The sequence below is a fragment of the Mycobacterium sp. P4_H6 genome (assembly GCF_056400845.1).
In genome coordinates, this window is record NZ_JBFUKN010000010.1 from 57,672 (window position 1) to 104,259 (window position 46,588).

Genomic DNA, 46,588 nt, shown 5'->3' on the forward strand with positions numbered 1-46,588 from the left:
CGCCCAGTTGGGTTCGTGGAGCGGGCATTTGGAGATCGACGGGGAACGCATCGCGGTGGACCCGGCGACCTGGATCGGCTCCCGCGACCGGTCCTGGGGGATCCGCCCGATCGGCGAGGCCGAGCCGGCCGGACGTCCCGCCGATCCGCCGTTCGAGGGCATGTGGTGGCTCTACRTGCCGGTCGCCTTCGACGACTACTCGATCGTCATCATCATCCAGGAGGCCCCGGACGGGTTCCGCTCGCTCAACGACTGCACCCGGATCTTCAAGGACGGTCGCGTCGAACAGCTCGGCTGGCCGCGGGTGAAGATCCACTACCGCTCGGGAACCCGCATCCCCACCGGCGCCACCATCGACGCCACCGCGCCGGACGGCACCGCGCTGCGCTTCGACGTGGAATCCAAACTGCCGGTACCGATTCACGTCGGCGGCGGTTACGGCGGCGACTCGGACTGGATCCACGGCGTGTGGAAGGGCGAGAAGTTCACCGAGCGGCTCACCTACGACATGACCGACCCGGCAATCGTCGACCGGTCAGGTTTCGGGGTCATCGACCATGTGGGCCGGGCGGTCTGCACCGAAGGCGACAAGGCCCCGGTCGAGGGCTGGGGTTTGTTCGAGCACGGCGCGCTGGGCCGGCACGACCCGTCCGGGTTCGCCGACTGGCTCACCGTCGCCCCCTGACGTCTAGGCCGCCCAGAACAGCGCGCCGGCAGCCACCGCTTCCACCAGGAAGTAGAACCAGTTGGGGTAGAACGCCGTCCGGTCACCCAGCACCGCGGACGCGACGCGGCCGAACGCCATCCCGGCCAGTGCCGCACCGACGGTGATCAGTACTCCGGTGCGCAGCTCCCCCGGCGTGGCCGCCGCATACCCGAGCACCGCGGCGATGGCCAACCCGAAACCGCCATACACCGCACGCACTTCCGCGCGCTGCACATCGGAGCCCAGCGCGAACCCGAACGGGCGCAGCATCGCCCCGGGCGCGGCCAGCGCGTACAGGCCCATGCCGAGAAAGAACACCCCGACGATGACGATCACTGCTGGGACCACGGTAACCTCCTGATCAGTTGACGAGGAGTCCAGCATGTCGCCCCGAACACCCGCTCTGCTTCCGCAAACCTGCTATCCGGCGGTGTGGTTGTGGCCGGGCCAGGCCCTCTACTCCGGCCCCGGCCTGGGCCTGGAGCCGCACTCCGGTGCGGTGTGGTGTCTGGCCGTCGGGGTGGACGGTCCCCTGACGGTGCGGGTCGGCGAGCAGCACATCGAAGCCCGCACGGCGCTGATCCCGCCGCGGTTGGTGCACCATCTGACGATCACGGGATCCTTGGTGTCCTGTTACCTCGATCCGGCTTCGCAGCGATCCGCCGCCTGCCGCGCGCAGTTCGATGAGTTCCGCGTGGGCATCGGCGTCCACCACGCCGCCGAGGCCGACCTGCTCACCCCACCCACCGGTGATGTCGAGGCGCYGCACTGGCTGGATATCGCTGCACCCTCCGATGTTCAGGTGATCGACCCGCGAATCGAACTGGCCGCCAAGCAGATCCGCGAGGACCCGGCGGCCGCGGTATCGGCTGCCGAGCTCGCCGCGTCGGTCGGGTTGTCCGAATCCCGTTTCCTACACCTGTTCCGTCAGGAGATCGGGTCCAGCCTGCGCCGCTACCGGCTGTGGAGCCGGCTGATGCGCGCCGGCACGCAGATCGCCGCCGGACAGAATCTCACCACCGCGGCGGTGGAGGCCGGGTTCGCCAGCCCGTCGCATCTGGCCGACCGGTTCAAGACGACGTTCGGTCTGTCCGCGACGCAGCTGTTGGCGACCGGCCTGACCATCCGGACCCCGTGAGTTCTAGCCCGCGACGGTGCGCAAACTCTGGCTGGCGGGCGGCGTGTCGCCCTCAGACACGCTCGCTCGCGGGGAAGCGGCGGAGCCGGCCTGCACCCTGCCGAACACCATCGACTCCTCGATCCGGTCGAAGCGGTGCTCGAAGGTGTCCAGCGCATAGTTGTGCCGCACGTTCCACGGTCGCTTCGTCCCCGACTTGGGCAGTGCGTGCGGGGACCGTTTGACGTAGCCGGCATCGAGATCGAAGGCCGGTTTCTCCGGCATGACGGTCGAGCCGAGGTGCGGGTAGGCGCTGGTGTAGCCGTGGGAATCCATGTAGGCCAACAGTTTGGCCACCGCCCGCGCGGTCATGTCGGCGCGCAGCGTCCACGATGCGTTGGTGTAGCCGATACACCAGGCCATGTTGGGGACGTCCTCGAGCAGGTGCTCCTTGTAGACGAACCGCTCGGTCGGATCGACCCGCTTGCCGTCCATGGTGATCTCGATGCCGCCGAGTGACTGCAGTTGCAGGCCGGTCGCGGTGACGATGATGTCGGCGTCGATCCGGTTCCCCGATGTGAGCACGATGCCCTCGGCGTCGACGCGCTCGATGTGATCGGTCACCACCTCGGCACGCCCGGCGCTGATGTCCTCGAACAGATCGCCGTCGAGCACCAGGCACATCCGCTGGTCCCACGGGTTGTAACGCGGCTTGAAGTGGACGTCGACCGGGTAGCCCTCGGGCAGTTCGGCGATGGTGGCCCGGCGGATCACCTTGCGGCCGATGCCCGGCGCCTTGCGGAAGAACATGTACAGCAGGAAGTGGTACCAGGCGTTGCGGAACCGGACGACCTGATGAGCGATCTTGCGCGGCAGCACTTTCCGCACCGCCTGCATCGGCTTGGGCACCGCAGGCATCGACATCATGTAGGTCGGTGAGCGTTGCAGCATGGTCACGTGGGCGGCCGTCTCGGCCAACTCGGGGACCAGGCTGATCGCGGTGGCGCCACTGCCGATGACCACGATCCGCTTACCGGCGTAATCGAGGTCCTCGGGCCAGAACTGCGGATGCACGACGGTCCCGGCGAAGGACTCGATGCCGGGGAATTCCGGGGTGTGCGCCTGGTCGTAGTTGTAGTAGCCGGTGCCGAAGAACACGAACCGGGCGCGGTGGGTGATGGCCACCCCGTCCTGCTCGGCGTGCACCGTCCAGGTGTCGGTCGCCGAATCCCAGTCCACCGAGGACACCCGGGTGTCGAACCTGATGTGCCGGTCGATGCCGTGCTTGCGGGCCGTCGTGGTCAGGTACTCGCGGATATCGGCGCCGTCGGCGACGTGCTCGCGACGGGTCCACGGCTCATAGGGGTAGCTCAGGGTGAAGATATCGCTGTCGGAACGAATCCCCGGGTAGCGGAACAGATCCCAGGTGCCACCGATGCGCGCGCGCCGCTCCAGGATGGTGTAGCTCGATCCTGGATTGCGCTCCTGGATGCGGTAGGCGGCGTTGATGCCCGAGATGCCGGCCCCGATGATGAGCACATCGGAGAACTCGGGTTCGGTCTCAGCTGCGTTGGACACCGGACAACCTCCTTGTGGTCCTGCCCCGTACCACCCCACCTTAGGACCTCAGGTGCGCAGCTCGTCAACGATCTGGGCCAGCAATTCCGTTTCGATCGGCCCGGGCTGGTAGATGCAGATCCGGTCCGAGATGCCGTCGACGCGGTCCCGGATATGGGCCGCCACCTGCGCCGGGGTGCCGCACGCGGCGATGGTGTGCAGCACATCGTCGTCGATCAGCGCGCCCATCTCCGACCAGCGGCCCTGCTTGGACAACGCGTTCAGCTCGGGCTGCAGGTCGCCCCAGCCGTGGATGTCTAGCACCGGCCGGTACGCCGGGGTGGACCCGTAGAACGCCAGCAGCTGCCGGGTGGCCGTGTGGTCCTCGCCCACCGACACGATGATCTCGGGGACGATCGCCAGGTCGGCGCGGGTGCGTCCGCCCGCGGCGAGGCCCTCGTCGACGGCGGTCATGGTGACCTCGTGCAGGAACTTCTTGTTCCCGAACGGCATCACCAGCAGACCGTCGGCGTGCTGTGCGGTGGCCTTGGTCAGTCGTGGGCCCAGCGCGCCGACGTAGATGGGCGGTGGGCCGTACGGGTTGTCGCGCGGGGTGAACGTCGGCGTCATCAGGGTGTGCCGGTAGTACTCACCGCGGAAGTCCAGACGTTGGCCGGTGGACCAGGTGTCGAAGATGGCGCGCAGCGCCGCGACGAGTTCGGTCATCCGCACCACCGGGCGGTCGAAGTCCGCGCCGAACCGCTTCTCGATCTGGGTGCGGATCTGGGTGCCCAGCCCGAGGGTGAACCGGCCCTTCGTCAGGATCTGTAGATCGATGGCCTGGTGCGCCAGATGGATCGGATTGCGCGGGAACGCGATCGCCACATTGGTCATCAGGTCCAGTCCGCCGACGGTGGAGGCCAGCGTCAACGGCGTGAACACGTCGTGCGGGCCTTCGAAGGTGAACACCCCGCTGGCACCGGCATCACGCAACGCCTCGGTGCGTTCGATGGCTCCCACAGGACCGAACAGCGCAGTCATCACCTTCACAGCGCCTCACCCTAATGCGACACCGGTGCGAAAACGCACGCAATCGCCCGGGCAATGGCCACACTGGTGCTGTGACCGATGTGATCGTGGTGGGGGCCGGATTCGCAGGACTGTCGGCGGCACGGGAGTTGACCAAGCGCGGGCACGCGGTGGTGGTGCTCGAAGGCCGGGACCGGGTCGGGGGTCGTTCCTACACCGCGACGCTGGCCGGGGTCCCGGTCGATCTGGGCGCGACGTTCGTCGGTCCCACCCAGGACGCGGTGATTGCGCTGGCCGCCGAACTGGGTTGTGACACCGTGCCGACCTACAGCCGCGGCAAGAACCTCATCCGCTGGCACGGCAAGGTGCGCTCCTACCGGAGCAGCATCCCGAAACTGTCCTTGATCGATCTGCTCGACGTGTCACGCATCCAGTGGCGTTTCGACCGGCTGAGCCGGCTCATCCCGGTGACCGACACCTGGGCGGCGCCGGCCGCGCACCGGCTGGACCAGAAGAGCCTGGAGGGCTGGCTGCGCGCGGTGCATGCGAGCGCCTCCACCCGCAACCTGATGGCCATCATGGCGCGGGTGACGTGGGGGTGCGAACCCGCCGACGTGTCGATGCTGCACGCAGTGCGCTACGTCAAGGCCGCCGGTGGGCTGGGACGGATGCTCGACGTCAAGGGCGGTGCCCAGCAGGACCGCTTCCCCGCCGGCACCCAGCAGATCGCCCAGCGCATCACCGCCGAACTCGGTGACCGGGTGCTCACCGGCGCCCCGGTGCAGCGCATCACCCGCACCGGTTCGGGTTTCACCGTGCAGTCCGCGCGCGGTGAGCATTCGGCGGCCGCCGTCGTGCTGGCGATCGCGCCCGCGCACCGGGCGGCGATCACCTTCGATCCGCCCTTGCCCGTGGGCTACACGCAACTCGCGACGCACTGGCCGCAGGGCAATCTCAGCAAGGTCTACGCCGCCTACGACAAACCGTTCTGGCGGACCGGCGGGTGCTCCGGCGAGGCGCTGTCCGACGAGGGCCCGATCTTCATCACCTTCGATGTCAGCCCCGGCGATGACGGCCCCGGGGTCCTGCTGGGGTTCGCCGACGCCCGCAACTTCGACGACCTGGCACCCGAGGTGCGCCGCGAACGCGCACTCGCGTGTTTCACGACGCTGTTCGGTGATGCCGCCGCCACCCCCATCGACTACCTGGATCACTGCTGGAGCGCCGAGCCGTTCGCCCCCGGCGGGCCGACCGCGGCGGTACCGCCCGGCGCGTGGGTCGAGCACGGCAAGCACCTGCGCACACCGGTGGACGGAATCTTCTGGGCCGGAACCGAAACCGCCGATCAGTGGACCGGGTTCCTGGACGGCGCGGTGCGCTCCGGGCACCGCGCGGCGGCCGAGGTGGGGGCCTACCTCAGGAGCTGAGCCGCTGCTGTGCAACCGATTCGGCGAGCGAGCGCAACGTGCGGTTGACCTCATCGGGGCATTCCAGAATGGCGCAGTGCCCGCCGGGCAGCTCCACGAACTCGGCGAGGTTCGGGGCGTGCTCGGCGATGTGCCGCGACGCGTTGATCGGCAACAACCGGTCCTTCGTGCTGCCGATGACCAGCGTGGGCACGGTCAGGTTCCGCAGTGAAATATGCTGCGCGCCAAGACCGTCGACCAGCACCCGGGCCCAGCCGCCGCGGCCCGCGGGCGGGGTGGAGGCGAACAGCTGATACACCAGTTCGGCGATCGACGGATCGGCATCGCGGCCCACCGCGAGATAGGCCACGAACCGCTTGTTGGCCCGGTCGGCGAGCTTGGGTACCGGGGTGGCACCGAACGTCTTGAGCAGGGTTCCCGCGCCGCGGATGCGGGTGGCCGCCAGCGCCGTGGGCACCTGAGCCAGCTGCACATCGCGCAGCAGGTCACCGGTGGTGGTGTTGATGAGCGCGACGGCGTCGGCGCACTGCGCGACGCGGTGCGGGTAGCGCTGTGACCAGGCGCTGATGGCGATGCCGCCCATCGAGTGCCCGCCGATCACCGCGCGTTGTCCCGGCGCGAGCGTCGCGTCGAGCACCGCATCGAGATCGGCGGCCAGATGGTTGAGGCTGTAGCCCGTGCGGCCCCGCGGCGCCTCGCTGAGGCCGTGCCCGCGGTGGTCGTAGGCGATCACCTTATAGTCGCGGGCCAGGTCGGCGATCTGGTGGGCCCAGACCTCGATGGCGCAGGTGATGCCGTGCGCCAGCACGATCGGATAGCCGTCGTCGGGACCGAACACCCGGGCGTGCAGCCGGGTTCCGTCGAAGGAACGCACGTGCACGGTGTTGGCCGGCGGGAGCGCGGGCAGCGTCATCGTGGTTGCTCCAATCAGTCGGCGCCTTTGCCGATGGACAGGCATTGCCTGGGGATGGATCTTAACGCCCGGTGACCAGCACCGGCTTGATTGCCCGGCCGGCTTTCGCGGCGGCCCACGCCTGGTCGAAGTCGTCGAACGGGTAGCTGCTGACCAGCTTGTCGAGCGGCAGTTCACCGCGGCGGTGGTACTCGGCCAGTTGCGGGATGAACACCTGCGGGTCGCTGTCGCCCTCCACCACGCCGCGCACCGTCAGGCCCTTTGCCATGATCAGCATCACCGGTAGCTCGGCGGTCGGCGCACCGAGACCGACCAGGGCCAGCGTGCCGCGCGAGGCCAGCACACCCACCGCCGAGCCGATGACATCGGGGCGTGCGGTGGTGTCCACCGCGCCGGCGACTCCCCCGGTCACGCTCAGGATCTCGGCCGCGGCGTCACCCGCGGTCGGGTCGATGGTGTGGGTGGCGCCCAGCTCGGTGGCCAGCGCGCGCCGCTCGGCGATCGGGTCGACCGCGATGATGGTGGCGGCCCCGCCGATCCGCGCGCCCATGACCGCGGAGAGCCCGACGGCCCCGGCGCCGAAGACCGCGATGCTCGGGGCGGCCCCGATCACGTTGAGGACCGCACCGACGCCGGTCTGTACGCTGCAGCCCAGCGGCGCGGCCAGTGCCGGATCGAAGCCGTCGGGCAGCGGTACCGCGTTGCGGCTGCCGGCGATGGCGTGGGTGGCGAAGCTGGACTGCCCGAAGAAGCCTCCGGTGATGGGCGCCCCGTCCAGGCGCAGGGCGCTGGTCTCGTCGCGGCGGCTGCCGCGCATGTTGAGGTTGGTGGACTGGTCGCAGTAGGCGGGCCGGTCCTGCGCGCAGTTGCCGCAGGTACCGCAGCTGGCGAAGGTCAGCACGACCTGCTCGCCGACCCGGCGGGCGGCCTGCGGGCCGACGGCGACGACGGTGCCTGCGCCCTCGTGGCCGAACACCATGGGCGTCTTGCCGAAGATCGACGCCATGGTGATGTCGGTGTGGCAGATCCCGACGGCGTCGATGCGCACCAGCACCTCGTCACCCACCGGGTCCCGCAATTCGACATCACTGAGCTGCGGGTCCTGTCCGGGTTCGAGGAGCACCGCGGCACGTGCCTTGATCACTTGACGCATGTTAAATGGTGAGTCATGCGTGCCATACAGATACCCCGGTTGGACGGTCCCGACGCTGCAGAGCTGGTGGACATCGACGAACCCACCGCCGACGGGGTGGTGATCGACGTGCACGCGGCCGGGGTGGCGTTCCCGGATGCGCTGCAGACCCGCGGCCTCTACCAGTACAAGGCGCCGCTGCCCTATGTGCCGGGCGCCGAGATCGCCGGTGTGGTGCGCAGCGCCCCGGCCGGCGCCGCGGTGGCCGCCGGTGACCGGGTCGCCGGCCTGACCATGCTGACCGGCGGGATGGCCGAGGTGGTGACGCTGCCCGAGGACCGGGTCTTCGCACTGCCCGACAACGTGTCCTTCGAGGCCGGCGCCGGGGTGTTGTTCAACGATCTGACGGTGCACTTCGCGCTGCGCACCCGCGGCCGGATCGCCGAGGGYGAGACGGTGCTGGTGCACGGCGCGGCAGGCGGTATCGGCACCTCGACGCTGCGGCTGGCCCCGGCGTTCGGCGCGGTGCGCACCATCGCGGTGGTGAGCACCGAGGAGAAGGGCGAGATCGCCCGGGCGGCAGGGGCATCCGATGTGGTGCTGGCCGACGGTTTCAAGGACGCGGTCAAGGAGCTCACCGGCGGCCGAGGCGTGGACATCGTGCTGGACCCGGTCGGTGGCGACCGCTTCACCGATTCGCTGCGCTCACTGGCTCCGGGCGGACGGCTGCTGGTGGTCGGTTTCACCGGCGGCGAGATCCCGACGGTCAAGGTGAACCGGTTGCTGCTCAACAATGTCGACGCCATCGGTGTCGGGTGGGGCGCCTGGACCGGAACGCACCCGGGTTATCTGGCGCAGCAGTGGGCCGAACTGGCGCCGCTGCTGGCCTCCGGTGCGGTCAGCGCACCCGAGCCCATCGTGTACCCGCTGGAGCGTGCCGGCGAGGCCATCGCGTCGCTGGAGAACCGCAGCGCCAAGGGCAAGGTCGTCCTCAAAGTCCGCTGACACCCCGCGATTTCCGCACCATTGGTAACGGAGAGCGTTACTGAGTGTGCGCAAGTCACTCGGGGACCGGGAGGATGAGCCGCGAGCCCGGGCCGATCTCGTGGCTGGCACGCAGCAGCCGCGACGCCGACCACACCGGCTCGCCGGTGCCGGGGTTTCGGGCGAACCGCGGATGCGACCCGCCCGCGATGGACACCCGGATGCGGGCACCGGCGGCGAAGCGGTGCGCGATCGGGTCGAGGTCCAGCCGCAGCGTGTCCCTGTCCCCCGGCGTCCGGGTGACGTAGCCGTCGCTGACATTGCGGGAGTGGCCGTCGGCGTCGACCTCGCTGATCCGCACCCACACATCGGCCCAGCCGGTATCGGTGTTGTGCGCCAACTCGATTCGCGGGACGCCGATCACCTCCAGCGCTTCGTCGAGCACCGGGCCGGTGAAGGTGACGACGTCGCCGCGGGCGGCCAGCGCGGTGTCGTCCCGGTAGCCGCGCGGGGCGAACAACAATCGTCCGCCGATGGTCGGCGTCGGCTCCGCGGGATCGAACACGAACCGGGCCACGGGGTCACCGGCCGGTGCGGGTTCGGCGCCGAGTCTGGCCCGCGGCCGCAGGTGCAGCACCCGCTGCGCAGTCGGCGGTGGCCAGGCCGGCAGCTGCCGCCATCCCCCGCCGCCGGTGACGTGCACTCGCACCCCAACGGGGCGTTCGCCGTCCAGCCAGCGCAGTGAATCGCGCAGCACGTCGCCGCCTCCGTCGCCATGGCTCCACGGCCCGATCACCAGTGCGGGCTGCACGCCGCGGTCGGCCAGTTGCCGGTACTGATCGAGGGTCTGGGTCAGGAAGACGTCCTGCCAACCGGTCACCAGCAGCACCGGGGTGCTGACCCGCTGCAACGCATGCCCGAGCCGGCTCGGCCGCCAGTACGGGTCGGACAGATCCGGAGTGCGCAGCCAGGACTCGTGCCACGGGGCGCGGCCCTTCAGCATCTTCGCGCCGGCGTCGCTCAGCGGCACCGTGCTCAGCGGCCCTTTCAGCCGCCACGGCACCGTCACCATCCGCAGCACGGTGCGCGCCGTGCCGCCGTCCTCCTGTCTGGCCACCTGGAAACTCCAGGTCAGGAAATCTGCGAGAGCGAATGCGCCGGTGCTCCAACCGGATTCGGCGAAGTCGTGCGGGGCCATACCGATCACCGAGGTGCTGAGCTCCGCAGGCGGATCGGCCAGCAGCGCCCACTGGGTGAAGCCCAGATAGGACGATCCGACGGTGGCGAACTCGCCGTCGAACCAGGGCTGTCGGCGCATCCAGGTCACCGTGTCGGCGGCGTCTTCGGCTTCGGCGACGCCGGGCTCGAAGTGACCTTCCGAGCCGAAAGTTCCCCGCACGCTTTGCATCACGACGCGGTAGCCGCGCCCGGCGTAGATGCCGGCGGTCACCGTCGCCGGCAGGTTGGTGCGCCCGTACGGGGTGCGGATCAGCACCGTGCCGCGCGGTTCGGCCACCGGGGTGTACAGGTCGGCCAGTAGCCGCACACCGTCGCGCATCGGTGCCGCCAGATCATGGGTCACCCGGTAGTCGGTGGCCGGCCCGGGCAGGCCCAGCCGGCGGCGGGTCACGCGGGTGACCAGCCGGACGATCGGGCCGGGCCGGGTCTCAACAGTGGTCGCCATCGCGCTCCATTGTTGCGGATGGGCCACGAAAGCCGGAATGGGCGCTGATGAGGCTGCCGATGACCTACCTTCGTGTCATGCACAGAAGTCTGTTCGGCGGCCTGGCCGTCCTTACCGTGGCGTCGGCTGCGCTACTGGGTGCGGCGCCCGCCGGAGCCGACCCGAAGACCGAACGTGCCTATCTCAACGCGTTGACCAATGCCGGCATCATCCCCGAGTTCTACACCGCACCCGCGGCGCTGACGAGCGCGCAGAACCTGTGCCGCACCATGGACACCGGCGTCAGCCAGCTCTCGGTGGTCGACACTGTGATGGCATCCGACGCAGTGCCCGAGGATGTCGCGTCCTTCGTGGTGGGCACCGCGACGGTGGCGTTCTGCCCCTGGCACTCGATGAACAACTAACCGCCGGCCGCGACCTCGAGGCCCCGTTTCACTTCCAGCCTGCGCAGCTTGCCCGACGACGTCCTGGGCAGCGTGCCCGGTTTGACGAACACCACGTCGGCGGGAACCACACCGCAGCCCGAGGCGACCTGTTGCATGAGCGCGGCGCGGGCACCCGGCTCGTCGGGGCCGCGGAACTCCGCGGTGACGACGAGGCCGGGGCGGATGGAACCCTCACCGACGCCGACGGCCACCACCGCGCCCTCGCGCACCCCGGGCACCAGTGCGGCGATCCGTTCGACCTCGGCCGGGAAGATGTTGCGGCCGGCCACCGTGATGATCTCCTTGGCGCGTCCGCACACCACCAGACCGCCGTCGACGAAGTAGCCCAGATCGCCTGTGCGGAACCATTCTTCGGCGGTACGGGACGCCTCGCCGAGGTAGCCGGAGAACATGGAGGTGCCGCGGATGGCGATTTCGCCGAGCTCACGGTCGGCGACCTCGGTGGCGGCGTTCTCGTAGGGTTCGATGCGGACTTCCATCCCGGGGATGGCCGCACCCAGGATGGCATGCCGGCGCGGCGCGGTGCCGCCCTCGGTCGTGAACACCGTCTCATCGATGAGCATACCGACACCGGGCACCGGAACCGTTACCGCACAGGTGGATTCGGCCAGACCATAGGACGGTGACAGCGCGCCCGCGGAGAAGCCGAAGCGTGCCATCTCGGTGGCGAAGCGCTCGGTCAGTTCGCAGTCGACGGGTTCGCCGCCGTTGAGCGCGAAGCGCAGGGCAGACAGATCGACATCGGTGACCCGCCGCGAGTACTTGCCGATCATCCCGTAGGCCATGTTGGGCGCCGCGGTGACCGACGCTCCGCTCTCGGACAGCCAATTCAGCCAGCGGAACGGTGAGGCCTGGAACGCCGAGGTGGGCGCCTGCCAGACGTCGGTGCCGGCCAGCGCCCCGGAGAGCAGGAAGCTCAGGCCCATATCGTGATAGAGCGGTAGCCAGGAGCATCCGACATCGCCGGGACGGACCCCGATCCGGTCGTTGAGGCCGCCGAGATTGGCCAGCACCGCGGCGGGCGGCAGTTGCACGGTCTTGGGCGTGCCGGTGGACCCCGCGGTGCCCTGCATGATCGCGACCGGAGCGTCCAGGCACGGCAGCCGCAAGGTTGTGGACCGCCGTGGATGGGCGACCGTCGCGAGGTCGAAGATGTCCGGTGATTCGCCTGCGCTGGAGAGCTTTTCGAGATAGACACCCTGGCTGCCGACCCGCCCGGCCGAGATGCCCCGGAACCGGGCCTGGGTGGCCTGCGCCCACTGGGTGGTGTCGGCACCGCGGATCGGTCCCGGCAGGATGGACACCGCCGAGCCTGCCAGGAAGGCACCGATGACCGAGGAGATCAGTTCGGCGGTCGGTTCGCCGACCAGACCCAGACGGCGAATGTCCTCGGTGAGCAGATATTCGGCGACGTTCTCCGCACGCGCGTAGATCTCCGGCCACGGGTGGCGGATCCACTGGCCGTCGGCGAGCAGCACCAGATCGCCGGCGCCGGCGGTCAACGACTCGGCCAGCGCGGACGCCAGAGGGTTCACCATGACTGGAAACTATATGACGTTTGCTCGTTGTGGTTTCGTCCGCTGACGACGGCGACAATTTGACAACGGTTCGGTGGTTGTGCGCAAATCCATGACCTGCCGCGCATCGGGCCGGATTATTGGCCGGTCGCTGAGGAGTTCCTCAGCTACCGGTGCGAGGCCCGATCGTCGATGCGGACCGCCCGGCGCCAGCGGCTACTGCCAAGCTGTAGCGGTGGGTTCCGATGCCGAGCGCGACCGCGACGACACCGGACGGCCGCGCAACACCCGGCCCCGCGATGCGCTGGGTCGGCCACTGCCCTATGGCAGCACCGGCGTGCCACGCATCCCCGACGACCTCCGGCTGTCCCCGGCGCAGACCTTGCGCTACGCCCAGGATCTGCTCGACCGCGGGCAGGCGTTCGGCGCGCACGAGGTGCTGGAGTCGGCGTGGAAGGACGGCCCCGATGAGGAACGCGCGCTGTGGCAGGGCCTGGCGCAGCTGGCGGTAGGTATCACCCACGTGCAACGCGGTAACCGCTCGGGTGCGGCCTCGTTGCTGCGCCGGGCATCGGGGCGGCTGCGCCTGATCGACCTGCCCGCCCGGTACGGCATCGACGTCGCCGGGTTGATCGGCCGCGCCGACGCACTGGCCGCTGATCTCGACGCCGGCCGCGATATCGCCCCCGACCTGCTGCGGATCCGGCTACTCGGCGCTGACTAGGCTGGATATCCGGCACGATAGAGGAGCGGCTCATGGTCACCCTGGACCGCCTGGTGAACGTCCTGGGCAGTTACGGCGTGCGCTTGTGCAACTCGGCGATACCGCGCTCGGCGGTGCTGCGCAGTGTGGTGCTGCACGAGGCGACCGCCGGGAGCGGCCCGGTCATCGGCGATGTACTACTGGCCGTCGGCGCGCAATCGGTGCCCGAGGCGCTGCAGTGGGCGCGTTCCAGCCAGTCGGTGGCCGTCCTCAGCCGCGGTGACGACACCGGCGTCGGCGAGGAATCCGGGATCGCGGTGCTGGTGGTGGACCCGGCGGTGCCGTGGAGCGAGCTGGCCGCCATCGTCTACGGGCTGGTGCTGGAGGGCCGCGAGACCGCCGCCGGCCGCGGCCCCACCGATCTGTTCGCGCTGGCCGACAGCGTGGCCGACTCGATCGGCTGCGCGGTCACCATCGAGGACGCCCATTCGGGGCTGCTCGCGTACTCGCGGCTGCAGGCGCACGCCGATACGGCCCGGGCCGACACCATCCTGAACCGCCAGGCACCCCCGGCCGTGCACGAGTTACTCAGCGCCCGTGGCATTTTCGCACACCTGTCGATCTCCGACGAACCGATGTTCGTCGAGGCCGATCCCGCCAACGGCCTGACCGGGCGGACGGTGGTGGCGGTGCGGGCCGGCCGCGAGCTGCTCGGTTCGGTCTGGGTGACGTGCCGGGAACCGCTGGACGACACCCGGCGCCGGGCACTGTCCGACGGTGCACGCACCGTGGCCATGCACGTCCTGCGCTCCCGCGCGAGCGCCGACCTGGAACGTCAGGTCGAGTCCGATCTGGTGGCGCGGCTGCTGGAGGGCTCCGCCGATTCCGCCACGGCGGCCAGCAGGCTCGGGCTGCGCCAGACCGCGCTGCGGGTGATCGCCGTGCACGCCGACATCRCGGGTGAACCGCATGCCGCGCTACTGCTCGCGTTCGAGCACGCCACCTCCGGATTCGGCTGGTCCCGTCCGGGCCGCAGCAGCCTTGGCCGCAACACCCTCTACACCGTGCTGCCGAGCGAGGATGTCGATCCGGCCCGGCGCTGGGTGAGCGCGATGCGCGCCGCGCTGCCGGCTCACACCACGATCCGGGCCGGTATCAGCGCGCCGGCCGAGGCCACCGAACTGGCGGCGGCCCGGCAAGAGGCCGACGAGTGCCTGGCGCTGCACGAGGACCCGTCGACCCCGGATGCCGTACCCGCCTACGACGAATCGTGGCACGACATCCTGCTGCAGCGGCTGCGCACCGCGGCCAGGTCCACCCGGGTGCCGGCGCGCGGACCGGTGGCCGACCTACGGCGTCACGACGCCGCGCAGTCCACCCAGTACGTGGCGACGTTGCGGGCCTGGTTGACCGCGCAGGGCGACCTCGCGCAGGCCGGCGAGGCGCTCGGTGTCCACGAGAACACCGTGCGCTACCGGCTGCGCAAGATGGCGGAGGTGACCACGCTGGACCTCGACGACCCGCACAAACGGCTGGCGATGACGATCGAGCTCGCAGCGCACTGAGGCATGTCGGGAACCGACAAACACCACGGGTCCGGTTGTCCCGTCCGGGCAAGCCCCCCGGGGTGCGCCCGGGCCACCATCGAGGGGACGGCCCGATCGACGGCCGATGAGGAGAACCCATGCGCCCGAATCACCAGGTGTGGATCAGCAGGCAGGCCCGCGACCGGATGGAAGCCGAGCTCGCCGACCTACTGGCGGTGAGCGCCGATGACGACACCACCGATTGGGATGTGCACCAGGCCCGCAAGGCACGGATCTGGCAGATCCAGGATCTGCTGATGAACGCCGCCATCGACGAGATGMCGGCCGATGACGGAATCGCGGAACCCGGAATGATTCTCACCGTGCGCTTCGACGGCACCGGTGAGACGGAGACCTTCCTGCTGGGCACGCCGATCGCCGAGCTCGGGGACCTGGAGGTGTGTTCGGCGCAGTCGCCGCTGGGCGATGCGCTCTCCGGTGCCCGTCCCGGGGAACAGCGCAGCTATCGGGTGCCCAGCGGCGCACAGGTGTCGGTGACCTTGCTCGACGCGGCGCCGTACGGGGTGCGCACACCGGACCCGGCCGCCGGCTGATCTACTGCGGGTTGCAGATGCCCTGCAGTTTGGCGTTCTCGTCGTCGGCATCCTTCACACGTTCCTGGTGTGCCGGGTCGTCGCTCGGGATGTTGGCGACCGCGGCGGCCCCGACGTCCATCAACGCGTTGCCGAAGGCCCGTGCGGCCTCGGCGAGTTGCGGCTCGGTGGCGGGGTCGACCCGGTTCAGCATGTACTGACCCCCGCCGTAGAGCGCGAGCCGTGCGTTGGTGGCGATGGCGATGGCGCCGATGGCGTCACCGTCGGCGGCCTGTAGGCCGCTGCTGTTGGCCACCCCGGTGCTGACCACCAGGAATGCGTCGCACACCTTGGCCTTCGCCTCGTCGCGCTGGGCGTCGGTGAAGGTCGGCTCCGGTGCCTCGGTCGGCTGTGCGGTGGGCGCGTCGATGGGGGTCAGCGGATTGCGCCACATGTAGGCCGACGCACCGAGGGTGGCGATGGCCAGCAGCATGGCGATGACGGCGATGACCACCGGGCTGCGTCCGGCCGGCTGCTCCGCGTCGTCGCTGGTCGTGTCTGCGGGTGCGGCCTGCTTGCTGCCGTTCACCTCGTTGGCTTCGTCTTCCGAAGCGGTGTCCTCGCGGACGGCGTCGTCCTCGGGCGTGGTTTCGTCAGGCACGCCGGCAATCGTAGCAACGCGGTGCCGGCGGGCAGGTCGCCCGCATCGGGTGTTTGCCCAGTTCTACGGGGTTGTCCGCAGCGCGCCGTCCAGGATTTCCATCAGCTGAGCGGTGCGGCTGCGGCCGGCCGGGGCGGGCGGATAGCGCCGCAGAATCTCGCGCAGCTCGGGTGTGGCGCGGGCGGCGGCCCGCGCTATCGCGCCCTGCGCGGCGGCCGGGTCGGAGCCGGCGGTGATCTCGGCGATTCGTGCGGCGTTGGCATCGGCGCGCAGGATGTGGCCCACCTGATGTGCTTTGGCGATCGGATGCAGGTAGGCGGCGGACGCCGCGTCCCCGGCGGCCTGAGCAGCCAGCCGCGCGACCTCACCGGCCGCGGACGCCGCTGCACGGTGCGAGTCCATCGAGGTGGTGCGCTGCAGTGCGGTGCGTGGCGCACCGCCGGCGAAGAGCCACGCCGCCGCGACGGCGTCGCGTGGCCGGGGATCATCGGGATGGATGTCGGTATAGAACGGAAGCAGCGCTTCAGCTGCCGTCGCCACATACCGGGCGACGACCCGCAGGTCGTCGGCCGACAGGTCGAGGGCGACCGGTGTCATGGGTGGTCGGGGTACAGGCCGTACGTGCCCGGCGCCAGTTCCATCCGTTCCAGGAACACCTGCATGGTGCCCAGCATCTGCCAGTGCAGGCGTTGAAGCCGGTATGCGAGTTCGGGGCCGGGCTCGAAGACGGCCGAACCAGAGACCGGTGGCAGCGCGCCGAGGATCCGCGCCATGTCCACCTCGATGAAGGTGTAGTCACCGTAGGGCCGTTTCGGATCGGCGGCGGCCGCCGGGTAGCGGCCGGCGTCGAGCCGGTCTCCGCATTCATATTCCGAGGGCCAGCGGATCTCGATGGCGCGCAACAGCTGCAGATGATCCTCGGTGACGATCACCTGCCCGTCACCATCGAGGCCCGCATCGTCACCGGACAGTTCGCCGTAGCCGCGCAAGGCGCTACGCACCTCCGCGGGTTGCAGGTTCGTCAGCGGGTAGCGGCCGGGCGCCAGGGTGCCGTGCCGCAGTGCGCGGGCCAGCACGAAGTACATCTCGACGTGGCGGCGGCCGAGTTCGTCGGCGTCCTCGGTCCCGAAGACCTCGGCCAGTTGGGCGAGCAGGTCGGCGCGGCCGTACGGCCGGTCCGGATCCAGCATCGGCGCCCCGCGTTCGGCACCGTCCCAGCCGAGCCGCGCCGTGCGCAGCAGCCGGAGATGGGCGGCGGTGATCTCCAGGGATCCGTCGCCGAACCAGTCCCCGCCGTCCAATCCGAGTTCGTCGCCCGGGTCACTCCACATCTCGTACACCGAGTCCGGCACGTTGACGCGGTTCGTCCTGAACATGGCGTCGGTGGCGGCCTGCAGCGCCGCCTCGTGCTCGCCGCCGTTACCGCGGGAGCGTCGGTAGGCGCCGGCGAACCTGACCATGAACTTGGCGCGCTCGAACACCACTTCTCCTTCCACCGGCTCCCTGCGATGTCGAGCTTAGGCAGCACCGGAACCGCCGATACCTGTCACTTGACAGAAACATTCGCAGCACGCTGTTAACAGCATCCGAATCATCGGTTACATCACGGCAACCACCACCGCCCGCCCGGCGCGAAAACTGTCATCTGACAGAAAGCCCGCCTTCCCGGCGGGCTCCCGACTTCTCGAGGGTGGTCAGTGAGCAGCACCGACACGGCGTCCGAAACCGCCACCACGGCAGGGGCCCGCGCGCATGCCCGCGCCCAGCACGGACGCACCGCAGAGTTCATGCGCCACATTCCGGCGTCGTCGTCCCCGACGGCACCTGCGGCGGTGCCCGCCGAATCCCTGGTGTGGTCCGAAACCGTGGCACCGGGCGGCTATTCGAGCGCCACACTGGCCCGCGGCACCAGGATCCGGCTCACCGACACCGTCGGTGACGCCTGCGCACACCTGCTGCTGCACCGCGCCGACGCACCCCATGAGCGACTCAATGTCGCCGACACCGTGAAGGTGCCGTGGCAGGCCTACCTCGGCAACGGCCATCCGCTGCTCAGCGGATTCGGCCGGGCGTTGGCCACCATCGTCTCCGACACCTCCGGATCCCACGACGCACTGACCGGAACCTCCACGCGTGCAGGCAATCTGGAGCGTTACGGTGCGGCCGCACCGGAGTCCCCCTCCCCCGCCGGCCGTGAACTGTTCACCCTCGCCGCGCTGAAACACGGCCTGGACCGCCGCGATCTGCCACCCTCGGTGTCGTTCTTCCAGGGGGTCCGCGTGCAGGCCGACGGCACCTTCGACTGGCTCGGTTCAGCGGGTGCCAACACCTCGGTGGAGCTGTTGCTGCATGTCGATGCCATTGTGCTGGTGGCCAATACGGCTCATCCGTTGGATCCCCGGGCAGAGTTCACCTGTTCGCCGCTGCTGATCCACGCCTGGCCCGCACCCGCCCACCTGGGCCGGCTCACCGACGGCGACCTGGTGGGGCCGCTGGGACCCGAACACCGCCAAGCCATCGCCAACACCGATGCCGACCTCACCGCAAGGGGACAGCTGTGACCACCACTGCCATCGTGCCCGCCCTGATCGAAGGGACGGTCGTGCTCGACGAGTACGTCGCAGCGCGCGCCGCCTGGTCGGCGGTCGTGGCCGCCGGCGACGTCCTCACCATCGTCGACCTCGCCGGCAACCAGGCCGTCGACTGCCTGCTCTACGCCGCCGCGGACACCGGCGTGCGGTATTCGGCACAGGAGACGATCCGTCGCCAGGGCCGGATCACGCTGACCACCGGATCGGTGCTGCGCGCGGACACCGGAGACGCGTTGATGACCGTCGTCGCCGACGAAGTGGGCGTGCACGACACCCTGGGCGGCGCCTGCTCCAAGGAATCCAACACGTTGCGGTACGGCCAGCACACCCGCGCCCAGCACGGCTGCCTGGAGAACTTCCTGCTGGAGGGGTCCCGGCACGGGCTGGGCGCACGGGATCTCGCCAGCAACATCAACTGGTTCATGAACGTGCCGGTGGACCCCGACGGTGCGCTCGGCATCGTCGACGGGTTGTCCGGACCTGGTAAGCGGGTCGCCCTGCGCGCCGATATCGACACCCTGGTCCTGGTGTCGAACTGCCCGCAGATCAACAACCCCTGCAATGCATTCGACCCGACACCGGTCCGGATGATCGTCACCCGACCTGCCGGGGCGGGCGCAGCAACCGGACATGGGGAGGCAGTGTGAGCACGCACAACGTTCTGATCGCCAACCGCGGCGAGATCGCGGTGCGGCTCATCCGCGCCGCCCAGGGCCTCGGCATGCGCACCGTCGCGGTGTTCTCCGACGCCGACCGCGGCGCCCCGCATGTCGCGCTGGCCGATGACGCGGTACGGGTCGGACCTGCCGCGCCCCGAGACAGCTACCTGTGTACCGAGGCCATCCTCGCCGCCGCGGCATCCTCCGGTGCCACCATCCTGCATCCCGGATACGGATTCCTTTCCGAGGACGCCGATTTCGCCGCCGCCGTGGAGGCCGCCGGCGTCGCGTTCGCCGGGCCCACCCCGCATCAGCTGCGTGAGTTCGGGACCAAACACACCGCGCGGGCCGCAGCCCGGGCTGCCGGTGTGCCGATCTTCGCGGGTTCCGATCTGCTCGACGATCCGGACGCCGCGGTGGCCGCCGCCGAGGTGATCGGCTATCCGGTGATGCTCAAGGCCACCGGCGGTGGCGGCGGTATCGGCATGCAGGTGTGCCGCACCGCCGACGATCTGCGCTCGGCGTATCAGCGGGTGGTGTCCCAGGCCGAGCGCAGCTTCGGCTCGGCCGGTGTGTTCGTCGAGCGGTACGTGGAGAACGCCCGCCATGTCGAGGTGCAGATCTTCGGCGACGGCGCCGGACGGGTGCTGTCCCTGGGCGATCGGGACTGCTCGCTGCAGCGCCGGCACCAGAAGGTGATCGAGGAGGCACCCGCGCCGGCGCTTCCCGATGCGATCCGTGAGCAACTGCACGCCACCTCGCGCGCGCTGGCCGCGTCGGTGAGCTACCGGTCGGCGGGCACCGTCGAATTCGTCTACGACGCGGCACGCCAAGAGGCCTCGTTCCTCGAGGTCAACGCCCGCCTGCAGGTCGAACATCCCGTCACCGAGGCCGTCACCGGAGTGGACCTGGCCGCCTGGATGATGCGGCTGGCGGTCGGCGACGCGCGCATGCTCGACGAATACCCCTCCGGCACAGTGCCGGTGACCGGCCATTCGGTGGAGGCGCGTATCTACGCCGAGGACCCGACCCGCGACTACCGACCCAGCGTCGGCACCATCACCGCGGTCCGCTTTCCCGACCCCGAAGCCTTTCCCGATGTCCGGGTGGACGGCTGGGTGCAGGACGGTACCGAGGTCACCGCGTCCTACGATCCGCTGCTGGCCAAGGTCATCACCCGGGCCGAGGACCGCGACACCGCACTGACCCGGCTGGGCCAGGCGCTGGCCGGCACCGAGCTGCACGGCATCGAGGTCAACATCGGAATGCTCTGCGCGGCCATCGATCACGACGATGTGCGCGCGGCCCGGCACAGCACCGCCACCCTCGCCGGGGTCACCGACCCGCGGCCCCGCATCACCGTCGACCGGCCCGGCCTGCTGACCACCGTGCAGGATGTGCCCGGACGGATCGGGCTGTGGCAGGTCGGCGTGCCCCCCAGCGGCCCGATGGACGACCTGTCGTTCCGGCTCGGCAACCGCGCCCTGGGCAACCCGGAGAACGCCGCCGGACTGGAGTGCACCGCATCAGGTCCTGCGCTGCGGTTCACCCACCCGACCACGGTCTGCGTCACGGGCGCCGAATGCCTGGTGACCGTCGACGGTGTGCCGGTCCCGATGTGGGAACCCGTGCAGATCCCCGCGGACGGTGTGCTCGATGTGGGCGCGGCCGAGACGATGGGCCTGCGCACCTATGTGCTGCTGGCCGGAGGTCTCGACGTGCCGGCCTACCTGGGCAGCGCCTCCACCTTCACCCTGGGCCGGTTCGGCGGGCACGGCGGTCGCGAGCTGCATGCCGGAGATGTGTTGCGCACCCACCCGGCAACGGTCGAGTCCGATGGTCCCGTACCGCATGACGAGCGCCCCGCCTTCAGCACCGAATGGGAACTGGCCGTCACCGAAGGCCCGCACGGCGCACCGGAGTTCTTCACCCGCGGCGATATCGACACCCTGTTCGAGGCCGCCTACCGCGTGCACTTCAACTCCGCACGCACCGGTGTCCGGCTGGAAGGACCCAAACCGCAGTGGGCCCGCCCCGACGGCGGCGAGGCCGGCCTGCACCCGTCCAACATCCACGACAACGCCTACTCCGTCGGCGCCCTGGATTTCACCGGCGACACCCCGATCCTGCTCGGCCCCGACGGTCCCAGCCTCGGCGGATTCGTCTGCCCGGTCACCGTGGTGTCGGCGCAGCGCTGGAAACTGGGGCAGCTACGCCCCGGTGACACGGTGCGATTCGTGCCGGTGCGCGCGGCCCAGGCACCGTCACCGGCCGCACTCGGAGTCCACCGGGTGGCCGGGCTACCCCGTGGCGGAGACGGCGATGACGGGGTGCTGGCCCGCCGGGCCGGTGTCGGCGGCGCTCCGGCGGTCACCTACCGGCGCAGCGGCGATGACAACGTGCTCATCGAATACGGCGACATCGTCTTGGATCTCGCATTGCGGGCCCGGGTGCATGCCCTGCACACGCGGCTGGTGGGCAGCGCCACCGGGATTCTCGACCTGACCCCGGGCATCCGATCGCTGCAGGTGCACGTCGACCCGGACGTGCTGCCGATCCCCCGGCTGCTCGGCCTGCTGTCCGAGATCGAGGACGACCTGCCGGCCTCCTCGGAGCTGGTGGTCCCCAGCCGTCAGGTCCGGCTTCCGCTGAGCTGGGATGACCCGGCCACCCGCGAGGCGATCGCCCGGTACACCTCCGGGGTCCGCGATGACGCGCCGTGGTGTCCGTCCAACATCGAATTCATCCGGCGCATCAACGGTTTGGCCGGTCAGGCCGATGTCTACGACACGATGTTCGCCGCGGAGTACCTGACCCTGGGTCTCGGCGACGTCTACCTGGGTGCGCCGGTGGCCACTCCGCTGGATCCCCGGCACCGACTGGTCACCACCAAGTACAACCCGGCCCGCACCTGGACCGCCGAGAACTCGGTCGGCATCGGCGGCGCCTACCTGTGCATCTACGGTATGGAGGGCCCGGGCGGATATCAGTTCGTCGGCCGCACCACCCAGGTGTGGAGCCGGTACCGGCACACCGCACCGTTCGAGCCCGGCAGCCCCTGGCTGCTGCGATTCTTCGACCGGATCTCCTGGTATCCGGTGTCGGCCGAGGAACTGCTGGAGCTGCGCGCCGACATGGCCGCCGGCCGGGGTTCGGTCGACATCACCGACGGAACCTTCTCGTTGGCCGAGCACGACCGGTTCCTGGCCGACAACGCTGACGATATCGCCGCGTTCCGCGCCCAGCAGGCCACCGCCTTCGGCGCCGAACGGGCCGCCTGGGAGCGAGCCGGTGAATTCGACCGGGCCGAGCGCGCCGCCACCAATGCCATTGTGCCGCAGGAGGACCTGGTGCTCGGTGACGGGGATCAACGCGTCGACGCACCATTCTCGTCGAGCGTGTGGAAGGTCGATGTGGCCATCGGTGAACAGGTCGTCACCGGTCAACCGCTGCTGGCACTGGAGGCGATGAAGATGGAGACCGTCCTGCGCGCACCGTCCGACGGTGTGGTCACCCAGATCCTGGTCTCGGCGGGGCACCTGGTCGATCCCGGCACACCGCTGGTCGTCGTCGGCACCGGCGGTCGAGCATGAGTGCCGTGGCGCGGGTCCGCGCCGCCTACGCGGCCATCGAGGCCGCCGCCCGCCCGGAGATCTGGATCACCCTGCGGCCGTTGGCCGATGCGCTGGCCGATGCCGAACAGATCGACGCCCGGGATCAGCCGTCGCCGCTGGCAGGTCTGGTCGCCGCGGTGAAGAACAACATCGACATCGCCGGTATCGCGACCACCGCCGCGTGCCCCGGCTATGCCGAGGGTCCCGCCGCCACCGACGCCACGGTGGTCGCCCGGCTGCGTGCGGCCGGAGCGGTCATCATCGGTGCGACCAACCTGGACCAGTTCGCCACCGGCCTGGTCGGCACCCGCAGCCCGCACGGCGCGGTGCGGGATGCCCGCCGCCCCGAATACATCTCGGGTGGCTCCAGTTCCGGCTCCGCGGTGGCCGTCGCCCTGGGCCTGGTGGACATCGCGCTGGGCACCGACACCGCCGGATCCGGGCGGGTCCCGGCCGCCCTGCAGGGCATTGTCGGGATCAAACCCACCCTCGGCGTGGTCCCCACCGACGGAGTGGTGCCCGCCTGCCGCTCGTATGACTGCGTCACGGTGTTCGCCCGCGATATCGACACCGCCGACACCGCCATGGGCGTGATCGCCGGCGGCGCCCGGCCCTTCCCGCACGACGCCCCGCTGGCCGCACCGCCCGCGACCCGGGTCGCGGTGCCCCGCGCACTCCCCGGACTCACCCCGGAGTGGGCGCAGAGGTTCCGTGCCGCCGCAGATCGCCTGTTCGCCAGCGATATCGAGATCGTCGAGATCGACCTGGACCCCTTCCTGGAGGCGGCCCGACTGCTGTATGACGGGGGTCTGGTCGCCGAACGGCACGAGGCCGTCGGCGCGTTCGTGGACGCCCACCGAGGCGCCGAGGACCTGGATCCGACCGTGGCCGGCATCATCGGCGCGGCCGGTGCGGTACCGGCCACCCGCCTGCTGGCCGACCGGGTGCGCCTGGCCGAGCTCACAGCGGCCGCGATGGCCGAGCTCGGCGACTGCCATGCCCTGCTCATCCCCACCACCACCGGGCATCCCACCATCGCCGAGGTGAACGCCGACCCCATCGGGGCCAACTCCCGGATGGGCACCTACACCAACTTCTGCAATCTGATGGACCTGTGCGCGGTTGCCGTGCCGTCCGGAACCGACACGCAGGGCACCCAATTCGGGGTCAGCGTCCTCGCCCGCGCCGGTGCCGATGCCCTGGCACTGGACCTGGCGCGGCGGGTCGCATCGAGCACCGACGACGTCGCACTGCCCGGCGCTGCGTCGGCCCCCACGCCCACCACACCGTGGCCGGCGCGGGCCGGGCTGGACACCACCGCCTTGCTGGTGGTGGGTGCGCACCTGCGCGGTCAGCCGCTGGCCTGGCAGCTCGACGACCGCGGGGCACGCTGGTGCGGGCCGGTGCGCACGGCACCGCAGTACCGGCTGGCCCGGCTGAACACCGACCCGCCGAAGCCCGGGCTGGCGCGCGTCGCCCCCGGTGACGGCGCCGCCATCCACGGCGAGCTCTGGCTCATCGGCACCGCGATGCTCGGCGATTTCCTGGCCGCACTACCCGCACCGATGTCGCTGGGTCGGGCGACGCTCGCCGACGGCTCCGAGGTCGTCGGTTTCGGGTGCACCGCCGAGGCGTGGGATGCCGGGCAGGACATCACCCATCACGGTGACTGGCCCGGGTATCTGCGCCGCGTCGGCCGCGGTGCCGACGTCACCCGCGGCGATCTCGGTCACCGCGTCTGGCGCCGCCTGGCCATGGCGGTGCCCGGCACTGTCGTCGACACCACCACCGAGGTGCAGTGGTTGCAGGCCGGCGAGCTCTACATCGACCTACGGACCCCGGCCCGCATGCCTGCCATCACCGGCCGCGCGCTGGATGAACTGACCCGCGAGGACCTGCTCGCGCTGTGCGAACAGCAGGCCTTCGCCGGGCGCCTGCAGGACGACGGCGCCGCGTGGACGTGGTGGCGGGAGGTGGATCTGCACCCGGCCGATCCGCTGCCCGACCGCGGCCGGCTACACCTGACCGACGGGATCCTCGTCGAAACCGGAATCGGCCGCGACTATTTCGAGGACTGGACGTCAGGGCCACCGCAGGCCAGTGCTCTGGAATTGGCGCTGCACGATGACACCGGCCGACCGGGGATGCTGCTGCGGGTGGGTGAGCACTTCGGCTATGTCCGGGGGCGGGCCGCCGGACTCGCACCGGCGCCCGGTGTGACGCTGCGGGACGCCGTGGCCCACGGCGATCTGGAGTCGGCGCGCGCCCTGATGGACCTGGACATCTCGCTCGGCGCCGTCGAGGACGGCCGCTGGGTCATCACCCGATCGACGTTGCCCTTCCGTATCGGTGACGATCTGGCACCCGAGCTCGGGTCCGGCGAGATCACCGTCGCAGAACGTGACACCGCAGGCACACCCGTCCGGCGCCGATGGACCGTCGCCCTGGACCGCTCCGAACCCTTACTGGCCCTTTAGGACTGATATGACCACCGATTTCACCGATATCCCGGTACTGGACGTCTCGGGGCTGCTCGACGAGTCCGGCCCCGGCTACCGCGCCGCGGTCCACGCGCTCGGCGATGCCGCCCGCCATGTCGGTTTCGCTCAGATCATCGGGCACGGCGTGGATTCCGCGCTGTTCGAGGCACTGCTGGAACGCACCAAGGCGTTCTTCGCGCTGTCCGACGCCGAGAAGCAACGCGTGCACATCGCCAACTCCTCCAATCACCGCGGCTACGTACCGCCCGGGGAGGAGATCTTCTCCGCAGGCACCGCCGACGCCAAGGAGGCCTTCGACCTGTCCATCGATCTGCCCGCCGACGACCCCCGCTACCTGGCAGGGCACCCCCTGCTCGGGCCCAACCAGTGGCCCGGACTGCACGGTTTCAAAGAAGCCGTGACGGCCTGGTATGACGCGGTATTCGCGCTGTCGCGGATCCTGCTGCGGGCCTTCGCGGTGGCGCTCGACGAGCCGGCGGACCGGTTCGACCGGTATGTCACCGCACCGCCGTCACAGCTGCGGCTCATCCACTACCCGTATGACCCGGCCGCGGCCGACCGTCCCGGGATCGGCGCACACACCGACTACGAATGCTTCACCCTGCTGCGGCCCACCGCGCCCGGACTGGAGGTGCTCAACGCCGCAGGCGCCTGGGTCGACGTGCCGCTCATCGACGGAGCGTTTGTGCTCAATATCGGTGACCTGCTGGAGATCTGGACCAACGGCGAGTTCGTGGCGACCAGCCACCGGGTCCGCAAGGTCGCCGAGGAGCGCTACTCCTTCCCGCTGTTCGTCAACGTCGACGCCGACACCGTGGTCGCCCCACTGGACGCCTTCATCGGCGGGAACGCGACCTCGGTCCGGCCCACCGTGATCGCCGGCGATCACCTGTTCGCCCAGACCGCCCAGAGCTTCCGTTACCTGCAGGACCGGGTCCGCCGAGGGGAGGTGACGATGCCCGAGGGTGCCCAACCGTTGGACAGTTTCGGGCGAGATGCGTTGCTGCATCGCTAGTTCTGTCCCGCAGTACCCGCTCGACCGGCAACGGCGCCGTGTGCCTTTCACTTCCTGAAATCCGCCTCCCCCTTTGGAGTTCGCCATGATCATCACCGGCGTTGCCATATTCCTGCTCATCCTCACCGTCAGCGGCGTGGTCTCCGCGCGACGGGTACGCGGCGACTGCTCGAACTATCTGGTCGCGGGCCGCGCGCTGCCCGCCGCCCTGGTCGCCGCGGTCCTCATCGCCCAACCGGTCGACTCGAACGCCACCATCGGCAATGCCGACCTGTCGGCGGCTTTCGGCTTCTGGGCCGGGGCCGCACTGCCGATCGGCCTGGCTCTGTGCCTGCTGCTGATGGGACTGTTCTTTGCCAAACGCATGCGCACCACCGATGTGGTGACGCTGCCCGAGTACTTCCGTAACCGGTTCGGCCGCGCCACCGAAGTCGCCTCGTCCTACCTGACCATCGCCAGCTTCATCATCTTGCTGGCCGGCAACCTGGTGGCCATCGGCTTCCTGCTCGAACGCTTCGTCGGCGTCTCCTACGCCTACGGAATCGTGCTGACCATCCCGCTGGCGCTGCTCTACACCATCACCGGCGGCATGTTCGCCAGCGTCTACACCGGCGTCACCTGCGTCGTCGTAAACATCATCGGCGTTGTCGCCCTGGTGATCTGGACGGGCACCACACACGGCTTCAGCGCGCCCGAGGGTATGGGTGTCGGCGATCTGGAGCAGCTCACCTCCAGCTCATCAGGTGCGGTCATCAACTGGGCCACCATCATCGCCCTCGGTCTGGGCAACCTGGTGGCCATCGACCTGATGCAGCGAGTGTTCTCCGCCCGCACCCCCGGCGGGGCCCAGAAGGCGTGCTTCGCCGCGGCCGCGGGCATCCTCATGCTCTGCATCCCGCTGTCGTTCGTCGCGCTGGCCGCGGTGAGCATCGTCGGCGACGCCGCGGCGGAYGGGCCGATCCTCTACACCCTGCTCGCGCAGTACGCGCCGGTGTGGCTGGCCATCATCGTCATCTCCGGACTGCTGGCGGCCACCCTCACCACCGTCAGTGGCATCCTGCTCGCGACGGCGGCGGTGCTGGTGCGCAACGTGTTACGCATCGACGCCGATGCGCCGGTGATGACACCGCGGGTGTTGCGCGCCACCCGGTGGGCGACGCTGCCGATGGCCGTCCTGGCGGGCGTGGTCGCGCTGCGGGTGCCGCAGACCGGCATCCTGCTGACACTGTCCTTCGACCTGCTGCTGGCCAGCCTGGTGGTGCCGTTCGTCCTGGGGCTGTACTGGTCGCGTGGCGGCGCCGCGGCAGCGGGCGCGGCCATCGTGGTCGGTATCGGGGTGCGACTGACGTTCTTCGTACTCACCCCCACCATCTACGGCGTGGACAACACCCTGTTCTACGTGCCCAACGACTGGGTGACGACGGCAGCCGACGGCTGGAGCACCTTGCTGGCCGGTGCCGCGTCGCTCATCGCCTACGTGCTGGTCGCCGCACTCACCTCGCGGCCGGTCGCGCCTGTCGAGGCGGCCGAACCGGAGGTGCAGCCCGCCCCGGCCATCCTCACGTCGGCGCAGCCCTGAGCAACGTCCCGCACGTGTCGGTCCTGCCCACCTGGCAGGATCGACACGTGCGCACCCCCGCGAGCGGCCGACCCCGACTGGAGGGACGTAAGCGGCCGGGCAAGACCGCCCGCGATGAAGTGCTGGACGCGGCCGCCGAACTGTTCACCACCCTCGGCGTGGCGGCGACCTCGACCCGGCAGATCGCCGAGGCCGTCGGGATCCGCCAGGCCTCGCTGTATCACCACTTCCGCACCAAGAACGACATCCTGGCGTCCCTGCTCAGTGGGACTGTGGTGTCCTCGCTGCGGGCCGCGCACCAGTTGCGGGACCGGCCCGAACCCGCGGTGGTGCTGCTGCACGCACTGAGCCATCTGGATTGCCGGCTGCTGTGGGACAGCCCGTGGAATCTGGGCATCCTGTACCTGCTGCCCGAGGTCCGCGATCCGCAGTTCGACGAATTCCACCGGCAGCGCACCGAATTGCGCAACGCCTATCACGACCTCTCGCGCCGTGTGCTGGCCGAMCTGGATCCGCCGGCGCCGGACGCCCTCGATGTCGGGGTGGATGGCGATGTGGTCTTCCGATTGGTCGAGACGCTGCCGAACCTGCGGGTCGACGGGCTCGGCGTGCCGAATCAGCCGCAGCGCACGGCCGATCTCGCCGTGCACCTGCTGGGCTGGCGGGGCGACTGGGAGGCGCTGCGGGCGGCGTCACGGGTGGTGGCCGACGAGGTGGGAGCTTCGCAATAATGCGTTGAGCTCCATGATGCGGGCACGTTGAATGGCGGCATGCCCGATTCCTGGCCTTCGCTGGCCGATGAACGTGACCTCGCGACCGCCTTGTTCGGTGCCGACGGCCGGCAGCGGCTCCAGACGTGGCTGGACGGTGAGTTGGCCCGTACCACCGATGCCGCATTCGCCCGATCGTTTTCCGAGCACATCGACCTGCCGGGCGTGGTCAGTGACGACTACCTGCACCGGGTGATCCGCACAGCACACGGAAACCTGTTGGGCGGCATCCGCTTCTACGGTCGCGATATCGGCCGTCCCTTCATCGAGATCGTGGCGCACAGCTTCGATGACCCGGACCGGTTGCGCGACTGTGTCGCTCGGGAGTGGGCGACGTTCGCGCCGTCGGCGCTACGCCTGACGTGCCGTCCCGGCCGGCTCGCGGGTCCGAACGTGCAGCTCGACAAGACCATTCACGTCGCGCGGTGCCGCGATATGCGTGCGCCCGCACCGCAGGTGGTGCTGGCGCCCTTCGCCCGCGCCGAGGACGCGATATCCATGGTGACCGCTCGATATCGAGAGCTGTCGCCCGAGTTGGCCCGCAATATCACCGCGGCCGCCGAGGAGGATCTGCGCGACTGGCATGCGAACGGGGAGGTGCACGCTGTGCAGTCGGGCGAGTCCGTGGTCGGTCTGCTGGCGGTGGCACCGGGTCGCATCGGCTGGATCGAGGGCGAGGAGATCAACGAGGAGGTGGTGGCGGTCGAGCACAGCGGGCATGGTTACGCCGCGCACGCCCAGGCGTACTGGGCCGCGCACCTCACACCGGACGGGGACCGGTTCCTGATCGGCACCATCGACCGGCTCAACGCGGTGTCCCGCCGGACCGCGCAGGGGGCGGGGCGAGCCAGGGTGCTCGACATGGTGTTCGTGACGCTGGGCGGTCGTTGACTCTGCACTGAAGGCGCAGAAGTGCGAGTAGGGCGCACCCTGACCGCAGAGTCGACGCGGGTACCATGAACCGCATTTGCGGAGCTTTTTACCGATAGGGTACGCATATGCCGGAGATTCGCGTCAAAGAGGCCGCGGCCCTGCTCGGGGTCAGCGACGACACCGTGCGCCGCTGGATCGACAGCGGGGTGCTGGCAGCGCACAAGGACGACACCGGCCGCAAGGTCATCGCCGGCGATGTACTGGCGGCGTTCGTCCGCGAACAGGCCACGCCGCCGACCGACCCCACCGGCGCCAGCAGTTCGGCCCGCAACCGGCTCGTCGGCCTGGTCACCAAGGTGACCTCGGATCGGGTGATGAGCGAGGTCGAGATGCAGTGCGGCCCGTTCACCGTGGTCTCGTTGATGAGCACTGCCTCGGCACAGCAGCTGGGCCTGGAGCCCGGGGCGCTGGCCGTGGCCGTCGTCAAAGCCACCAATGTCGTCGTCGAAACCCCCGGAGGAATTTCGTGAAATCGCTGGCCCTCGCTGCGCTCGGCGTGACGGCACTGCTTGCCGGATGCTCACCCCAGGCCTCGAATTCACCGGCAGCCTCCGAACTCACCGTGTTCGCGGCGGCGTCTCTGAAGAAGACGTTCACCGAACTGGGCTCGCGGTTCGAGACCGACYACCCCGGAACCACAGTCACCTTCAACTTCGCCGGTTCCTCCGACCTCGTCGCTCAACTCGCCCAGGGCGCCCCGGCCGACGTGTTCGCCTCGGCCGACACCAACAACATGACCAAGGCCTCCGACGCCGGGGTGGTCGCCGGCTCCCCGGTGGACTTCGCCACCAACACGTTGACCATCGTCACTGCACCCGGAAACCCCAAAGACATAACCGCTTTCGCGGATTTGACGGAGCCCGGCACCCAGGTGGTGGTGTGCGCACCCCAGGTGCCGTGCGGGTCGGCCACCGAGAAGGTCGAGAAGGCCGCCGGCGTCGAGCTGTCCCCGGTGAGTGAGGAGTCCGCCGTCACCGACGTGCTGGGCAAGATCACCTCCGGGCAGGCCGATGCCGGGCTGGTGTATGTCACCGATGCCGCAGGCGCCGGTGACAAGGTGACCGCCGTCGCGTTCCCCGAGGCCGCCGACGCGGTGAACACCTACCCCATCGCCATCCTCAAGGACGCAGCCAATCCGCAAGCGGCACAAGCGTTCGTCGACCTCGTGACCAGCCCCGCCGGCCAGGACGTACTCACGGCGGCGGGTTTCGCCGCGCCGTGACCGCCGCACGGCGCGACGGCGGGCTGATCCAGGTCGGCCTGCCGGCCTGGGTCTACCTGCCCGCCGCGCTCGGCGCCATGTTCGTGGTCGCGCCGCTGATCGCGATCCTGCTGAAGATCGACTGGCCGAACTTCATCCCGCTCATCACCTCCGAATCGTCGCGGGCCGCAATGGTGTTGAGCTTGAAGACCGCCGGTGCCAGCACCGTGGTCTGTGTGCTGCTCGGCGTGCCGATGGCACTCGTGCTGGCCCGCGGCCAGTTTCGCGGCCAGTCCCTCCTGCGTGCCCTGGTGCTGCTGCCGCTGGTGTTGCCGCCGGTGGTCGGTGGCATCGCGCTGCTGTACACCTTCGGTCGGCAGGGACTGCTCGGCGAGTACCTCGATCTGTGGGGTGTCCGGATCGCCTTCTCCACCACCGCGGTGGTGCTGGCCCAGTCGTTCGTCTCACTGCCGTTCCTGGTCGTCAGCCTGGAAGGCGCCCTGCGCACGGCGGGCACCGGCTACGAGCACATCGCCGCCACCCTCGGTGCCCGGCCCACCACCGTGCTGCGCACCGTGACACTGCCACTGGTGCTGCCCGGACTGCTCTCGGGCGCGGTGCTGGCGTTCGCCCGGTCCCTCGGTGAATTCGGGGCGACGCTGACGTTCGCCGGCTCACTGCAGGGCGTCACCCGGACGTTGCCGCTGGAGATCTACCTGCAGCGCGAATCCGATGCCGACGCCGCCGTCGCGCTGTCACTGCTGCTGATCGTGGTGGCGGCGGCGATCGTGATCGCCTCGGGCACCCGGCGGCTGGCGGGCCCGCTGTGAGCGCCGTGCGGGTGTCGGCCAGCCTGCGGCGGCGTGACGTCCAGTTCGACGTGTCCCTCGCCGACGGCGAGGTGCTGGCCGTGCTGGGCCCCAACGGCGCAGGCAAATCGACGCTCCTGCTGTTGATCGCCGGTCTGCTGCAACCGGACACCGGGCGCATCGAACTCGGCGGCACCGTCCTCACCGACACCGACGCGGGCACATTCGTGCCGGCACACGCCCGCGGGGTGGCGATGCTCTCGCAGCAGGCGATGCTCTTCCCGCACCTGAATGTCGCCGCCAACGTCGGCTACGCCCCGCGTTGCCGCGGCCTGTCCCGCAGCGCGGCCCGCGCTGCCGCCCGGCATTGGCTGGACGCTGTCGGCGCCGCTGAGCTGGCCGAACGCAAACCCGCCCAGTTGTCGGGCGGGCAGGCGCAACGGGTGGCGCTGGCCCGCGCGCTGGCCGCCGAGCCGCGGCTGCTGCTGCTCGACGAGCCCATGGCCGCCCTCGATGTCACCGCCGCCCCGGCGATGCGCCGCCTGCTACGCGAGGTGCTCAGCGGCACCGGCCGCACCGCGATCATCGTCACCCACGATCTGCTCGACGCGCTCGCCATCGCCGACAAGGTCATCGTGGTGGACCGTGGCCGCATCGTGGAAAGTGGTCCGGTCCGCGAGGTGCTGACGACGCCGCGCAGCGAGTTCGCCGCCACCATCGCCGGAGTGAACCTGGTACCGGGATCCATCACCGAGCCCGGGATCCTCCGGACACCTTGGGGCGCTGATCTTTCCGGCATTTCGGAGCTACCCGTCGGCGCGCCCGCGATCGCGCTGTTCCGCCCCGCCGCGGTGGCGGTGCACCTGAGCGCTCCACACGCCAGCCCGCGCAACGTCATCGCGGTGACCATCACCGAACTCGACATCCACGGCACCACGGTGCGGGTCCGGGGCACCGATCCCCGCGACGCGGGCACCGTGCTGTCCGCCGACATCACCGCCGCGGCGGCCGCCGATCTGGACCTGGAACCCGGAAAAGACGTGTACTTCGTGGTGAAATCGCAGGAAGTGCAGCTTCATCCGGCGCTGGCACCAATGATGTAGGGCATGCTCGAAGACAACCTCGTAGAGAGCCCGGCGGCACCCGAGATCCGACCGCTGCGTCTGGCGATCATCGTCGGAGCGCTGGGCGTGGTGTTCGGCGATATCGGCACCAGCCCCATCTACACCCTGCAGACGGTGTTCAACCCGGCCGACCCCCATCCGGTGCCGCTCGACGAGTCGAACGTGTACGGGGTTGTCTCCCTGATCTTCTGGTCGGTCATGCTCATCGTCACCTTCACCTACGTCACGCTGGTGATGCGCGCCGACAACCACGGCGAGGGCGGCATCATGGCGCTGATCACCCTGCTCCGGCGCGGCGCAGGCACCCGGGGCCACCGGACCGCGATCGCGCTCGGGTTCCTCGGCCTGTTCGGGGCGGCACTGTTCTTCGGCGATTCCATGATCACGCCCGCCATCTCGGTGCTGTCGGCGGTCGAAGGACTCAAGACCATCGAACCCGACCTCAAGGACTGGGTGGTGCCGATCACCGCGGTGATCATCGTGGCGCTGTTCAGCGTGCAGCGCCAGGGCACGGCGGTCGTCGGCCGTTTCTTCGGCCCCGTGATGATCGTGTGGTTCGTCGCGATCGGCGCCTGCGGGATCAACGGTATCGTCGCCAATCCCGGCATCCTGGCGGCGCTGTCACCGACGTATGCCATCGCCTTCATCGGCGGGCATTTCCACATTGCCTTCTTCGCGCTGGCCGCGATCGTGCTCGCGGTCACCGGCGCCGAGGCGCTGTACGCCGATATGGGCCACTTCGGGCGGCGTGCCATCGTGTTCGGTTGGCTGAGTCTGGTGCTGCCGGCCTGCACCCTGAATTATTTCGGCCAGGGTGCGCTGCTGCTGCACGACGACACCGTGCACAGCGCGCCGTTCTTCCTGCTCGCTCCGGAGTGGGCGCGGCTGCCGCTGGTCCTGCTGGCCACCGCGGCCACCGTGATCGCCTCGCAGGCGGTTATCACCGGAGCGTTCTCGGTGGTCTCGCAGGCCGTTCAGCTGGGATACCTGCCGCGGCTGCGGATCACGCACACCTCGGCCAAGGCCATCGGGCAGATCTACGTGCCGTGGATCAACTGGGTGCTGATGGTCTCGGTGCTCACGCTGGTGTTCGCGTTCGAGACCTCCGCGGCGCTGGCCTACGCCTTCGGCATGGCGGTGAGCGGCACCATCACCATCACCACCCTGCTGTTCCTGTATTACGCACGCCAGCAGTGGAAGTGGCCGCTGTGGTTGCTGGTGATCGGCGGGGGCGCGCTGCTCACCGTGGACCTGATGTTCTTGACCGCGAACCTCACGAAGTTGGTGCACGGCGCGTGGCTCCCGTTGGCGATCGCCATCTTCGCGTTCACCGTGATGACCACCTGGCAGCGCGGCAGGCACCTGGTGACCGATTCACGGCGCGAGATCGAGGGTCCCCTGCGTCCGTTCATCGACGAGCTGGCCGACCGGCGGCCGGCACTGGCACGTGTTCCCGGCACCTCGGTCTTCCTCAACCGCACCGACGACACCACCCCGCTGGCCATGCGGGCCAATGTGGAACACAACCACGTCCTGCACGAACACGTGATCATCGTGTCGGTGGAGACCCTGCCGGTCCCACGACTGACCGAGGATGAGCGCATCGCCGTGGACGCCCTCGGGTACCACGACGACGGCATCGTGCACGTCACGGTGCACGCCGGCTACATGGAGCGACCCGATGTCCCGGCCGCGCTGCGGATGCTGCCCGCCGACGTCACCGAAGGCGGCGTCGACCTGGACAAGGCCTCCTACTTTCTGTCGCATCTGGAGCTGGTGCCCGGGGACAGCACCGACATGACGGGCTGGCGCAAGCGACTGTTCGTAGCGACGTCCTTCCTCACCGCCGATGCCGCCGGCTACTTCCACCTGCCCCAGGACCGGACGATCCTCATCGGCTCGCGGATGGAAGTGTGATCTGGGTCATTGATGATTGAGTCGGCGATCTTGTGGGTACCAAGGCTCCCAGCGATCAACATCGATCTGGGGAGGAACCTGATGGCTGACAGTGGACCCGAGAACGCCGTGAGCGGCATCGTCGAAGACGTCAAGGGCAAGGTCAAGGAAGTTGCCGGCACGGTGACCGACAACGACTCCCTGCGCGAAGAGGGCAAGGCCCAGCAGGACAAGGCCGAGGCCGAGCGCGACGTGGCCAAGAAGGAAGCCGAGGCCGAGGCCGCCCGCGGCGCAGCCGAAGCTTCCGAGGCACGCCAGCAGGCAGCGGAGAAGTCCAAGTAATACCCCGCCTACGTAGCGATGGGTCCCGCCACCGGCGGGGCCCATCGTTTCGCGGAAGATCCGTCGCGCGCGACCACCCGCTGCGCACGGGTACCCCACCAGACTTTCCGGAGCGGGTAGCTCCAGGCCCATGGAACGGCCCCGGTGTGTTTCCCGGGGCCGTTCCGAATTTTCTGAGCCAGACCGCTTTTCGCGGATGTCCGGCAGCTAGTCGGCGGCGCGCAGCAACGCCACGTCCGACACCATCATGATGTGTTCGGCCATCGCGCGGCCGGCCTCGGCCGGGTCCTGCCGCCGCACCGCCTCGGCGATGCGCCTGTGGCTCTCCAGCGATGCCTTCGGCCGATCCTGTTGGGAGAGCGATTCGATGCGCGTCTCCCGGACGAGGCCGGAGATCTCGTGCATCAACTTGGCCAGCAGCGACGAATGCGCCGCGGTGGTGATCGCCTCGTGAAACATCTCATCGCCGACCACACCTCGATCGCCGGAGGCGATTTCTGCGTCCATCTTCGCGATCGCCGCGTCGATGGCCGTCATCTCGTCCTCGCTGCGGCGCAGCGCCGCCAAGCCTGCCAGCTTGACCTCGAGTGCTTCGCGCGCCTCGATGATGTCGGGGATCCGGTCGGCATGTTCGCGCAGCGCCTTGATGGCGCGCTCTTCGGTGGGACGCCGGATGAGAATCGCGCCGTCCCCGTGCCGGACCGAGAGGACGCCCTGCACTTCCAATGCCACGAGGGCCTGACTGAGGGAGGCGCGGCTCACGCCGAGGTTCGCCGCGAGCTCGCGTTCGGCGGGCAGCCGATCGCCCGGCGCCATGTCGTTGTCGGCCATATACCCACACAGCTGTTCGACGATGACCTCGTACAGCCGCGGCCTGGTGACCGGTCTCAGTTGCTCTGCCACTGACTCACCTACTCTCCGGGCCACAGAATACCCGCAGGTGGAAGAGATCAGACGTAGGCCAGTTCACATCGAATGGTTGACAGTGATCCAGCGCACTGGTGTACTGGCTAGGCCAGTGAGCCACTGGAGCCCACCCTGAAGCTGGAGGCTGCCATGCCGTTAGAGCTGATCCCGATCCTCGCGCTCATCGCGATGTTCGTGGCCGCAACCCTGTTGCCGATCAACATGGGGACACTCGGCTTCGTCGCCGCGTTCCTCGTCGGCACCCTCGCCGTCGGGATGAACACCGACGACATCATCGCCGGATTTCCCAGCGATCTGTTCCTGACCCTGGTGGGCGTCACCTACCTGTTCGCCATTGCCCAGAACAACGGCACCGTCGATCTGATGGTCCGCGGCGCCCTGCACCTGGTGCGCGGCCGGGTCGCACTCATCCCCTGGGTGATGTTCGGCATCACCGCGGTACTGACGGCGTTCGGTGCCCTCGGACCGGCAGCCGTCGCGATCATCGCACCGATCGCGCTGACCTTCGCCCGGCAGTACAAGATCAACGCGCTGCTGATGGGCATGATGGTGATCCACGGCGCGCAGGCCGGCGGATTCTCGCCGATCAGCATCTACGGTGTCACCGTCAACAACATCGCCGCCAAGGCCGGCCTGGTGAACAGTCCGCTGACACTCTTCCTCGGCAGCCTGCTGTTCAACGCCGGGATCGGCGTCGCGCTCTTCGCGTTCCTGGGCGGACGAAAGCTGCTCGGGCGGACGATTCACGACGAACACGACGAGGTCGCCAACGGCTCCGCCGGAACGGCACCCGCGCCGCACCATCCGGGCAACGCCCCCACCTTCTCCGGCCACGGCACCAGCGCCTCCAGCGCCACGCTGGTGGCACCACCGAATTCCCCGACGAGTCCGCTTCCCCGACATTCGGTTTCGTTCAATCAGGTCCTGACCCTGATCGGCCTGGGCGCGCTCGCGGTGTTCTCTCTCGTCCTCGACCTCGACATCGGCTTCGTGTCGATGACGGTTGCCGCGGTGCTGGCACTGGCCTCACCGAAGGCCCAGAAAGGCGCTGTCGCGCAGATCAGCTGGTCCACCGTGCTGCTCATCGGCGGTGTGCTGACCTTCGTGGGCGTACTGCAGGAGGCCGGCAGCGTCGAGTGGGTCGGCAATGGTGTCGCGAGTATCGGTATGCCGCTGCTGGTTTCGCTGCTGTTGTGCTACCTGGGCGCCATCGTGTCGGCGTTCGCCTCCTCGGTGGCCATCCTGGGCGCCACCATCCCACTGGCGGTACCGCTGCTGCTGGCCGGCGAGATCGGACCGGTGGGTGTCATCGTCGCACTCGCCATCGCCTCGACGATCGTCGACGTCAGTCCATTCTCGACCAATGGGGCGCTGGTGCTCGCGAACGCCCAGGGCGTCGACCGAGACACCTTCTACAAACAGATCCTCAAATACAGCGCGATCGTGGTCGCCATCGGACCGCTCATCGCATGGGCGATTCTGGTCGCCCCGGGCTGGCTCTAGACCGGACCAGCACGTTGCGCCCGCGGTCAACCATGACCGCGGGCGCTTCTGTAGTGCACCAAGTCACAAGAATTCCTCACGTTTGCCCTGTTGACAGCGCTGAGCGCAGCTGTTTTGCTTAATTGGCTAGTCCACTAGGACACTCCTCCACCAATCCAAAGGCTGACCGATGGACAACTCGCACACTCACACCGACCAGTCGGCGGGCCCGCTGCACGGGCTGCTCGTCATCGATCTCACCCGGGCCCTGGCCGGTCCGCACGCCGCGATGATGCTGGGCGATCTCGGCGCCGAGGTCATCAAGGTCGAGAACCCCCAGGGCGGCGATGACACCCGCGGCTGGGGACCGCCCTTCGTCCAACCCGAGGCCGCCGACCGCGAGTCGACGTACTTCCTGTGCGCAAACCGCAACAAGAAGTCGGTGACCCTCGACCTCAAGGACGACTCGGACAAGAGGGCCCTGACCGAACTGCTGAGCCGCGCCGACGTGCTCATGGAGAACTTCCGCCCGGGCGTGCTGGACCGGCTCGGCTTCTCCCACGAGTGCCTCGAGGAGATCAATCCGCGCCTGGTGGTGCTGTCCATCAGCGGCTTCGGGCACGACGGGCCCGAGGCGTCCCGGGCCGGTTATGACCAGATCGCCCAGGGCGAGGCCGGGCTGATGTCGGTGACCGGATCCGGCCCCGATGATCTTCAGCGCGTGGGAGTTCCGATCGCCGACCTGCTGGCCGGCATGTACGGCGCCTTCGGGGTGGTGGCCGCGCTGCAGGAGCGCGAACGCACCGGGCTCGGACAGGTCGTCCGCTCGTCGCTGTTGTCGGCGGTCGTCGGAGTGCACGCCTTCCAGGGCACCAAATGGACGGTGGCCGGCCAGATCGGCGAAGCGACGGGCAATCACCATCCGTCCATCTGCCCCTATGGCCTGTTCGACACGGCCGACGGAGCCGTGCAGATCGCGGTGGGCAGCGAGGGGTTGTGGCACCGCTTCTGCGACGGCTTCGCCTTGGACGCTGCAACACCGGGAATGGAATCCAACCCCGACCGGGTGGCCAACCAGAAACAGGTCAACGAACTCGTCCAGAGCGTGTTCGCGCTCTATTCGACCGACGAACTGCTCGACAAACTGGACCTGATCGGGGTGCCCGCCGGCAAGATCCGATCCATCCGCGAGGTCTACGAATGGGAACAGACCCGCTCGCAAGGACTGGTGATCGGGGTCGAGCACGCCACCCTGGGCCCCATCGAACTCCCCGGGCCCCCACTGCGATTCTTCGACGCGCGCGGTACCGAACGCACCCGGCGCGCACATACCGCGCCCCCGGTGCTCGGCGCGGACAACCACCTCATCGACGCGCTTCAGGTTCGGTCCCGATGACCAGGGCCAGCGCACGCCGGTTGATCGAGACCCTGGTCGACGCCGAATCCTGGCGGCCCTGGGACCGGCCCGTGGTCGATCCGCCCGTCAACGCCGGGTACGCCGCCGAACTCGCCCGGGCACGCCAGAAAACCGGTCTCGACGAGGCCGTTCTCACCGGGCACGCCACCGTCCGTGGCCGTCGCGTCGCGATGTTGTTGTGCGACTTCGGTTTCCTCGGTGGCTCCATCGGAGTATCCGCCGGTGAACGGCTCACCGCGGCGATCCGGCGCGCTACCGCCGAGGGGCTGCCGATCCTCGCGCTGCCGACCTCGGGCGGCACCCGCATGCAGGAGGGCGCCACCGCCTTCCTGCAGATGGTCAAGATCACCGCCGCGGTCGTGGATCACAAGGCAGCGCACCTGCCCTATCTGGTGTACCTGCGGGATCCGACGACCGGTGGTGTCTTCGCCTCCTGGGGATCGTTGGGCCACGTCACGTTCGCCGAACCCGGTGCACTGGTCGGCTTTCTGGGTCCACGGGTCTACGAAGCCCTGTACGGCAGCCAGTTTCCGGTGGGCGTACAGACCTCGGAGAATCTCTACTCGTGCGGCCTGATCGACGCGGTCGTCGCCATAGACGAACTCGCCGGCATGGTCGACCGTGCCCTGACCATCATCGACGCACCCACCACGGATACCGGCGCACCCGCTCCACAGGTGGCACCCGCTGTCGATGTCCCGGCCTGGCAGTCGGTGGTGGCCACCCGGAGACCCGATCGTCCCGGGGTCCGAGATCTGTTGCGACACGCCGCATCAGATGTTCTGGCGCTCAACGGCAGCGGCCAGGGCGAGAACGAACCCGGACTGTTGCTCGCACTGACCAGATTCGGCGGCCTGCCCTGCGTGCTGCTCGGACAGGACCGTGCGGGCCAAACCGCTGAAGAACCCCTGGGCCCCGGTGCCCTGCGCCAGGCCCGCCGCGGCATGCGACTGGCCGCCGACCTGGGCCTGCCGTTGGTCACGGTGATCGACACGGCCGGTGCGGCGTTGTCCCGCGAGGCCGAGGAAGGGGGACTCGCCGGCGAGATCGCCCGCTGTATCGCCGAGATGATCGGGCTCGAGGTGCCCACCGTGTCGTTGCTGCTCGGCCAGGGCACCGGCGGCGGGGCGCTCGCGCTGGTACCCRCCGACCGGGTGCTGGCCGCCCAGCACGGCTGGCTGTCGCCATTGCCGCCGGAGGGGGCCAGCGCCATCCTGCACCACACCATCAGCAAGGCCGCACAGATGGCCGCCGAGCAGGGAGTCCGATCCGCGGATCTGTACAGTGCCGGGATCGTCGACCACGTGATCCCCGAATATCCGGATGCCGCAACAGAACCCGAGAAGTTCTGTGTCAGGGTGGGCGCGGCGCTACGCTGCGAGCTCGCCACCCTGGCAGCCGCTGACGCCACCGACCGCAAGGCGGAGCGGGCCCGCCGGTTCGAACGACTCGGCAAGGCCGGCCCGCTCCTCGCCCAGGTCGGCTGATCGCCGCTGTACCGCGCCGTCACACCCCGGCGCGGTACAGCCGTTCCGGACGGCCGCCGCCGTACTTCAGACGCACCCTGGCCTCCCGCCGTTCCACCAGATACTCCAGATAACGGCGCACCGTCGCGCGGGCCATCCCGGTCGCTTCCGCACAGGTCGTCGCCGACAGTTCGGCGCCGTCGGCGAGTGCGTCGCGCACCAGGTCCAGGCTTTCGTTGCTCAGCCCCTTGGGCGGCAACGGAACCGAGGGCGCGGCCCGCGGGTCGGCACCGATCGAGAAGACACTGTCCACCGCATCCTGATCGGTCTTGCCGCCCGCCAGCCGCACCCTGGCGTAGTGCTGAATCCGTACCTTCAACTCGTCCAGATCGAACGGCTTGATCAGATACTGGGCGGCGCCGCCACGCAAGGCCGCCTTGACGAAGGTGGCGTCACGCTCAGCGGTCACCACGATCGCGTCGACGTCGTCGCCGCGCTCACGCAACCGCTTGAGCACTTCGATTCCGCTCATGTCCGGCAGGTGCACATCGAGCAGCAGAAGATCGGGGGCCAGTTCGGCCACCATCTTCAACGCCTGTTCTCCGTTGACCGCTTTCCCCGCGACCCGGAAGCCGTCCACCTCCTCGACGAGCTCCGCATGGATGCTCGCCACCATGAAGTCGTCATCGACTACCAGGACCGCGATGTCCCCGGTCTCACCCGGCCGCATGCACTTACGATACGGGCTGCTCGGCTTCGCCCGAGCCACGGACGAAGCGCTTCTCGATGTCGAAATACGCGTCGATGTCCATCAGCTCGTACCACTCCTCGGGCTTGAGCATGTGCGGGCGGACGCTGGTGCTCTGCCCCTCGTCACGCAGGGTCTCCAGGGCTCGCCTGGCGGCGGCCGCCATCGAGAAGCGGATCGGTCCGGGGTAGAGCGCCAGCGAGAACCCGAGCTTCTCGATCTCCGAGACGTGCAGGGTCGACATCGGCCCTTTTTCCTCGACCAGGGTCAGCAGCGGGGTGTCGATGATCGACATGACAATCTCGACGTCGTCCTTCTCCCGGACGCCGATGATCAGCGCGGAATCCGCACCGAGTTCGATGGCGCGCTTGGCGCGCAGTGCCGCGGCCTCGACGCCCAGTGTGTTGGCGGCGTCGGTGCGGGCGATGATGAGGAAATCGGGATCCTTGCGCGCCCACAGCGCGGCCTCGATCTTGCCGAGGTACTCCTTCTCGGTGACCACCGGGATCGGCACATCGAGCACGCCGCATCGTTTGGGCGTCACCTGGTCTTCGAGTTTGATGGCGGCGACCCCGGAATTCTCGAACTCCTGGACCGCCCGGGTGACGTTGAGTGCGGTCCCGTACCCGGTGTCGGCGTCGAAGATGACCGGAATATCCACTGCACCTGCGATATTGCGCGCCACCTGTGAGCTCTCGGTCAGCGAGACCAGACCGACGTCGGGACGGCCCAGCAGACTGGCGGCCACCCCGTTGCCGGTGACGCTGATCGCCTGGAAGCCGGTCGCCTGCGCGAGCCGCGCCGAGATGCCGTCGAAGACGGAAGGGACCTGCGTGATCTCCGGTGAGTGCAGCAGTTCCCTGAGTTTCTGACGGGCGTTCATCGATCTCCTTCGGTATGAGGTGAGATCAACGTCACGCCTGCACGTGTGGCGCGTCAATCTTGCGCTGAAACTTGGCGTTGTGCTCGTTGTGCTATCGGGATCTGCGCGGTGAACACGGCACCGTGGTCGTTGTGCACGTCGACGCGGCCGCCACGCTGCTCGCACACGCTCTTGGCCAGCGCCAGACCGAATCCGCGGGTGCGGTCGGTGGCCTTCGTGCTGACGCCGCGTTCGAAGATGGTGCTCAAGATCGCGTCGTCGACCCCGGGGCCGTTGTCGCGCACCTCGATGGCGATGCTGTCATCGCGTTGCTCGATGCGCAGCCTGATCTCCGGGTCCGGTGCGCCCGCACAGGCTTCCAGGGCATTGTCGACGAAATTGCCGATCACCGTCTCCAGCGTGGTGGCGGTGTCCAGGCTCAGTTCGCCGACATGTGACTGGTCGTCGACCACGAGGTCGACCCCCCGTTCGGAGGCCAGACTGCCCTTGGCCACGACGAGCGCCGCCAGTGTGGTGTCGTCGATCCGCGCCGCGACCGCTTGGAGGAACTGATTGTGACCGGTCTGCACGTCGGTGACATACCGCTGGGCGCGCTGCACGTGGCCGAGGCGCAACAGGCCCGCGATGGTGTGCAAGCGGTTGGAGAACTCGTGGGTCTGCGCCCGCAGCGCGTCCGCGGTGTGCCGGGTGACGTCCAATTCGCGTCGTAGACCCCACAATTCGGTGCGGTCACGCAGGGTGACGACGGCGCCGATGACCCGGCCGCGGGTGGTCACCGGCATGCGGTTGAGCACCAGGTGCCGGGCATCGGTGTCCAGGATGCGGTCGGTACTGCGGCGTGCGTCAGTGAGGGCGTCGACCACTTCCTGGCTCAGTCCCAGCTTTTCGAGTCGTTTGCCCACCGCGTCGCCGGGAAGACCGAGCAGTTCGATCGCCTCGGCGTTGACGATGGTGACCCGATGTTCGAGGTCGAGGCCGAGTACCCCTTCCCGGATGCCGTAGAGCAGCGCCTCACGATGCTCTACCAGGCCGGCGATGTCCCGCGGTTCCAGCCCGAAGGTCTGCCTCTTGATGCGGTTGGCCAGCAGCACCGAACCCAGCAGTCCCAGCGCGGAGGCCACCCCCACATAGATCAGCAGGTCGGGGACGGCGCCGGTCAACCGTTCGGCCACGCTGGGCGAATAGCTGCCGACGACGACGTAGCCGAGCCGCCCGCGGTTTTCGGGATCCAGGACGGCGACGTGCGCCTGTATCGACAGACGCCCGTCGGGCAGGGTGGCCGCGCYCACCCACGCCCGGCCCGACAGCACATCACCGCTGGCGAAAGACCAGCGCGTACCGAGATGACTCGGATCCTGGCTGGCCAGCACATCACCGTCCAGATCGACGACCACCACGAAGTCCACCCCGGACACACTCTGCACCCGGGCAGCGGCCGGCGGGACCGCGCTCAGCGGAAGGTCACCGCGCAACGCGGAACGCACGATCCCGTCGGTCGCGAACACCTCGGCGAGCCCCAGCACCCGGTTGCCGGTCGTGCGCTGATAGTCGGTGCCGGACTGCACGTAGGTGATGGCGACGACCACAGCGAGGACGGCCAGGATGATCACCGTCTGCAGCACCAACAGCTGCCGCGCCAGGGGCAATCTGCCGAGCCACCGATCCGCCGAGGGAGTCGACACCTGTTGCACATCCTTCGTCGTCGAGCACAACGAGCACAAGATTCGTTGTCAGCGCAAGCGTGACAGGCTCGTGTGGCAACCGTCACTGTTCCTGGGACAGCGTAGTGCTCATCACAGGAGGTACATCATGGGCCGACTCACCAAAAGCCTTGGAGTGACGGCAGCTGCCGTCACCGTCATCCTCGTCGCCGCATGCTCGGGTGGCTCGAACGCGGGTGGCGGCGACGGCGAACTCGGGCAGTTCCGGTACCTGGTGCCGAACTCGGCGGGCAGCGGCTGGGACACCACCGCGCGCACCGCCGCCAAGATCATGGAAGACGACGGCATCGCCCAGCGGATCGACGTGTTCAACGTCGACGGCGCCAACGGCACCGTCGGGTTGTCCCGCCTCGTGGACGAGAAGAACAACGGCGAACTCGTCATGCAGATGGGCTTCGGTCTGGTGGCGGCCACGGTGTCGCAGTCGTCGCCGGTGTCCTTCGCCGACACCACCCCGCTGGTGAAGTTGCTCGACGAGTACCTCGCGGTGGTGGTGCCCGGTGATTCACCGATCAACAATTACGACGATCTGGTGGCGGCGTGGAAGAAGAACCCGCGGCTCAACGTCGGCGGCGGTTCTGCCATCGGCGGTGCGGACAACGTGGCGACACTGCAGATCGCCGCGGCCAATGACATTCCGCGCGGGGACGTCAACTACATCACCTTCGGCGGCAGCGGAGTACTGCCCGCCGTGCTCGGCGGCCAGGTCGATGCCGCCGTCACCAGCGCCGCCGACGTGGCCGAACAGGTGAAGTCCGGCGACCTCAAGGCCGTTGCGATCACGGGCGAGGAACGCGCCGATTTCCTGCCCGACGTACCCACCCTGACCGAAGAGGGAACCGAGGTCGTGGTCGCGAACTGGCGCGGCGTGGTCGCGCCTCCCGGGATCAGCGCGGAAACCCGGCAGGCCCTCATCGATGCCTTCGACAAGATGCATCAGAGCGAGGCCTGGAAGTCTGCCGTCGAGAGCAACGGCTGGATCGACGCCTTCATGTCCGGTGACGAGTTCGGCACCTATCTGTCCGAGCAGGCCGGCGATATCAAGGCGGCCCTCGAAGGGGTCCAGCAATGACCTCTGCGGTCGGCACGGCACGCTCCGCGCTGGCCGACAAGTCCGAGTTTCTGGTTGCCGCACTCCTTTTCGTTCTCGGCGTGGTGTCCTTGATCGACGCCGCGATGCTGACGGACAATGCCGCCAGCGTCGGTCCGCTCAGTTCGTCGGTGTTCCCCACCGTCGTCGGGCTCATGTTGCTCGGCGTCGGGGCCGCGCTGCTGGTCGACGTGCTGCGTGGTGGCCGTGGCGAGATGGAGGGCGGCGAGGACGTCGACCTCGATCAGCCCACGGCGTGGGCGCCGTTCTTCGCCGTCGGCGGGTTCTTCCTGGCCAATGCGGTGCTGATCGAATCGGTCGGGTGGCCCCTCACCGGGACTCTGCTGTTCTTCGGCAGCGCCGTCGCGCTGGGCAGCCGCCGGTTCGTCATGACGCTGGTCGTGTCGGCCGTCATCGCCTTCGGCAGCTATCTGCTGTTCGTGTACGCCCTCGGCGCCTACCTGCCCGCCGGGATCCTGCAGGGAATCATCTGACATGGAATCGATGACCCTGCTCATGGAGGGCTTCGCCGCGGCGATGACGCCCACCTACCTGATGTTCGCGCTGATCGGCGTGCTGCTGGGCACCGCGGTCGGTGTGTTACCCGGGATCGGGCCTGCGATGACGGTGGCGCTGCTGCTCCCACTCACCTTCTCGCTGGACGCCACCGGTGCGATCATCATGTTCGCCGGCATCTACTACGGCGGAATGTACGGCGGCTCAACGGCTTCGATTCTGTTGAACACGCCAGGTGAGGCCTCGGCAATGATGACGGCCATCGAGGGCAACAAGATGGCCAAGTCCGGTCGGGCCGCTCAGGCGCTGGCCACCGCGGCCATCGGTTCGTTCGTCGCAGGCACGATCGCCACCGGCCTGCTGGTGCTGGTGGCCCCGCTCGTCGTCGACTTCGCCATCTCGATCACGCCCGCCGACTACTTCGCCCTGATGGTGGTGGCCTTCGGTGCGGTGACGCTGGTGCTGGGCAGTTCGCGCATCCGCGGGTTCGCTTCGCTCGGTATCGGGTTGTTCATCGGTCTCATCGGTATCGATGGCTCGACAGGTCAGGAGCGCTTGACCTTTGGCCTGCCCCACCTGATGGACGGCGTCAACGTCATCGTGGTCGCGGTCGGCATCTTCGCGCTCGGTGAGGCGTTGTGGATTGCGCTGCATCTGCGACGCAACCCTCCGGGCATCATCCCGGTGGGCCGCCCGTGGATGGACAAGTCGGACTGGAAACGATCGTGGAAGCCGTGGCTGCGCGGCGCGGCACTGGGTTTCCCGTTCGGCGCCATGCCCGCCGGTGGCGCGGAGATCCCGACCTACCTGTCCTACGTCACCGAACGCAAGCTGTCGAAGCACCCCGAAGAGTTCGGCAAGGGGGCCATCGAGGGGGTCGCCGGACCCGAGGCCGCGAACAACGCCTCCGCGGCGGGGGTGCTGGTACCGCTACTGACACTGGGGCTTCCGACCTCGGCGACCGCCGCAGTGTTGTTGGCCGCGTTCCAGCAGTACGGTATCCAGCCCGGCCCGCTGCTGTTCGACAACGAACCCGGCCTGGTGTGGGGATTGATCGCCAGCCTGTTCATCGGCAATGTGCTGCTGCTCGCGCTCAACCTGCCGCTGGCACCGCTGTGGGCCAAACTGCTGCGCATCCCGCGTCCGTACCTGTACGCCGGCATCCTGGTGTTCGCCGCCGTCGGCGCCTACGCCGCCGACGGCTCCAGCATGGGCCTGTATCTGCTGCTGGTGATGGGGCTGCTCGGAGTCGTGATGCGCCGGTACGGGTTACCGGTTGTGCCGGTGATCATCGGGGTGATCCTCGGTC

Annotated in this window: 42 protein-coding genes (1 of these 42 running past the window's edge); 28 read left to right on the forward strand and 14 right to left on the reverse strand. The window is 69.0% G+C overall.

All coding sequences use genetic code 11. The features are described from left to right. A protein-coding gene (locus AC1DTF_RS06380; RefSeq protein ID WP_477473496.1) for an Rv3169 family protein crosses the window boundary here: on the forward strand, positions 1-685 show its 3' portion. The gene continues 419 nt to the left of window position 1, outside the view; the window shows 685 of its 1,104 coding nt (coding positions 420-1,104); its start codon lies off the left edge, out of view; its stop codon occupies positions 683-685. Positions 686-688: 3 nt separating this feature from the next. Here the strand turns inward: AC1DTF_RS06380 and AC1DTF_RS06385 are convergent, their stop codons facing one another. Further along, entirely contained in the window at positions 689-1,054 is a 366-nt protein-coding gene (locus tag AC1DTF_RS06385; RefSeq protein ID WP_477473465.1) for a DUF4345 domain-containing protein, read from the reverse strand. 34 nt (positions 1,055-1,088) lie between these two features. Here AC1DTF_RS06385 and AC1DTF_RS06390 point away from each other — a divergent pair, with 34 nt between their 5' ends. Continuing rightward, positions 1,089-1,844 carry a helix-turn-helix domain-containing protein gene (locus AC1DTF_RS06390; protein WP_477473466.1) on the forward strand — a complete coding sequence of 252 codons (756 nt, stop codon included), beginning with the start codon at positions 1,089-1,091 and terminating at the stop codon, positions 1,842-1,844. Between the two features lie 3 nt (positions 1,845-1,847). Here AC1DTF_RS06390 and AC1DTF_RS06395 read toward each other — a convergent pair whose 3' ends face one another. Continuing rightward, on the reverse strand, positions 1,848-3,401 hold the full coding sequence (locus AC1DTF_RS06395) for a flavin-containing monooxygenase (RefSeq protein WP_057167605.1): 1,554 nt from the start codon (positions 3,399-3,401) through the stop codon (positions 1,848-1,850). Between the two features lie 48 nt (positions 3,402-3,449). After that, positions 3,450-4,421 (reverse strand): TIGR03617 family F420-dependent LLM class oxidoreductase, encoded by a 972-nt coding sequence (locus AC1DTF_RS06400; RefSeq protein ID WP_477473497.1) that lies wholly within the window; start codon positions 4,419-4,421, stop codon positions 3,450-3,452. A gap of 80 nt (positions 4,422-4,501) precedes the next feature. On the opposite strand from AC1DTF_RS06400, the gene AC1DTF_RS06405 reads away from it, so the two are divergent. Continuing rightward, the gene (locus AC1DTF_RS06405) at positions 4,502-5,836 is read left to right on the forward strand and encodes a flavin monoamine oxidase family protein (protein WP_477473467.1); all 1,335 of its coding nucleotides are present in this window, start codon (positions 4,502-4,504) and stop codon (positions 5,834-5,836) included. On the opposite strand, the gene AC1DTF_RS06410 is transcribed toward AC1DTF_RS06405, so the two are convergent. Next, positions 5,826-6,749, reverse strand: a complete 924-nt coding sequence (locus tag AC1DTF_RS06410; RefSeq protein WP_477473468.1) for an alpha/beta fold hydrolase — start codon at positions 6,747-6,749, stop codon at positions 5,826-5,828. The genes AC1DTF_RS06405 and AC1DTF_RS06410 overlap by 11 nt on opposite strands. 61 nt (positions 6,750-6,810) lie before the next feature. Next, complete coding sequence (locus tag AC1DTF_RS06415; RefSeq protein ID WP_477473498.1) at positions 6,811-7,890, reverse strand: NAD(P)-dependent alcohol dehydrogenase; 1,080 nt, start codon at positions 7,888-7,890, stop codon at positions 6,811-6,813. Positions 7,891-7,917: 27 nt separating this feature from the next. On the opposite strand from AC1DTF_RS06415, the gene AC1DTF_RS06420 reads away from it, so the two are divergent. Continuing rightward, positions 7,918-8,886, forward strand: coding sequence for an NADPH:quinone oxidoreductase family protein (locus tag AC1DTF_RS06420; RefSeq protein ID WP_477473469.1), 969 nt, complete (start codon positions 7,918-7,920; stop codon positions 8,884-8,886). A 55-nt stretch (positions 8,887-8,941) separates the two neighbouring features. Here AC1DTF_RS06420 and AC1DTF_RS06425 read toward each other — a convergent pair whose 3' ends face one another. Next, a complete protein-coding gene (locus AC1DTF_RS06425) occupies positions 8,942-10,549 on the reverse strand; it encodes a CocE/NonD family hydrolase (RefSeq protein ID WP_477473470.1) in 1,608 nt (535 codons plus the stop codon). A gap of 77 nt (positions 10,550-10,626) precedes the next feature. On the opposite strand from AC1DTF_RS06425, the gene AC1DTF_RS06430 reads away from it, so the two are divergent. Next, positions 10,627-10,953: a DUF732 domain-containing protein gene (locus AC1DTF_RS06430; RefSeq protein ID WP_477473471.1), complete on the forward strand. Its 327-nt coding sequence runs from the start codon at positions 10,627-10,629 to the stop codon at positions 10,951-10,953. On the opposite strand, the gene mbtM is transcribed toward AC1DTF_RS06430, so the two are convergent. Then, positions 10,950-12,530 carry a long-chain-fatty acid--ACP ligase MbtM gene (gene mbtM, locus AC1DTF_RS06435; RefSeq protein ID WP_477473499.1) on the reverse strand — a complete coding sequence of 527 codons (1,581 nt, stop codon included), beginning with the start codon at positions 12,528-12,530 and terminating at the stop codon, positions 10,950-10,952. The two genes, AC1DTF_RS06430 and mbtM, sit on opposite strands and share 4 nt — an antisense overlap. 217 nt (positions 12,531-12,747) lie before the next feature. Here mbtM and AC1DTF_RS06440 point away from each other — a divergent pair, with 217 nt between their 5' ends. The 3 genes from AC1DTF_RS06440 to AC1DTF_RS06450 all read left to right on the forward strand — a co-directional run bounded on the left by AC1DTF_RS06440 (position 12,748) and on the right by AC1DTF_RS06450 (position 15,355). Beyond that, entirely contained in the window at positions 12,748-13,236 is a 489-nt protein-coding gene (locus tag AC1DTF_RS06440; protein ID WP_477473472.1) for a DUF309 domain-containing protein, read from the forward strand. Positions 13,237-13,268: 32 nt separating this feature from the next. Next, a complete protein-coding gene (locus AC1DTF_RS06445) occupies positions 13,269-14,780 on the forward strand; it encodes a PucR family transcriptional regulator (RefSeq protein ID WP_477473473.1) in 1,512 nt (503 codons plus the stop codon). Positions 14,781-14,899: 119 nt separating this feature from the next. Further along, positions 14,900-15,355: a GreA/GreB family elongation factor gene (locus tag AC1DTF_RS06450; protein WP_477473474.1), complete on the forward strand. Its 456-nt coding sequence runs from the start codon at positions 14,900-14,902 to the stop codon at positions 15,353-15,355. Position 15,356: 1 nt separating this feature from the next. Here AC1DTF_RS06450 and AC1DTF_RS06455 read toward each other — a convergent pair whose 3' ends face one another. The 3 genes from AC1DTF_RS06455 to AC1DTF_RS06465 form a co-directional block, all read right to left on the reverse strand. Beyond that, positions 15,357-15,995 (reverse strand): hypothetical protein, encoded by a 639-nt coding sequence (locus tag AC1DTF_RS06455; protein ID WP_057167614.1) that lies wholly within the window; start codon positions 15,993-15,995, stop codon positions 15,357-15,359. Positions 15,996-16,058: 63 nt separating this feature from the next. After that, entirely contained in the window at positions 16,059-16,592 is a 534-nt protein-coding gene (locus AC1DTF_RS06460) for a putative immunity protein (RefSeq protein WP_477473475.1), read from the reverse strand. Continuing rightward, the gene (locus AC1DTF_RS06465; protein WP_477473476.1) at positions 16,589-17,476 is read right to left on the reverse strand and encodes a hypothetical protein; all 888 of its coding nucleotides are present in this window, start codon (positions 17,474-17,476) and stop codon (positions 16,589-16,591) included. The genes AC1DTF_RS06460 and AC1DTF_RS06465 overlap by 4 nt, the downstream gene beginning before the upstream one ends. Before the next feature lie 216 nt (positions 17,477-17,692). On the opposite strand from AC1DTF_RS06465, the gene AC1DTF_RS06470 reads away from it, so the two are divergent. The 14 genes from AC1DTF_RS06470 to mbp1 all read left to right on the forward strand — a co-directional run bounded on the left by AC1DTF_RS06470 (position 17,693) and on the right by mbp1 (position 35,029). Next, entirely contained in the window at positions 17,693-18,556 is an 864-nt protein-coding gene (locus AC1DTF_RS06470) for an urea amidolyase associated protein UAAP1 (RefSeq protein WP_477473477.1), read from the forward strand. Next, entirely contained in the window at positions 18,553-19,233 is a 681-nt protein-coding gene (locus AC1DTF_RS06475; protein ID WP_057167618.1) for an urea amidolyase associated protein UAAP2, read from the forward strand. Before AC1DTF_RS06470 ends, AC1DTF_RS06475 begins: the two co-directional genes overlap by 4 nt. After that, positions 19,230-22,838, forward strand: coding sequence for an urea carboxylase (uca, locus tag AC1DTF_RS06480; RefSeq protein WP_477473478.1), 3,609 nt, complete (start codon positions 19,230-19,232; stop codon positions 22,836-22,838). The genes AC1DTF_RS06475 and uca overlap by 4 nt, the downstream gene beginning before the upstream one ends. Next, a complete protein-coding gene (atzF, locus tag AC1DTF_RS06485) occupies positions 22,835-25,336 on the forward strand; it encodes an allophanate hydrolase (RefSeq protein ID WP_477473479.1) in 2,502 nt (833 codons plus the stop codon). The genes uca and atzF overlap by 4 nt, the downstream gene beginning before the upstream one ends. A gap of 7 nt (positions 25,337-25,343) precedes the next feature. Continuing rightward, positions 25,344-26,375, forward strand: coding sequence for an isopenicillin N synthase family dioxygenase (locus AC1DTF_RS06490; protein ID WP_477473480.1), 1,032 nt, complete (start codon positions 25,344-25,346; stop codon positions 26,373-26,375). Between the two features lie 85 nt (positions 26,376-26,460). Beyond that, complete coding sequence (locus tag AC1DTF_RS06495; protein ID WP_477473481.1) at positions 26,461-27,954, forward strand: sodium:solute symporter family transporter; 1,494 nt, start codon at positions 26,461-26,463, stop codon at positions 27,952-27,954. A gap of 14 nt (positions 27,955-27,968) precedes the next feature. Next, positions 27,969-28,685 (forward strand): TetR/AcrR family transcriptional regulator, encoded by a 717-nt coding sequence (locus AC1DTF_RS06500; RefSeq protein ID WP_477473482.1) that lies wholly within the window; start codon positions 27,969-27,971, stop codon positions 28,683-28,685. A gap of 39 nt (positions 28,686-28,724) precedes the next feature. Beyond that, complete coding sequence (locus tag AC1DTF_RS06505) at positions 28,725-29,615, forward strand: hypothetical protein (RefSeq protein WP_477473483.1); 891 nt, start codon at positions 28,725-28,727, stop codon at positions 29,613-29,615. Between the two features lie 107 nt (positions 29,616-29,722). Further along, positions 29,723-30,127 (forward strand): TOBE domain-containing protein, encoded by a 405-nt coding sequence (locus tag AC1DTF_RS06510; RefSeq protein ID WP_477473484.1) that lies wholly within the window; start codon positions 29,723-29,725, stop codon positions 30,125-30,127. Further along, on the forward strand, positions 30,124-30,879 hold the full coding sequence (gene modA, locus AC1DTF_RS06515) for a molybdate ABC transporter substrate-binding protein (RefSeq protein ID WP_477473485.1): 756 nt from the start codon (positions 30,124-30,126) through the stop codon (positions 30,877-30,879). The genes AC1DTF_RS06510 and modA overlap by 4 nt, the downstream gene beginning before the upstream one ends. A 77-nt stretch (positions 30,880-30,956) precedes the next feature. After that, a complete protein-coding gene (locus AC1DTF_RS06520; RefSeq protein ID WP_477473500.1) occupies positions 30,957-31,688 on the forward strand; it encodes an ABC transporter permease in 732 nt (243 codons plus the stop codon). Beyond that, positions 31,685-32,770 (forward strand): sulfate/molybdate ABC transporter ATP-binding protein, encoded by a 1,086-nt coding sequence (locus AC1DTF_RS06525; protein ID WP_477473486.1) that lies wholly within the window; start codon positions 31,685-31,687, stop codon positions 32,768-32,770. Before AC1DTF_RS06520 ends, AC1DTF_RS06525 begins: the two co-directional genes overlap by 4 nt. Before the next feature lie 3 nt (positions 32,771-32,773). Next, on the forward strand, positions 32,774-34,708 hold the full coding sequence (locus tag AC1DTF_RS06530) for a potassium transporter Kup (RefSeq protein ID WP_477473487.1): 1,935 nt from the start codon (positions 32,774-32,776) through the stop codon (positions 34,706-34,708). Between the two features lie 81 nt (positions 34,709-34,789). Further along, positions 34,790-35,029, forward strand: coding sequence for a microaggregate-binding protein 1 (gene mbp1, locus AC1DTF_RS06535; protein WP_057167629.1), 240 nt, complete (start codon positions 34,790-34,792; stop codon positions 35,027-35,029). Between the two features lie 207 nt (positions 35,030-35,236). Here the strand turns inward: mbp1 and AC1DTF_RS06540 are convergent, their stop codons facing one another. Continuing rightward, entirely contained in the window at positions 35,237-35,932 is a 696-nt protein-coding gene (locus AC1DTF_RS06540) for a FadR/GntR family transcriptional regulator (RefSeq protein ID WP_477473488.1), read from the reverse strand. Positions 35,933-36,085: 153 nt separating this feature from the next. Between AC1DTF_RS06540 and AC1DTF_RS06545 the strand changes: the two genes are divergently transcribed. The 3 genes from AC1DTF_RS06545 (at position 36,086) to AC1DTF_RS06555 (ending at position 40,342) form a co-directional block, all read left to right on the forward strand. After that, positions 36,086-37,459: an SLC13 family permease gene (locus AC1DTF_RS06545; protein ID WP_477473489.1), complete on the forward strand. Its 1,374-nt coding sequence runs from the start codon at positions 36,086-36,088 to the stop codon at positions 37,457-37,459. A gap of 169 nt (positions 37,460-37,628) precedes the next feature. Next, a complete protein-coding gene (locus AC1DTF_RS06550; protein WP_477473490.1) occupies positions 37,629-38,834 on the forward strand; it encodes a CaiB/BaiF CoA transferase family protein in 1,206 nt (401 codons plus the stop codon). Then, complete coding sequence (locus tag AC1DTF_RS06555) at positions 38,831-40,342, forward strand: carboxyl transferase domain-containing protein (protein ID WP_477473491.1); 1,512 nt, start codon at positions 38,831-38,833, stop codon at positions 40,340-40,342. The genes AC1DTF_RS06550 and AC1DTF_RS06555 overlap by 4 nt, the downstream gene beginning before the upstream one ends. A gap of 19 nt (positions 40,343-40,361) precedes the next feature. Here the strand turns inward: AC1DTF_RS06555 and AC1DTF_RS06560 are convergent, their stop codons facing one another. Genes AC1DTF_RS06560 through AC1DTF_RS06570 form a run of 3 tightly spaced genes read right to left on the reverse strand, consistent with a single transcriptional unit; the run spans position 40,362 to position 43,634 of the window. Continuing rightward, positions 40,362-41,051 (reverse strand): response regulator, encoded by a 690-nt coding sequence (locus AC1DTF_RS06560; RefSeq protein WP_057167634.1) that lies wholly within the window; start codon positions 41,049-41,051, stop codon positions 40,362-40,364. A gap of 4 nt (positions 41,052-41,055) precedes the next feature. Beyond that, the gene (locus AC1DTF_RS06565; RefSeq protein ID WP_057167635.1) at positions 41,056-41,952 is read right to left on the reverse strand and encodes an isocitrate lyase/PEP mutase family protein; all 897 of its coding nucleotides are present in this window, start codon (positions 41,950-41,952) and stop codon (positions 41,056-41,058) included. A 53-nt stretch (positions 41,953-42,005) separates the two neighbouring features. Beyond that, positions 42,006-43,634 carry a sensor histidine kinase gene (locus AC1DTF_RS06570; protein WP_477473492.1) on the reverse strand — a complete coding sequence of 543 codons (1,629 nt, stop codon included), beginning with the start codon at positions 43,632-43,634 and terminating at the stop codon, positions 42,006-42,008. A 154-nt stretch (positions 43,635-43,788) separates the two neighbouring features. Here AC1DTF_RS06570 and AC1DTF_RS06575 point away from each other — a divergent pair, with 154 nt between their 5' ends. The 3 genes from AC1DTF_RS06575 to AC1DTF_RS06585 all read left to right on the forward strand — a co-directional run. Beyond that, positions 43,789-44,745 (forward strand): Bug family tripartite tricarboxylate transporter substrate binding protein, encoded by a 957-nt coding sequence (locus AC1DTF_RS06575; protein ID WP_477473493.1) that lies wholly within the window; start codon positions 43,789-43,791, stop codon positions 44,743-44,745. Next, positions 44,742-45,257, forward strand: a complete 516-nt coding sequence (locus tag AC1DTF_RS06580; RefSeq protein ID WP_057167638.1) for a tripartite tricarboxylate transporter TctB family protein — start codon at positions 44,742-44,744, stop codon at positions 45,255-45,257. Before AC1DTF_RS06575 ends, AC1DTF_RS06580 begins: the two co-directional genes overlap by 4 nt. A gap of 1 nt (position 45,258) precedes the next feature. Beyond that, positions 45,259-46,588 (forward strand): tripartite tricarboxylate transporter permease (locus tag AC1DTF_RS06585; RefSeq protein WP_477473494.1); only part of this gene is annotated, 1,330 nt, incomplete at its 3' end.

What these genes read in the sequence shown, in the direction of transcription:
- AC1DTF_RS06425 (WP_477473470.1), bottom strand. Translation starts at nt 10,549, where the DNA reads ATGGCGACCACTGTTGAGACCCGGCCCGGCCCGATCGTCCGGCTGGTC.
- atzF (WP_477473479.1), top strand. Translation starts at nt 22,835, where the DNA reads ATGAGTGCCGTGGCGCGGGTCCGCGCCGCCTACGCGGCCATCGAGGCC.
- AC1DTF_RS06520 (WP_477473500.1), top strand. Translation starts at nt 30,957, where the DNA reads ATGTTCGTGGTCGCGCCGCTGATCGCGATCCTGCTGAAGATCGACTGG.
- AC1DTF_RS06400 (WP_477473497.1), bottom strand. Translation starts at nt 4,421, where the DNA reads ATGACTGCGCTGTTCGGTCCTGTGGGAGCCATCGAACGCACCGAGGCG.
- AC1DTF_RS06560 (WP_057167634.1), bottom strand. Translation starts at nt 41,051, where the DNA reads ATGCGGCCGGGTGAGACCGGGGACATCGCGGTCCTGGTAGTCGATGAC.
- AC1DTF_RS06580 (WP_057167638.1), top strand. Translation starts at nt 44,742, where the DNA reads ATGACCTCTGCGGTCGGCACGGCACGCTCCGCGCTGGCCGACAAGTCC.
- AC1DTF_RS06565 (WP_057167635.1), bottom strand. Translation starts at nt 41,952, where the DNA reads ATGAACGCCCGTCAGAAACTCAGGGAACTGCTGCACTCACCGGAGATC.
- AC1DTF_RS06545 (WP_477473489.1), top strand. Translation starts at nt 36,086, where the DNA reads ATGCCGTTAGAGCTGATCCCGATCCTCGCGCTCATCGCGATGTTCGTG.
- AC1DTF_RS06410 (WP_477473468.1), bottom strand. Translation starts at nt 6,749, where the DNA reads ATGACGCTGCCCGCGCTCCCGCCGGCCAACACCGTGCACGTGCGTTCC.
- AC1DTF_RS06430 (WP_477473471.1), top strand. Translation starts at nt 10,627, where the DNA reads ATGCACAGAAGTCTGTTCGGCGGCCTGGCCGTCCTTACCGTGGCGTCG.
- AC1DTF_RS06460 (WP_477473475.1), bottom strand. Translation starts at nt 16,592, where the DNA reads ATGACACCGGTCGCCCTCGACCTGTCGGCCGACGACCTGCGGGTCGTC.
- AC1DTF_RS06530 (WP_477473487.1), top strand. Translation starts at nt 32,774, where the DNA reads ATGCTCGAAGACAACCTCGTAGAGAGCCCGGCGGCACCCGAGATCCGA.
- AC1DTF_RS06490 (WP_477473480.1), top strand. Translation starts at nt 25,344, where the DNA reads ATGACCACCGATTTCACCGATATCCCGGTACTGGACGTCTCGGGGCTG.
- mbp1 (WP_057167629.1), top strand. Translation starts at nt 34,790, where the DNA reads ATGGCTGACAGTGGACCCGAGAACGCCGTGAGCGGCATCGTCGAAGAC.
- AC1DTF_RS06510 (WP_477473484.1), top strand. Translation starts at nt 29,723, where the DNA reads ATGCCGGAGATTCGCGTCAAAGAGGCCGCGGCCCTGCTCGGGGTCAGC.
- AC1DTF_RS06505 (WP_477473483.1), top strand. Translation starts at nt 28,725, where the DNA reads ATGCCCGATTCCTGGCCTTCGCTGGCCGATGAACGTGACCTCGCGACC.
- AC1DTF_RS06550 (WP_477473490.1), top strand. Translation starts at nt 37,629, where the DNA reads ATGGACAACTCGCACACTCACACCGACCAGTCGGCGGGCCCGCTGCAC.